Source organism: Mesorhizobium sp. M0001, from assembly GCF_040324255.1.
GTDB lineage: Bacteria > Pseudomonadota > Alphaproteobacteria > Rhizobiales > Rhizobiaceae > Mesorhizobium.
Genome location: NZ_JAMYVS010000014.1, coordinates 1 through 53,650 on the forward strand (window position 1 = coordinate 1; position 53,650 = coordinate 53,650).

At 63.2% G+C, this 53,650-nt stretch carries 59 protein-coding genes (1 of these 59 cut by a window edge); 26 read left to right on the forward strand and 33 right to left on the reverse strand.

What is annotated here, in order from left to right; all coding sequences use genetic code 11:
* The 3 genes from NKK50_RS26820 to NKK50_RS26830 form a co-directional block, all read left to right on the forward strand.
* On the forward strand, nucleotides 1–422 hold a 422-nt coding region (locus NKK50_RS26820), incomplete at its 5' end, for a hypothetical protein (protein WP_352544143.1).
* Complete coding sequence (locus NKK50_RS26825) at nucleotides 419–811, forward strand: phage holin family protein (RefSeq protein WP_023693628.1); 393 nt, start codon at nucleotides 419–421, stop codon at nucleotides 809–811. The genes NKK50_RS26820 and NKK50_RS26825, both read left to right, overlap by 4 nt.
* Before the next feature lie 56 nt (nucleotides 812–867).
* A complete protein-coding gene (locus tag NKK50_RS26830) occupies nucleotides 868–1,650 on the forward strand; it encodes a hypothetical protein (protein ID WP_352544144.1) in 783 nt (260 codons plus the stop codon).
* Nucleotides 1,651–1,926: 276 nt separating this feature from the next.
* Here NKK50_RS26830 and NKK50_RS26835 read toward each other — a convergent pair whose 3' ends face one another.
* From NKK50_RS26835 to NKK50_RS26855, 5 genes are all read right to left on the reverse strand, one after another.
* Complete coding sequence (locus tag NKK50_RS26835) at nucleotides 1,927–2,172, reverse strand: MoaD/ThiS family protein (protein WP_023690044.1); 246 nt, start codon at nucleotides 2,170–2,172, stop codon at nucleotides 1,927–1,929.
* Nucleotides 2,173–2,196: 24 nt separating this feature from the next.
* Complete coding sequence (locus NKK50_RS26840; protein ID WP_352544145.1) at nucleotides 2,197–4,461, reverse strand: xanthine dehydrogenase family protein molybdopterin-binding subunit; 2,265 nt, start codon at nucleotides 4,459–4,461, stop codon at nucleotides 2,197–2,199.
* Entirely contained in the window at nucleotides 4,458–4,940 is a 483-nt protein-coding gene (locus tag NKK50_RS26845) for a (2Fe-2S)-binding protein (protein WP_352544146.1), read from the reverse strand. The genes NKK50_RS26840 and NKK50_RS26845 overlap by 4 nt, the downstream gene beginning before the upstream one ends.
* Nucleotides 4,940–5,800, reverse strand: coding sequence for an FAD binding domain-containing protein (locus NKK50_RS26850; protein ID WP_023715051.1), 861 nt, complete (start codon nucleotides 5,798–5,800; stop codon nucleotides 4,940–4,942). The genes NKK50_RS26845 and NKK50_RS26850 overlap by 1 nt, the downstream gene beginning before the upstream one ends.
* Before the next feature lie 179 nt (nucleotides 5,801–5,979).
* Entirely contained in the window at nucleotides 5,980–6,936 is a 957-nt protein-coding gene (locus tag NKK50_RS26855) for an SDR family oxidoreductase (protein ID WP_352544147.1), read from the reverse strand.
* A 95-nt stretch (nucleotides 6,937–7,031) separates the two neighbouring features.
* On the opposite strand from NKK50_RS26855, the gene NKK50_RS26860 reads away from it, so the two are divergent.
* Nucleotides 7,032–7,940 (forward strand): LysR family transcriptional regulator, encoded by a 909-nt coding sequence (locus NKK50_RS26860; protein ID WP_352544148.1) that lies wholly within the window; start codon nucleotides 7,032–7,034, stop codon nucleotides 7,938–7,940.
* Here NKK50_RS26860 and NKK50_RS26865 read toward each other — a convergent pair.
* The 3 genes from NKK50_RS26865 to NKK50_RS26875 all read right to left on the reverse strand — a co-directional run bounded on the left by NKK50_RS26865 (nucleotide 7,904) and on the right by NKK50_RS26875 (nucleotide 10,353).
* Nucleotides 7,904–9,079 (reverse strand): MFS transporter, encoded by a 1,176-nt coding sequence (locus tag NKK50_RS26865; protein ID WP_023702781.1) that lies wholly within the window; start codon nucleotides 9,077–9,079, stop codon nucleotides 7,904–7,906. The genes NKK50_RS26860 and NKK50_RS26865 overlap by 37 nt on opposite strands.
* Nucleotides 9,080–9,234: 155 nt before the next feature.
* Entirely contained in the window at nucleotides 9,235–9,543 is a 309-nt protein-coding gene (locus NKK50_RS26870) for a DUF1244 domain-containing protein (RefSeq protein WP_023673120.1), read from the reverse strand.
* 12 nt (nucleotides 9,544–9,555) lie between these two features.
* A complete protein-coding gene (locus NKK50_RS26875) occupies nucleotides 9,556–10,353 on the reverse strand; it encodes an N-formylglutamate amidohydrolase (protein ID WP_023684035.1) in 798 nt (265 codons plus the stop codon).
* Nucleotides 10,354–10,599: 246 nt separating this feature from the next.
* Here NKK50_RS26875 and NKK50_RS26880 point away from each other — a divergent pair, with 246 nt between their 5' ends.
* On the forward strand, nucleotides 10,600–11,088 hold the full coding sequence (locus tag NKK50_RS26880; RefSeq protein WP_023673118.1) for a DUF1036 domain-containing protein: 489 nt from the start codon (nucleotides 10,600–10,602) through the stop codon (nucleotides 11,086–11,088).
* Entirely contained in the window at nucleotides 11,085–12,530 is a 1,446-nt protein-coding gene (gene pyk / locus NKK50_RS26885; RefSeq protein ID WP_023690053.1) for a pyruvate kinase, read from the forward strand. The genes NKK50_RS26880 and pyk overlap by 4 nt, the downstream gene beginning before the upstream one ends.
* Here the strand turns inward: pyk and NKK50_RS26890 are convergent.
* From NKK50_RS26890 to ykgO, 4 genes are all read right to left on the reverse strand, one after another.
* Nucleotides 12,488–12,994 carry a hypothetical protein gene (locus NKK50_RS26890; protein WP_352544149.1) on the reverse strand — a complete coding sequence of 169 codons (507 nt, stop codon included), beginning with the start codon at nucleotides 12,992–12,994 and terminating at the stop codon, nucleotides 12,488–12,490. The two genes, pyk and NKK50_RS26890, sit on opposite strands and share 43 nt — an antisense overlap.
* Nucleotides 12,995–12,999: 5 nt before the next feature.
* A complete protein-coding gene (locus NKK50_RS26895) occupies nucleotides 13,000–14,064 on the reverse strand; it encodes an alpha/beta fold hydrolase (RefSeq protein ID WP_352544150.1) in 1,065 nt (354 codons plus the stop codon).
* A gap of 144 nt (nucleotides 14,065–14,208) precedes the next feature.
* The gene (locus tag NKK50_RS26900; protein WP_352544151.1) at nucleotides 14,209–14,790 is read right to left on the reverse strand and encodes a tetratricopeptide repeat protein; all 582 of its coding nucleotides are present in this window, start codon (nucleotides 14,788–14,790) and stop codon (nucleotides 14,209–14,211) included.
* 113 nt (nucleotides 14,791–14,903) lie between these two features.
* On the reverse strand, nucleotides 14,904–15,029 hold the full coding sequence (gene ykgO, locus NKK50_RS26905; RefSeq protein WP_006327841.1) for a type B 50S ribosomal protein L36: 126 nt from the start codon (nucleotides 15,027–15,029) through the stop codon (nucleotides 14,904–14,906).
* 242 nt (nucleotides 15,030–15,271) lie between these two features.
* Between ykgO and NKK50_RS26910 the strand changes: the two genes are divergently transcribed.
* Entirely contained in the window at nucleotides 15,272–15,700 is a 429-nt protein-coding gene (locus tag NKK50_RS26910) for a lysozyme inhibitor LprI family protein (RefSeq protein WP_023684031.1), read from the forward strand.
* A 38-nt stretch (nucleotides 15,701–15,738) separates the two neighbouring features.
* Here the strand turns inward: NKK50_RS26910 and NKK50_RS26915 are convergent, their stop codons facing one another.
* The 8 genes from NKK50_RS26915 to NKK50_RS26950 all read right to left on the reverse strand — a co-directional run bounded on the left by NKK50_RS26915 (nucleotide 15,739) and on the right by NKK50_RS26950 (nucleotide 22,205).
* Nucleotides 15,739–16,815 (reverse strand): 5-(carboxyamino)imidazole ribonucleotide synthase, encoded by a 1,077-nt coding sequence (locus NKK50_RS26915; RefSeq protein ID WP_352544152.1) that lies wholly within the window; start codon nucleotides 16,813–16,815, stop codon nucleotides 15,739–15,741.
* Nucleotides 16,812–17,309 carry a 5-(carboxyamino)imidazole ribonucleotide mutase gene (gene purE, locus NKK50_RS26920; protein WP_023730826.1) on the reverse strand — a complete coding sequence of 166 codons (498 nt, stop codon included), beginning with the start codon at nucleotides 17,307–17,309 and terminating at the stop codon, nucleotides 16,812–16,814. Before purE ends, NKK50_RS26915 begins: the two co-directional genes overlap by 4 nt.
* A gap of 74 nt (nucleotides 17,310–17,383) precedes the next feature.
* Nucleotides 17,384–18,589: an aminotransferase class V-fold PLP-dependent enzyme gene (locus NKK50_RS26925; protein ID WP_352544153.1), complete on the reverse strand. Its 1,206-nt coding sequence runs from the start codon at nucleotides 18,587–18,589 to the stop codon at nucleotides 17,384–17,386.
* A gap of 20 nt (nucleotides 18,590–18,609) precedes the next feature.
* Nucleotides 18,610–19,071, reverse strand: a complete 462-nt coding sequence (locus tag NKK50_RS26930) for a RidA family protein (protein ID WP_023673109.1) — start codon at nucleotides 19,069–19,071, stop codon at nucleotides 18,610–18,612.
* 117 nt (nucleotides 19,072–19,188) lie between these two features.
* Nucleotides 19,189–19,983, reverse strand: coding sequence for an amino acid ABC transporter ATP-binding protein (locus tag NKK50_RS26935; RefSeq protein WP_023673108.1), 795 nt, complete (start codon nucleotides 19,981–19,983; stop codon nucleotides 19,189–19,191).
* 4 nt (nucleotides 19,984–19,987) lie between these two features.
* Nucleotides 19,988–20,638 carry an amino acid ABC transporter permease gene (locus NKK50_RS26940; protein WP_023684027.1) on the reverse strand — a complete coding sequence of 217 codons (651 nt, stop codon included), beginning with the start codon at nucleotides 20,636–20,638 and terminating at the stop codon, nucleotides 19,988–19,990.
* A gap of 1 nt (nucleotide 20,639) precedes the next feature.
* Nucleotides 20,640–21,305, reverse strand: coding sequence for an amino acid ABC transporter permease (locus NKK50_RS26945; protein ID WP_023693641.1), 666 nt, complete (start codon nucleotides 21,303–21,305; stop codon nucleotides 20,640–20,642).
* A 69-nt stretch (nucleotides 21,306–21,374) separates the two neighbouring features.
* On the reverse strand, nucleotides 21,375–22,205 hold the full coding sequence (locus tag NKK50_RS26950; RefSeq protein WP_023673105.1) for a transporter substrate-binding protein: 831 nt from the start codon (nucleotides 22,203–22,205) through the stop codon (nucleotides 21,375–21,377).
* Nucleotides 22,206–22,361: 156 nt separating this feature from the next.
* Here NKK50_RS26950 and NKK50_RS26955 point away from each other — a divergent pair, with 156 nt between their 5' ends.
* Nucleotides 22,362–23,177, forward strand: a complete 816-nt coding sequence (locus NKK50_RS26955; protein ID WP_023684025.1) for an IclR family transcriptional regulator — start codon at nucleotides 22,362–22,364, stop codon at nucleotides 23,175–23,177.
* Between the two features lie 288 nt (nucleotides 23,178–23,465).
* Here the strand turns inward: NKK50_RS26955 and NKK50_RS26960 are convergent, their stop codons facing one another.
* Nucleotides 23,466–23,669 carry a YdcH family protein gene (locus NKK50_RS26960; protein ID WP_023673103.1) on the reverse strand — a complete coding sequence of 68 codons (204 nt, stop codon included), beginning with the start codon at nucleotides 23,667–23,669 and terminating at the stop codon, nucleotides 23,466–23,468.
* Nucleotides 23,670–23,909: 240 nt separating this feature from the next.
* Between NKK50_RS26960 and NKK50_RS26965 the strand changes: the two genes are divergently transcribed.
* The 6 genes from NKK50_RS26965 to NKK50_RS26990 all read left to right on the forward strand — a co-directional run bounded on the left by NKK50_RS26965 (nucleotide 23,910) and on the right by NKK50_RS26990 (nucleotide 29,197).
* Nucleotides 23,910–24,089 (forward strand): YdcH family protein, encoded by a 180-nt coding sequence (locus NKK50_RS26965; protein ID WP_023684024.1) that lies wholly within the window; start codon nucleotides 23,910–23,912, stop codon nucleotides 24,087–24,089.
* A 287-nt stretch (nucleotides 24,090–24,376) separates the two neighbouring features.
* Complete coding sequence (gene ispG, locus NKK50_RS26970) at nucleotides 24,377–25,630, forward strand: flavodoxin-dependent (E)-4-hydroxy-3-methylbut-2-enyl-diphosphate synthase (RefSeq protein WP_352544154.1); 1,254 nt, start codon at nucleotides 24,377–24,379, stop codon at nucleotides 25,628–25,630.
* A 3-nt stretch (nucleotides 25,631–25,633) separates the two neighbouring features.
* Nucleotides 25,634–26,491: a lytic transglycosylase domain-containing protein gene (locus tag NKK50_RS26975; protein ID WP_023806511.1), complete on the forward strand. Its 858-nt coding sequence runs from the start codon at nucleotides 25,634–25,636 to the stop codon at nucleotides 26,489–26,491.
* A 14-nt stretch (nucleotides 26,492–26,505) separates the two neighbouring features.
* Nucleotides 26,506–27,057 (forward strand): chloramphenicol phosphotransferase CPT family protein, encoded by a 552-nt coding sequence (locus tag NKK50_RS26980; RefSeq protein WP_023690061.1) that lies wholly within the window; start codon nucleotides 26,506–26,508, stop codon nucleotides 27,055–27,057.
* A gap of 176 nt (nucleotides 27,058–27,233) precedes the next feature.
* The gene (locus NKK50_RS26985) at nucleotides 27,234–28,364 is read left to right on the forward strand and encodes a sterol desaturase family protein (RefSeq protein ID WP_023690062.1); all 1,131 of its coding nucleotides are present in this window, start codon (nucleotides 27,234–27,236) and stop codon (nucleotides 28,362–28,364) included.
* Nucleotides 28,365–28,444: 80 nt separating this feature from the next.
* Entirely contained in the window at nucleotides 28,445–29,197 is a 753-nt protein-coding gene (locus NKK50_RS26990; RefSeq protein ID WP_352544155.1) for a Stf0 family sulfotransferase, read from the forward strand.
* Here NKK50_RS26990 and NKK50_RS26995 read toward each other — a convergent pair whose 3' ends face one another.
* The 3 genes from NKK50_RS26995 to NKK50_RS27005 form a co-directional block, all read right to left on the reverse strand.
* Entirely contained in the window at nucleotides 29,198–31,540 is a 2,343-nt protein-coding gene (locus tag NKK50_RS26995) for a response regulator (RefSeq protein ID WP_352544156.1), read from the reverse strand.
* An 85-nt stretch (nucleotides 31,541–31,625) separates the two neighbouring features.
* Entirely contained in the window at nucleotides 31,626–31,811 is a 186-nt protein-coding gene (locus tag NKK50_RS27000) for a hypothetical protein (RefSeq protein ID WP_023684018.1), read from the reverse strand.
* Between the two features lie 37 nt (nucleotides 31,812–31,848).
* On the reverse strand, nucleotides 31,849–32,868 hold the full coding sequence (locus NKK50_RS27005; protein WP_352544157.1) for a LacI family DNA-binding transcriptional regulator: 1,020 nt from the start codon (nucleotides 32,866–32,868) through the stop codon (nucleotides 31,849–31,851).
* Nucleotides 32,869–33,086: 218 nt separating this feature from the next.
* Here NKK50_RS27005 and NKK50_RS27010 point away from each other — a divergent pair, with 218 nt between their 5' ends.
* The 4 genes from NKK50_RS27010 to NKK50_RS27025 all read left to right on the forward strand — a co-directional run bounded on the left by NKK50_RS27010 (nucleotide 33,087) and on the right by NKK50_RS27025 (nucleotide 38,417).
* Nucleotides 33,087–33,920: an inositol monophosphatase family protein gene (locus tag NKK50_RS27010; RefSeq protein ID WP_352544158.1), complete on the forward strand. Its 834-nt coding sequence runs from the start codon at nucleotides 33,087–33,089 to the stop codon at nucleotides 33,918–33,920.
* 61 nt (nucleotides 33,921–33,981) lie between these two features.
* Nucleotides 33,982–35,007: an ABC transporter substrate-binding protein gene (locus NKK50_RS27015; RefSeq protein ID WP_023711637.1), complete on the forward strand. Its 1,026-nt coding sequence runs from the start codon at nucleotides 33,982–33,984 to the stop codon at nucleotides 35,005–35,007.
* Nucleotides 35,008–35,097: 90 nt separating this feature from the next.
* A complete protein-coding gene (locus NKK50_RS27020) occupies nucleotides 35,098–37,302 on the forward strand; it encodes an ABC transporter permease (protein ID WP_502896543.1) in 2,205 nt (734 codons plus the stop codon).
* A 14-nt stretch (nucleotides 37,303–37,316) separates the two neighbouring features.
* On the forward strand, nucleotides 37,317–38,417 hold the full coding sequence (locus NKK50_RS27025) for an ABC transporter ATP-binding protein (protein ID WP_023715038.1): 1,101 nt from the start codon (nucleotides 37,317–37,319) through the stop codon (nucleotides 38,415–38,417).
* Nucleotides 38,418–38,582: 165 nt separating this feature from the next.
* Here the strand turns inward: NKK50_RS27025 and NKK50_RS27030 are convergent, their stop codons facing one another.
* The 4 genes from NKK50_RS27030 to NKK50_RS27045 all read right to left on the reverse strand — a co-directional run bounded on the left by NKK50_RS27030 (nucleotide 38,583) and on the right by NKK50_RS27045 (nucleotide 43,514).
* Nucleotides 38,583–40,964 carry a xanthine dehydrogenase family protein molybdopterin-binding subunit gene (locus NKK50_RS27030; RefSeq protein WP_352544159.1) on the reverse strand — a complete coding sequence of 794 codons (2,382 nt, stop codon included), beginning with the start codon at nucleotides 40,962–40,964 and terminating at the stop codon, nucleotides 38,583–38,585.
* Nucleotides 40,961–41,953, reverse strand: coding sequence for an FAD binding domain-containing protein (locus NKK50_RS27035; protein ID WP_352499886.1), 993 nt, complete (start codon nucleotides 41,951–41,953; stop codon nucleotides 40,961–40,963). The genes NKK50_RS27030 and NKK50_RS27035 overlap by 4 nt, the downstream gene beginning before the upstream one ends.
* Entirely contained in the window at nucleotides 41,950–42,441 is a 492-nt protein-coding gene (locus tag NKK50_RS27040) for a (2Fe-2S)-binding protein (RefSeq protein ID WP_023730815.1), read from the reverse strand. Before NKK50_RS27040 ends, NKK50_RS27035 begins: the two co-directional genes overlap by 4 nt.
* 239 nt (nucleotides 42,442–42,680) lie before the next feature.
* Nucleotides 42,681–43,514 (reverse strand): SDR family oxidoreductase, encoded by an 834-nt coding sequence (locus NKK50_RS27045; protein WP_352544160.1) that lies wholly within the window; start codon nucleotides 43,512–43,514, stop codon nucleotides 42,681–42,683.
* 156 nt (nucleotides 43,515–43,670) lie between these two features.
* Between NKK50_RS27045 and NKK50_RS27050 the strand changes: the two genes are divergently transcribed.
* Nucleotides 43,671–44,564, forward strand: coding sequence for a LysR family transcriptional regulator (locus NKK50_RS27050; RefSeq protein ID WP_352544161.1), 894 nt, complete (start codon nucleotides 43,671–43,673; stop codon nucleotides 44,562–44,564).
* A 309-nt stretch (nucleotides 44,565–44,873) separates the two neighbouring features.
* On the opposite strand, the gene NKK50_RS27055 is transcribed toward NKK50_RS27050, so the two are convergent.
* Complete coding sequence (locus NKK50_RS27055; protein WP_352544162.1) at nucleotides 44,874–45,461, reverse strand: TetR/AcrR family transcriptional regulator; 588 nt, start codon at nucleotides 45,459–45,461, stop codon at nucleotides 44,874–44,876.
* A gap of 103 nt (nucleotides 45,462–45,564) precedes the next feature.
* Between NKK50_RS27055 and NKK50_RS27060 the strand changes: the two genes are divergently transcribed.
* Nucleotides 45,565–46,380: an oxidoreductase gene (locus NKK50_RS27060; protein WP_352544163.1), complete on the forward strand. Its 816-nt coding sequence runs from the start codon at nucleotides 45,565–45,567 to the stop codon at nucleotides 46,378–46,380.
* 67 nt (nucleotides 46,381–46,447) lie between these two features.
* Complete coding sequence (locus tag NKK50_RS27065; RefSeq protein ID WP_352544164.1) at nucleotides 46,448–47,449, forward strand: NADP-dependent oxidoreductase; 1,002 nt, start codon at nucleotides 46,448–46,450, stop codon at nucleotides 47,447–47,449.
* Nucleotides 47,450–47,546: 97 nt separating this feature from the next.
* Here the strand turns inward: NKK50_RS27065 and NKK50_RS27070 are convergent, their stop codons facing one another.
* Nucleotides 47,547–48,464 (reverse strand): polyprenyl synthetase family protein, encoded by a 918-nt coding sequence (locus tag NKK50_RS27070; protein WP_023736994.1) that lies wholly within the window; start codon nucleotides 48,462–48,464, stop codon nucleotides 47,547–47,549.
* A 132-nt stretch (nucleotides 48,465–48,596) separates the two neighbouring features.
* Between NKK50_RS27070 and NKK50_RS27075 the strand changes: the two genes are divergently transcribed.
* From NKK50_RS27075 to NKK50_RS27090, 4 genes are all read left to right on the forward strand, one after another.
* A complete protein-coding gene (locus tag NKK50_RS27075; protein WP_050586887.1) occupies nucleotides 48,597–49,304 on the forward strand; it encodes a transglycosylase domain-containing protein in 708 nt (235 codons plus the stop codon).
* A gap of 153 nt (nucleotides 49,305–49,457) precedes the next feature.
* Complete coding sequence (gene rpmF / locus NKK50_RS27080; protein WP_008834724.1) at nucleotides 49,458–49,640, forward strand: 50S ribosomal protein L32; 183 nt, start codon at nucleotides 49,458–49,460, stop codon at nucleotides 49,638–49,640.
* Nucleotides 49,641–49,836: 196 nt separating this feature from the next.
* Entirely contained in the window at nucleotides 49,837–50,784 is a 948-nt protein-coding gene (locus NKK50_RS27085; protein ID WP_023816407.1) for an agmatinase, read from the forward strand.
* Between the two features lie 192 nt (nucleotides 50,785–50,976).
* Nucleotides 50,977–51,378, forward strand: a complete 402-nt coding sequence (locus NKK50_RS27090; RefSeq protein ID WP_023670154.1) for a hypothetical protein — start codon at nucleotides 50,977–50,979, stop codon at nucleotides 51,376–51,378.
* Between the two features lie 245 nt (nucleotides 51,379–51,623).
* On the opposite strand, the gene NKK50_RS27095 is transcribed toward NKK50_RS27090, so the two are convergent.
* The 3 genes from NKK50_RS27095 to NKK50_RS27105 form a co-directional block, all read right to left on the reverse strand.
* Nucleotides 51,624–52,055, reverse strand: a complete 432-nt coding sequence (locus NKK50_RS27095; RefSeq protein WP_023684003.1) for a GlcG/HbpS family heme-binding protein — start codon at nucleotides 52,053–52,055, stop codon at nucleotides 51,624–51,626.
* Nucleotides 52,056–52,230: 175 nt separating this feature from the next.
* The gene (locus NKK50_RS27100) at nucleotides 52,231–52,464 is read right to left on the reverse strand and encodes a hypothetical protein (RefSeq protein WP_023684002.1); all 234 of its coding nucleotides are present in this window, start codon (nucleotides 52,462–52,464) and stop codon (nucleotides 52,231–52,233) included.
* A 79-nt stretch (nucleotides 52,465–52,543) separates the two neighbouring features.
* On the reverse strand, nucleotides 52,544–53,071 hold the full coding sequence (locus NKK50_RS27105) for a winged helix-turn-helix transcriptional regulator (RefSeq protein ID WP_352544165.1): 528 nt from the start codon (nucleotides 53,069–53,071) through the stop codon (nucleotides 52,544–52,546).
* A 115-nt stretch (nucleotides 53,072–53,186) separates the two neighbouring features.
* On the opposite strand from NKK50_RS27105, the gene NKK50_RS27110 reads away from it, so the two are divergent.
* A protein-coding gene (locus tag NKK50_RS27110; protein WP_023727309.1) for an alpha/beta fold hydrolase crosses the window boundary here: on the forward strand, nucleotides 53,187–53,650 show its 5' portion. Its footprint extends 370 nt past the window's final position; 464 of the gene's 834 nt are visible here — the first part of the coding sequence; its start codon is at nucleotides 53,187–53,189; its stop codon lies beyond the right edge, outside the window.

The window sequence follows — 53,650 nt, forward strand, 5'->3', positions numbered from 1 at the left end:
AGGAGGCGCAGCGCGACATCGGATCGAGCTTGGCGGCGTTGGGTGGTGCACTGCGAGCGGCCAGCGATCACCTTGCCAGCAACGATGAAAGGAACGCATCGAAATTCGCTTTGGATGCTGCCAGTGGCCTTGAGCGGCTTTCATCGTCCTTGAAACAGAAGCCCTTTAGCCAAGTCCTTGATGACGTGCAGTCCTTCGGCCGGCAAAATCCCGGTGTCCTGCTTGCGGGATCGGTGTTGGCCGGATTGGCTCTCGGGCGGTTCATCAAGGCTTCTCCGTCGGCAAGGCCCGATTCTGAGGCCGCTCCGGGAGGCCTCAGATCACACACCGATCAGCCACAGGGTTGGTCCGCTGATCGTCCACAAGATTTTGGCGTGGTCGGCGATGATGGCGCCACGCAGATCGCGGAGCAGGACAGATGAATAACCAGGACAATCCCAGCCTTGCCGGGCTAGTCACCGATTTGGCCCAGAATGTCACCACTCTGGTGCAAACCGAGGCGAGGCTGTTTCGGGCCGAGCTCTCTGAAAAGCTTACCAAAGCCGGAGCAGGTGCTGCGGAAGTGCTGGGCGGCGCGATTTGCCTGCTCGCCGCGCTCTTGGTGTTGCTGCAGGCGCTCATTATCGCACTGACGCGGGCAGGGCTTGGCGCGGGGTGGTCTTCCCTGCTGGTCGGTGTGGTCGTGGCGGTCCTCGGCGTCATCCTGCTGCGGACCGGGACGGCCAGCATGGCGCCTTCGGAACTTACCCCCGACCGGACCCAGGGACAGCTCAAGCGCGACGCGAGCGCGATTAAGGAACAGGTGAGATGAACGAGAAATCCGCAGCCGAACTTGAACGCGAGGCCGAGGCGGCTCGCGCTCGGGTGATGGAGACCGCCGAATCCATTCGAGGCAAGATGACGCCTGGACAATTGCTGGATGAGTTCACCGGGCTGTTCTCGGGAGGGGAGAGCGCGGCCATGCTCAGCAATCTCAGAACGCAGGTCCGAGACAATCCTTTGCCGGTCACCATGGTGGGCGCAGGTCTGGCCTGGCTGATGTTCGGCAGCGGTACCTCAAACACCATCCAACGTTCGGATGACTACCGATTGCCTTCAGCGCCGGGACAACATGATGTAGCAGGGGAGCGCGGCGGCTTGGGCGGCACGCTCTCCGATGCCGCGGAATCGCTCTCCTCGAGCGCTGCCAGCGCCGGCGACACCATATCGAGCACCGCAAGAGCCGCTGCGGCGAGTCTGACGGGAAGCGCTGCCAATGCAAGCTCGACGGCTGGGGACATGGCGGCGAAAGCCAGCCGCTCCGCGCAAGATCTGTTGGAGGATCAACCCTTGGCCGTAGCGGCCGTCGGTCTCGCCATCGGCGCCGCCATAGGTGCAATGCTGCCCCATACCGCAACGGAGGACGAGCAACTAGGCGCCTATGGCGACAAGCTTCGCGATTCCGCCGAAACTTTGCTCGACAGGGGCCTCGATGAGGCCAAGCAGGTCGCCGCCGACGCCTATGAGACCATCAAGCAGGAAGCTGGCCGGCAAGATATGGAAGCAGACACGATAGCCGATCAGCTCGGCGAGATCGTGAAGTCCACAGCAGACAAGACCGAGCATGCCGTGCGCGAACGAATTTCCGATACGTCTCAGCGCCAAACCTAGCTTGATGATCCTGGATCAACGATAGCCGGCCTCTCCAGAAAGGGGCCGGTGTTGTCCGTCAAACGGTGACCCGCTCGAGTCACTTCAGAGCCGTGTGCGGACTGATGTCCCTTGCCGATAGTAATCCAGCGAATCAGGTTCTCTGGATTGTTGGCCAACCCGCCGCCGATAAGACGCGGTCAGCAAAACTGGCATCTAGGCGAGGACCGACATTGCACTTGAAGTTCGCAGACCGAGGATGCCGGTCCGCTCTGGGACGTAGGGCGACACCCCACTTCACCCCCCAGCCAACCGCGGCAGCAGGAAAATCTCCGCTCCCTGTGGCAGTTCCTTCGACCAGGTATCGCGATAGATCGTACCGTCGATCGCCACCGCAATGCCCTTCTCGATCCAGGGCTCGATGCCGGGATACTGTTCAGCCAGCTTCCTGAACAGCTCCCTTATGTCCTTGGCCTCGACCTCGATCTTGCTCTGGCCGCCGGCGAGCTGGCCCAGCGCGCCCCAGAGCGTGACTTCGACCATTAGGGCAAGAACCTCATTTTTGCCCTAGCCTCCCCGTTCCGCCTCGATCGCGGCGAGAACCCGTGGCGGCGACATCGGGATGTGGGTCATGCGTACGCCGGCGGCGTTGGAGACCGCGTTGGCGATCGCCGCCAGCGGCGGCACGATCGAGGTTTCGCCGACGCCGCGCACGCCATAGGGGTGGTTGGGGTTGGGTATCTCGAGGATCTGCGTGTCGATCATCGGCAGGTCCGAGCAGACCGGGATGCGGTAGTCGAGGAAGCCGGCGTTCTGGAGGCGCCCATCCTTGCCGTAGATATACTCCTCGTTGAGCGCCCAGCCGATGCCTTGCGCCGCACCGCCCTGGTACTGGCCCTCGACATAGGTCGGGTGCACCGCCTTGCCGGCATCCTGGATCACCGTGTAGCGGATCACCCTGGTCGAGCCGGTATCGGGGTCGACCTCGATGTCGCATATATGGGTGGCGAAGGAGACGCCGGCGCCGTCGGCGACGAGCTCGCTGTGGCCGGCGATCGGCCCGCCGGTCTTGCCGGAAGCGGCGGCGATCTCCTTCAGCGACAGGGCTGCAAGGTTGCCGTATTTCTCGCCCTTCGCGATGGCGTGGCCGTTCTCCCAGACCACGTCGTCGACGGGGATGTCCCACGTCTGCGCGGCGCGCTCACGCAGGATCTTGATGGCGTTGCGGGCAGCCGAGATGGTCGCCATCGAGGACGAGAAGGTGCCGCGGCTGCCGTCGGTCATGTCGTTGTAGCCGAGCGAGGACGTGTCGGCGACCACCGCCTTGAGCTGGGCATAGTCGATGCCGAGCTCCTCCGCCGCCACCAGCGACAGCGACGCGCGCGAACCGCCTACGTCCACCGTGCCGACGGCCAGCGACACCGAGCCGTCCATGCCGATGTTCAGGTCCACGCAGGTCTGGCCACCGAAGTTGAACCAGAAGCCGCAAGCCATGCCGCGGCCCTGGTTCTTGCCCAGCGGGGCCTTCATGTGCGGATGGTGCTTGGCCGCCTCCAGCGTCGGGCCGATGCCGATCGGGCCGTAGACCGGGCCATAGGAGGACCTGGTGCCTTCCTGCGCGGCGTTCTTGATGCGGAACTCGACCGGATCCATGCCGAGTTCCTTGGCCAGCTCGTCGACGGCACTTTCCACCGCGAAAGCCGCCATCGGTGCGGAGGGCGCGCGGTAGGCTGCGGTCTTCGGCCGGTTGACCAGCACTTCGAAGCCGACCGTCTTGACGTTGTCGAGCTTGTAGCAGGCGAACGCCGTCATGGCGCCGATCTCGGCCCAGGTGCCGGCATAGGGGCCGCTGGTGTAGCGCAGCGTCGCTTCGGCGGCGGTGATGGTGCCGTCCTTGCGGGCGCCGATCTTGACGTCGATCGAGGTCGCGCTGGTCGGGCCCGAGGCGCGGAACACCTCGTCGCGAGTCATCACCAGCTTCACCGGCCGTCCTGCCTTGCGCGACAGAGCGAGTGCCACCGGCTCGGCCCAGACATGGGTCTTGCCGCCGAAGCCGCCGCCGATTTCAGACGAGGTGACGCGCAGCTTCGAGGCTTCCAGCCCGAGCAGTTGCGCGCAATGCTGGCGGTAGACGAAATGGCCCTGCGTGCAGACCCAGAGGTCGGCGGTGCCGTCGGACGAGACGCTCGCCACGCAGGCATGCGGCTCGATATAGCCTTGGTGCGTCTGCTCGGTCTTGAAGGAGCGCTCGACGATGACATCGGCGTGGCCGAAACCCTGATGGACATCGCCATGGCCGAACTGGCTGCGCTTGGTGACGTTGGACGGCTTTACCGGCTTTTCCTCGAGACCCTCGGTGAAGATCGTGTCGTTGATCAACGGCGCGGTGTGCTTCATCGCCTCGTCGACATCGGTCACATGCGGCAACAGCTCATACTCGACCTTGATGAGCTTCAGCGCCTGCCTTGCCGTGCGGGCATCGACGGCGGCGACCGCGGCCACGGCGTGGCCGTCATAGAGCGCCTTGCCGCGCGCCATGCAATTGTCGAGGACGTCATACATGGCGGCGTCGCCATCGGTGAGGTCGGGCAGATCGGCGGCGGTGATCACCGCTTTCACGCCGGCCAGCTTTTCCGCTTTCGAAGTGTCGATCTTGAGGATCCTGGCATGCGCATGCGGGCTGCGCAGGACACGCCCGACCAGCTGTCCCGCCATGTTGAAGTCGGCGCCGTAACGGGCGCGTCCCGTCACCTTGTCGACGCCGTCGGGACGGATAGGCCGCGTGCCGACGGAGGAGAATTTGCGGCCCGAAAAGCGTGGATCGAAGTTCATGCGTGCGCTCCCTTCATCACATTGGCCGCATCCTGGACCGCGCGCACGATCTTGTCGTAGCCGGTGCAGCGGCAGAGGTTGCCGGCGAGGCCGAAGCGGATTTCTTCCTCGGTAGGATCGGGGTTCTTGGCCAGAAGATCCTTGGCCGCGATGAGGAAGCCCGGCGTGCAGATGCCGCATTGCAGGGCCGCATGCTCGAGGAATTTCTGCTGCAGCGGATGCAACTGATCGCCATGCGCCATGCCTTCGACGGTCTCGATATGCCGGCCTTCGGCTTCAGCGCCAAGCACCAGGCAAGAGCAGACCAGCCGGTTGTCGAGGATGATCGAGCAGGCGCCGCAGTCGCCGGTGCCGCAGCCTTCCTTGGCGCCGGTCAGGCCGAGCCGATCGCGCAGGACGTCGAGCAACGTCTCGTCGGGCTGGCAAAGGTATTCGACGTGATCGCCGTTGACTGTCGTTGAAACTGCTACACCGGCCATCATTTGCCTCCTGCGCGTGCGTAGGCGGTCGTCGCGGCCCGTCCGGCCAGCACGCCCGCAACTTTTCGTCTGAACTCGATGGTGCCGCGCTTGTCGTCGATGGGGCGGCAGGCCCCAGCGCAGATCTTGGCGAGCCGCTCAAGTGCCGCCTCATCCAGCTTCCTGCCGATGAGAGCCTCGGCTGCTTCTTCCACCAGAAGCACGGTCGGCGCCGCGGCGCCCAGCGCGACGCGGGCGGCTGTTATGACGCCATGCTCGTCGAGCGACAGCTTCACGCCGGCGCTGACCACCGCGATGTCCATCTCGGTGCGCGGAATGAACCTGAGATAGGCGTCGCCCGAACGCGGCGCGCGCTTGTCGAGCAGGATCGCCTCGACGATCTCACCCTTGGTGAGCGAGGTCTTGCCAGGCCCGATCGGCACGGCCTCGACAGGAATGGTGCGCTTGCCCGACGGGCCGGCAACCACTGCCTTGGCGGCGGCGGCCACCAAGGCCGGGACGCTGTCGGCGGCCGGCGATGCGTTGCACAGATTGCCAACGATGGTGCAGCGGCCCTGGACCTGTTTCGAGCCGATCAGCTTCGACGCTTCGACGACACCGGGCCAGGCCTTCTTCAGAACCGAGCTCTCGCCCAGGACGGCGCAGGGGACGGTGGCGCCGATGCTGAAGCCGTCGGCCGTCTCCCTGATCTCGCTCAAGCCCTCGATCGCCTTGATGTCGACGATCAGGTCGGGATCGACAAACCCGCCCTTCATCCGAACGAGGAGGTCACTGCCTCCAGCGAGAATGGCTGATGTGCCGGAAGCGTCGGCCAGCAGGCCAACGGCGTCTTCGATTGAAAGCGGACGTATGTAACGCATCGTCTCCCCTTGGTGATGGTGATCTCGCCGACCGTTATAAACAGTCTCCTCATAATGACCATCCGGTTGCTGATTTCCAGCGATTGGGCCAGCACCGCGAGAGAGAATTTTTGTCTAAAGTCTTTGTTTTGATGCATGTCGTTGTCCCAGAACCGCGCACACTTCTGGGCGACATGCATTTAAGCGGCGTCTTTTGCATTGTCGAGGCTGATGCCGATGTCCTTCAATGCCTCGGCCACGGCCTCGTCCAGCGGCGTGTGCGGGACTTCGCCGATGATGCCTTCCAGCCGGTCGGACACGAGCCGGTGCGGTTCGAAGCGCAGATAGGACATCGAGACGATCTCGCGCCACATCGCCACGAACGGGCTGCCGGCGCGCAGCACCCACCAAGGCAGGAAGGTCAGTTTCAGCGGACGTCCCAACGCTTTCTCGGCCGCGGCCTTTATGTCCATTTCGGTGACGGCGTGGCCGGGGAAGTTGAGCGCCTCAAAGAAGCCGAGCTTGCCCTGATTACGCGCCAGGCCGACGAAGCCGATGCCGAAGTCCGGCAAATAGGCCCATTCGTGCACGAGGTTGGCAGGGCCAGGCGCGGTGTAGACGCCCTTGTTCATCTTGGCGGCGACGACGAGGTCGAACCATGATCCGCTGCCGGTGCCGCCGAAGAAATCGCCGGCGCGCAGGATGATGGTGCGGACGCGACCGGCATCGGCCTCGCGGCGAAACAGCCCTTCCATGGCGGAGCGGATGCGGCCCTTCTCGGTGGTCGGACGAAATGGCGTGTCTTCGGTGACCACCTCAGGCATCGGCGAGCCGTAATTGTAGACAGTGCCGGGGAAAAGATGCAGCGCGCCGTTGGCATGGCAGGCGGCCATGACGTTCTCCGCCATCGGCAGGCATTTGCCCCAGTCGGTGTAGATCGGGTTGAGACCGTTGAAGACGATGTCGACACCCTGCGTGGCGCGGATCAGCGCCTCGCGGTCGAGCGCATCGCCGGCGACGGCGGTGGCGCCCTTGAGTTCGGCTGGGACCTTGCCGCTGCGGGTGACGGCGCGGACGTCGAAACCGGCGTCGATGAAGGCCTTCCCAACCACGCGGCCGAGCCGGCCATTGGCGCCTAGAATTGCGATCTTGGTCATTTTTCTTCTCCGTGTCTGTGTTTGCACGGCGAATATGATGCGTTCATACGCGAATGAAAATTGACTATGGATGCAGATTTGTTATTCATAAATGAATGGAAGACATCGACTGGAACCTGATCAAGAGTTTCGTCACCGTGGCGGAGACCGGCAGTCTGTCGGCCGCGGCGCGCAAACTGTCGGCCAGCCAACCGACGCTCGGGCGTCACATCGGTGAGCTCGAACAGGCGTTGGGCGTCACCTTGTTCCGGCGCGGGCGGCGCGGCTATGCGCTGACGGAAGCAGGCGCCACGCTGTTCGAACGCGGCAAGGCGGTGAGCGAGCAGGCGAGCGCGTTCGCACTGTTGGCATTGGGCTCGGTCGAGGCGATCGAAGGCACGGTGCGTATTGCCGCCAGCGAGGTGGTGGCGGCCTATGTGCTGCCGAGGATGACGGCGCGGCTCGGCATCGAGGAACCCGGCATCGAGGTCGAGATCGTCGCCTCGAACCAGGTCGAGAACCTGCTGCGAAGGGATGCCGATATCGCCATCCGCATGGTCAAGCCGGCGCAGAACGAGCTGACGGCGCGCAAGGTCTGCGATATCAAGCTCTGCTGCTGCGCGGCGAAATCCTATCTCGACAGGCACGGACGCCCGCTCAAGCCCGCCGACCTTCTCGACCATCCGCTGATCGGCTTCGAGCGCAGCGACGAGATGATCCGGGGCTTTACCCAGGCCGGCATCCCCGTCACCCGAAGCAGTTTCCGCTTCAGGACCGACAACCAGATCGTTCTGTGGGAAGCGCTGCGGGCGGGAAACGGCGTCGGTCTTGGCCAGGAGCCGCTGGCGGACAGCGACCCGTCGCTGGAGAAACTGCTGCTCGGCCTGCCACTGCCCAGCCTGCCGGTGTGGCTGGCCATGCATCGCGACGTGCGCACCAGCGTGCGCATCCGCCGCGTAGCGGATTTCCTCTACGAGGAGCTGAAGCGCTATTCGGCGGGGGCGGCCGCGAATTCGGCGCGGTGAGCGAGCCCGGCCATCAAAAGCACGACGATCAACAGCCCCGACATGGCGACGAAGATCGGCCCGAAGCTGGAATGCTCGGCGACGAAGCCGATCGCCGACGGCGCTACCAATATGCCGGAATAGCCCATGGTGGTGACCACGCTCATGCCGGTGCCCGACGACATGCCTTCCTGGTTGCCGCCGGCCGAGAAGATGATCGGCACCATATTGGCGATGCCGAAGCCGCACAGAGCAAAAGCCGCGATGGCGATCCAGGGCGAAGGCGACAGGCCGGCGACCAGCATGCCGGCGGCGGCGACCACCGCCGAGCCGCGCAGCGTCGCCACCGCGCCGAAGCGGTTGCGCACGCCGTCGCCAAAAAAGCGCATGACAGCCATGACGCCGGAGAAGGCGGCGTAGGCAAGGCCGGCGATGGCGAGGTCGGCGCCGAGCTCCTGCCTGAGATAAAGCGCTGCCCAGTCGAGCACGGCGCCCTCGGAAATCATCGTCAGCAGCGCCATCAGCCCTACAAGATAGACCAGCGGGTTGGCCGGCAGCGTTAATCTGTGATGCTCGGCGGCCTGCGGCTTGTCCTCGGCGATGAGGTAGCCGACCGCCACGGCGATGACGGCAAAAGCAATGATCGTGACTACAGCCGCATGGGCGAGGTGGCCGTAAGTCTGGATGGCGTAACCGCCCAGACCGCCACCGGCGAAACCGCCGAGGCTCCAGAAGCCGTGCGACGACGACATGATGGCGCGGGAGAGCCGGCGCTCGACCACCACCGCATTGGCGTTCATGGCGACATCCATGCCGCCGATCGAGCCGCCGAAGATGATCATGGCGATCGCCGCCAGCGGGACGTTGGGCCCCAGCGCCACGATCAGCAGGCCGAGGCTGCCGCACAGGCCGAACCAGCGCAACACGGTGCGCGAGCCATGCCTGGAGATCAGATGGCCGCACCAGCTCATGGCCGCGACCGCGCCGACGCCGAACAGAAGGATCAGCAGACCGAGGGTGAATTTCGAGATGTCGAGCCGGGTCAGGAACACCGGAATCTGCGGCGCCCAGCTGCCGGTCAGGAATCCGTTGGCGAGGAAGATCGCGGCTACGGCCCATCGCCCCTGAAGGGCGCTCTGCATGGTGTTTTGCGCGTTCATGGCCCGAATCCGGTCAAGGAATGGCTTTGCGCGGCAAATTAGATCGATTCAATTTCTCGTCAAGCGCTTGGCTGCGAAAAGCTTGTGGGCCACATCTAAGGGGAAACCGTTAGGCGCTGTCCCGCCGACGTCAATCCTGTGAACCGCGCGCTACTTCAGTGATCCCTCGGCCGTCTTGCCTCGAACTCCGCTTTCTTGGCGTCCGAAGCCTCGGTCTGGTTCAGCGCCTGCCATTGCGCATAGGGCATGCCGTAGACGATTTCGCGCGACTGATCCTTGCCGAGATCGACGCCCTCAGCCTCGGCCGCTTCGCGATACCAGTTCGACAGGCAGTTGCGGCAGAAGCCGGCGAGGTTCATCAGGTCGATGTTTTGCACATCGCTGCGCTCGCGCAGATGATCGACAAGCCGGCGGAAGGCCGCGGCCTCGAAATCGCGTTTCTGGTCATCGCTGAGTTCGGTCATTGCCTTGGATCCTCACAGCGGCCCGGTGCGCGAGCCGAACATCTTCACCTGATGTATATCGGGACGGCGGTCGATGGCGTCAACGATCGGCGCCAGCCGTTCCGCCCAGGCCAGCGCCCCCTTGCGGTCTGATATCAGGTCCTGGCGGATCTCGATCAGCGCATGGGCAAAGCCGTTGACGATAGCGTGCTTGAACATGGTGTCGCCGCGCAACGCGCCGTCATAGGGTTCATTGTCGCCGACGACGAGGTTTTTATCCTGCGCCAGCATGTCGATCAGCGGCCGCGCCACGCGGTCGTCGAGGTCCCACAATATGCCGACATGCCAAGGGCGGATGAAGCCCTGCATGACAGGGGTGAAGGAGTGTACGGAGAAGATGAACGGCGCTTTGCCTGAGGCGTGCGCCACCGACGCGATCATGGCGCCGACCGCGTCCTGATAAGGCCGGTAGAAGCCGTCGAGCCGCCTTTCGCGTTCGGCCGGTGCCATGGGATAGTTTCCCGGCACGACGGTGCCGTCATAGAGCTGGCGGATCAGCGTCGGGTCGTCCTCGCCGCGATTGGGATCGATCAGCAGCCGCGAAAAATTGGCGATCACCGCCGGCACGTCGAGCGCTGCGGCAAGTTCGCGCGTCACCGTCTCGACACCGATGTCGTAGGCGATATGGCGATCGAGTTCCGCCGCCGGCAGGCCTAGACTGCCATACTCCTCCGGCAGGTCGCGGCGGGCATGGTCGGCGACAAGCACGATGCCTCGCTTGCGGTCGCCTTCGACAATATCGAAAGGCGCGAAAACTGTGGATCGGGTCATTGGCTGGAAAGGTCTGTTCGCTGGCTTCCGGGGAGGGTGGTATCGTCATTCCCACGAAGAGGACTGTTGCGCAATGCCGTTGTTTGGCCACGGTTTCTGCGAAAATCCTGTGACGCGCGGCAGATCGCGTGTCGGGGGCCTTTCTAAATCGATTGGAATTGGACAGAACGGCGCGTTGACATGCGCCCGGACTTTTCCGAAAAGGGGCGTTGAGAGATGCAGATGACGTTATTGAGGGGTTTCGGGATGGGTTCCGCCGGCAGGCCGCGTGCGCGCACCGCCTTTGCCGTGCCGCTCCTGACCCTGACGCTAGGGCTCACCGCGCTGGTCGCGGCTTCGCCCGCCCGCGCCGATTTCCGCGTCTGCAACGCCACGCAGAACCTGGTCGGCGTCGGCATCGGCTACCGCGCCAAGGCAGGCTGGATCACCGAGGGGTGGTGGCACATCGAAGGATCGAGCTGCAAGACGCTGATCGAAGGTCCGCTGTCATCGAGGTTTTACTATCTTTATGCAGAAGACGCCGAGCGCGGCGGGCGCTGGGATGGCCCGATCAACATGTGCGTGGCTGAAAAAGAGTTCAAGATCGCAGGCGTTACCGATTGCGTCGCTCGGGGCTTCCAGCGCGCCGGATTCCAGGAATATGACACGGGCGAGCAGGCAAGCTGGATGGTCCAGCTGACCGATGAGTCCACAACGGGAGGCGCTCCAGCCGCCCCGGGAACAAACAGTCAATGAGACGTAGCCGCAAGGTCAAGATCCTCGCCACCATCGGTCCTGCCTCCTCGTCCGAGGAGATGCTGCAGAAGCTGTTCGAAGCCGGCGCCGATGTCTTCCGCATCAATATGAGCCACACCGATCACGAGTTGATGCGCACGCTGGTCGGCCGCATCCGCGCGGTCGAGGAAAAGGTCGGCCGTCCGATCGGCATCCTGGCCGATTTGCAGGGACCGAAGCTGCGCGTCGGCAAGTTCGCCAACGGCAAGGAGGTGCTGACCCCGGGCCAGACCTTCACCCTCGACAACAATCCCGAGCCCGGCACGTCGACCCGCGTCTACCTGCCGCATCCCGAAATCCTGAGTTCGGTCGAGGCCGGCCACCGTCTGTTGATCGACGACGGCAAGCTGGAGCTCAGGGCGGTGAAGAGCGACGGCAAGTCGATCACCTGCGCGGTCGTCGCCGGCACCACCATTTCCGACAAGAAGGGCGTCAGCCTGCCCGACACCGACCTGCCGGTCGGTGCGCTGACCGAAAAGGACCGCAAGGACCTCGATGCGGTGCTGGCGGAAAGCGTCGACTGGGTGGCGCTGTCGTTCGTGCAGCGGCCGGAGGATTTGGCGGAAGCCCGCAAGATCGCGCGCGGCCGGGCGCTTATCATGGCCAAGATCGAAAAGCCGCAGGCGGTAGCCCGGCTGGCCGAAATCATCGAACTCTCCGACGCGCTGATGGTCGCCCGCGGCGATCTCGGTGTGGAAATGCCGCTGGAAGCGGTGCCCGGCATCCAGAAGCAGATCACGCGCGCCGCGCGCCGCGCCGGCAAGCCGGTGGTGGTCGCCACGCAAATGCTGGAATCGATGATCACCGCGCCGGTGCCGACCCGCGCCGAGGTCTCCGACGTGTCGATCGCCGTGTTCGAGGGCGCCGACGCCATCATGCTTTCAGCCGAATCCGCTGCCGGCGCCTATCCGGTCGAGGCGGTGGCGATGATGAACCGCATCGCCACCAAGGTCGAAACCGACCCGACCTATGCCGGCATCATCAACGCGCAGCGCTCGGAACCGGAAGCAACCGGCGCCGACGCCATTTCGCTCGCCGCCCGCGAGATTGCCGAGACGCTGAAACTGTCGGCGATCATCACCTATACGGCGTCGGGCACCACGGGCCTGCGCGCCGCGCGCGAGCGGCCGCAAGTGCCGATCATCGCGCTGTCGCCGATCCTCAACACGGCGCGGCGGCTGTCGCTCTTGTGGGGCACGCATTGCGTCGTCTCGCCCGACGCCAGCGACCTCGACGACATGGTCGACCGCGCCTGCCGCATCGCTTTCGAAGAGGGGTTCGGCCAGCCGGGCGACCGTGTCATCATCACGGCGGGCGTGCCGCTGAGGACGCCGGGTTCGACCAACATGCTGCGCATCGCCTATGTCGGATCGGACGTGCAGGCCACCCGCAACATAGGCTGAGACCTCGTCACAGTCCGCAGCGCTCTTGCCGCACCTTCGGCGTGATCGATGCGCCGAAGGAAGCGGCGAGCCCGGGGAACGGGGTCGTGCAGGTACTGGTCCGGACCCAGCATCTTTCGCCGGTTGAGTTCGACTGTGTCGAGCAGATCGAAATCGACCGTGGCGATCGTGCAGTGCCACCCGGGATTGCGCGACGCCCAGCCCCTCTTGTGGTGTTCCAAAAGCTGCTCGCGGGCGGAATAGCCGCGATAGTCGAACGCGATCACGCCGTTCGTCGCGTAAATATGGTTCCCGGAAAAGCCCTCGCCAGGAATAATCCGTTCGCCGTAAAATCCTTCCAGAGGAGGATGCTCGAGAAAGGCGCCGGCAAGAATGGCGCACGCGCCATAACCGAAGAAGATGCGGTCCGGCAACGCCCATCGCTTCTCCGGGTTTCTCTTGATGCCGTGTTTCAGGACATACATGGCGATCAGGTCGGGGCCAGTTCCGCGTCGGGCACGGTGATGTCGGGGCATCGCCCCTCATTGTACGCATCGCCGGCGATCCGTGCTTCCACGGTTTTTGCGACTGCCTCCAGGTCGATCTCCTTGCCGGCGACTTTCTCGATCGCGCCGACGACGAGATCGGAGGCGATCCAATCCGGCTTGTGGCCGAGATTGTGGACCCAGATCAGTTCGGCGCCGGGGATGTCCCTGACCAGGCCGACCGAATGGATCGAGGCATAGACCACCTTGTCGCGGTCGCCCGAGATGACAATGGTCGGCGCTGTGATGTCGCGGTAATGCGGCGCGGCCTTCAGCGTATAGTCGTAGAGGCCGGCGACATCGATGGCGTTGGCGCGGAAAGCGCCGGGACGCAGCACCAGCGGAATCGAGGCATTGCCGACATAGCCTTCCGGCACCTTGTTGGGAGAAAACACGCAGGCCGTGGCGCCGTCCATCTGCAGCGTGCCTGCCGGATAGGTCAATGTCTCCGAGAACAGCCAGCCGATGATGGGGGTGGCGGTCAGCTTGTAGTACCAGGCGGTCGCGCCGCCCGGCCAGGGGTGGCTGACCGGCGACAGAAAGACCAGCCCGAGCGTCTTCTCCGGGTGTTCGCGGCCAAAGGCGGCGGTGATCACGCCGCCAAACGAATGGCCGACCATGATCGCATTGTGGATGCCGAGACGGTCCATCAGCCTGGCGATGGTGTCGGCCTGCGCCGACGGGCTCTCATTGCCGGGGCCGCGTGCCGACCAGCCGAAGCCCGGCCGGTCGAGGAAGACCATCTCGGCGCGGCCTTCGAGCAAAGGCCTGATCGGCAGCATCTGATCCCTGAGATTGGCGCTGGCGCCGTGGATGAAGACGATGGCCGGCAGCTCGGCATTTTGAGGCGCCGGCACGTGGACATAGTGGATGCGGGTGCCGCCGATGTCGGCAAATTCGCCGGCCGGCGGGTTTCGCCACTCGATCAGCCACGCGCCGGCGCGGGTGACGCCGGCCAGGGCAAAGACGAGCGCGAGGAGCAAAGCACAGGCGGCGTAAATGAGGTTCATGCGCGGAGATACGGGGGTGGAGGGGGATAAGTTCTAGGGAGTAGGGAGTGGGGAGTAGGGAGTAGGGAGTAGGGAGTAGGGAGGTGGCGTCTCGACCAATCTTCTCTACTGACTACTGACTAATCCCTAATTCCTACTGCCTAATCAAATTCCTTCGCCGGCAAGCTCTTCCGAAATTGCCGCGACCTGGTCCTGGGCGCTGCGCATCATCGGATAGATGGTAAGCACCTTCTGCCAGGCTTCGAGCGCCGATTGCTTGTGGCCGGTGGCGGCCATGATCTGGGCCAGGCCGGAAAGCGCGCCGAAATGGCGTGGTTCCAGCTGCAGCGTCTGGTCGATGTCGGACATCGATTTCCCGAAATTCTTCATCATGTAATGGACGGTGGCGCGCCGGTTCCAGCCTTCGGCATATTTTGGCTGAAGGATGACGACCTGGTCGAGGAAGTCGAGGGCGACGTCGAACTTCTGGTCGTCCATCGCCTTTTGCGACCATTGCATCATCAGGTCGATCGAGGCGCTGCCGGACTGGAACCATTCGCCCCAGATGCGCCCGGCGATGCGCTCGGCCGCCTTTTCGTTGCGCTCGCGCTTCAGCTCGGCAAACAGTTGGTCGAGCCTGGCTTCCCTGGTCAGGGCAACCGGCGGCTTTGTCGGCGGATCGTCCGCCGACGCCGGAGCGACGCCGAAAAGAAACAGGGTGGCCAAAAATGCAAAAAGAATCCGCATCGCCGGAATCTAACCCCGGACGGCGGATCGTCAAACTGAAATTAGCGTGAAAGTGCCTGGAACCAGGCAATTACCATCATATGGACGGAGGCAACGAACCCCCGGCCGAACACTCAGCCCTGGCGCGCCTTGTAGCGCGGAGCGGTCTTGTTGATGATGTAGACGCGGCCCTTGCGGCGAACCAGCTGGTTGTCGCGGTGACGCGCCTTCAGCGCCTTGAGCGAATTCTTGATCTTCATGGTCTTGCCCGTCGGTCTGGGCCCTGTCCGGGCCGAATTATTAAGGCGCGCCTGAAAAGCGCGCCTTTGAACTTGCGGTGGCTCATAAACGAGGAGCCTTGCCCGTGTCAACCGCAAGCGTGCTGGATAGAGGCCGAGAATGGCTTTGGCCATCAAATATCCGCCATCTCGGCTCCACGCCATTGCGCGGCCGAAGGCGGGCTGGAATGGTGCGGCACCCGCAAGCCGATTTGGAGACCTCCATGCGCCTGTTGTTTGTGTCCGCGAGCCTTGCCGTTATGGCAGCCGCCTCCATCGCGCAGGCGCAGGAATGCGACCGCAACGACGACAGCCAGCAGATGATGAACATCTGCGCCGGCGAGGACTATCGGGCCGCCGATGCCAAGCTCAACCAGGCCTACAAGGATCTCGTCGGTCGCAACGACGACAAGGGCAGGAAGCTGCTGCAGGTCGCGCAACGCGCCTGGATCGCCTTCCGCGACGCCGAATGCGCCTATACGACGACAGACAGCGAGGGCGGCTCCATCCATCCGATGGAGGTTTCACAATGCCTGACCGAACTGACGGACCAGCGCATCAAACAGCTCACCGCGGGCGCCAATTGTAGGGAAGGCGATGCGAGTTGCGCCAGCCCCGACGAGGACGGAGATCTGAACGACGAGCTGCAATAGGGCTCGAGCCACGCCCTCGCGCAAAGTGCCGGAATGGCTTAGCTACGGGGGCTGATGCGCGTGAAATGGCCCATCTTGCGGCCTGGGCGCGCTTCCGCCTTGCCGTAGAGATGCAGCATCAGATCGGGCTCGGCGAGCAAAGTGGGTACGCGCAGCACATCGTCGCCGATCAGGTTTTCCATGACGCAGTTTGAATGCCGGCCAGGGTTGCCCAGCGGCAGGCCGGCAATGGCGCGGATATGCTGCTCGAATTGCGAAACGATGCCGGCGGCTTCCGTCCAGTGGCCGGAATTGTGCACGCGCGGCGCCATTTCGTTGGCCAGCAGCGTGCCATCGGCAAGAACGAAGAACTCGATGCCGATGACGCCGACATAGTCGAGGGCCGACAGGATTTTCGCTGCCGACCCCTGTGCCGTCGCCGCCGTCTCCAGCCTGATCTGGGCCGGCAGGGTCGAGGTATGCAGGATGCCGTCGCGGTGGACGTTCTCAGCCGGATCGTAGGCGGCGACCGCGCCGTCCAACCCGCGCGCGGCGATGACCGAGATTTCGCGCTCGAAAGCGACGAAGGATTCGAGGATCAGCGGCACATTGCCCATGGTCTCGCATGTGCCGGCAAAGCCGCTCGTCTCCATGTTGCGGAAGACGCGCTGGCCCTTGCCGTCATAGCCCATGCGGCGGGTTTTCAAGATGCCGCTGCCACCGAACTCTCTCAGCGCCGCCGTCAGCTCGTCGTCATTGTCGACGGAGCGGAAATCCGCTGTCCTGATGCCGATGCCGTTCAGGAATAGCTTCTCCGCCACCCGGTCCTGGGCGACTTCCAGCGCCCTGGGTGGCGGATAGACCGGGACCTTGGCGGCGAGCGCGCCGGCAGCCGCTACCGGCACATTCTCGAATTCGTAGGTGACTACGGCGCTGACTGCCGCCAGTTCGGCAAGGGCGTCCGCATCGTCATAGGCGGCGGTGATCTGGCGGTTGGCGACCTGAGCCGCCGGGCAATCGGCCTGCGGTTCGAGGATAATTGTGCGGTAGCCGAGGCGCGCTGCGGCAACAGCCAGCATGCGGCCGAGCTGGCCGCCGCCGATGATGCCGATGCTCGATCCCGCGGGCAGGCTCACGGCGCGTCCGTCGGTTCGGTGGCGACCCTGGCGGTTTGGGCGGTGCGCCAGGCATCCAGGCGGGCGGCAAGTTCTTCGTCGTTCAGCGCCAGCACGGCGGCCGCCAGAAGGGCGGCGTTGGCCGCACCCGCCTTGCCGATGGCAAGCGTGCCGACCGGAATGCCGGCCGGCATCTGGACGATGGAGAGCAGCGAATCCTGGCCTGACAGCGCCTTCGATTCGACCGGCACGCCGAACACCGGCAGCGGCGTCAGAGCCGCCGTCATGCCGGGCAGGTGGGCGGCGCCGCCGGCCCCGGCGATGATCACCTTGTAGCCGGCCGCCTTGGCGCCTTTGGCGAAATCATAGAGGCGGTCCGGGGTGCGGTGGGCGGAGACGATCAGCCGCTTGTGCGGAATGCTCAGCGCCTCCAGCGTTTCGGCGGCGTGGCGCATCGTCGCCCAGTCGGACTGGCTGCCCATGATGATGGCGACGTCGGCGCGGTGGTCGGTCAAGCGCATGCTCCCGGCGGTAAAGGCGCGCCTTAGCGGAATTCGGGCTGGCCCGCAAGGATGGCGGCCGCCGCAGCCTAGTCCGGCCAGCGCAGGGCGCCGGATGAATCCTTTCGCGGCTGTCTCATCGCATCCGCCGGCCTGTCGGCCGCGGTGAGCACGGCGCGGAGGCGTTCGGCGACGATCTCGGCCTCGCCTGGGTGCAGGTTGCACGGGTCGAGGAAGAAATGGCCACGCTCGACTTCGTGGTTGCGCACGATGATGGGCGGCGATCCGGCCGCCAATGCCGAGGCGAGGCCGGCGGCACTGAAGCGGCTTTCGGGGGAGACGAAGATCTGCAGCCGGTCGAGCGGATTGGCGGTCGGGTCGGGAATGATGTTTGCGACGATGCCGGGTATTCCCTGCAGCGAATCCCTCCACAGATGGAGCGCCGCTTCCTCGCGTCGGCGGATGCCGGCATGGTCGCGCTTTTCCCAGGCTTCGAGCGCCGCCATCGTGCCGGCGATGCTTTCCTTGCCGACCTTCATGGCGCGGGCGACGCCACGGTTTTGCAGATAGGCGGCGCGGACGAGATCCTTGCGGCCGGCGACGATGCCGCTGGTCGGCCCCGAAAGGAATTTGTGGCCGCTGTAGACGACGATGTCGGCGCCGCGCCCCAGGAAGCTGCGCAGGTCATATTCGGAAGCCGCATCGACGATCACCGGCACGCCCCTGGCGTGGCAGATATCGCAGAATTCCTCAAGGGAAAGCATGCCGTATTGCACGGTGTGGTGCGCCACGACGTAGAGCGCCGCCGCCGTGCGCTCGTTGATAGCCTCGCGCACATGATAATCCTGCGTGACGCTGACCGTGCCGGCCGGAATGACCTTGGCGCCGGCGACGCGGATCGACTGGTCGATCGGTGCGCCGTAATTGACGATATGGCCGAGCTGGATGACGACTTCGGACTTCAGCCCTTCGGTATCGTCGGGCAGCCGTTCGATCGCCAGCAAATTGGTGCCGGTCATCGCCCCGGCGATCGCCATTGTGATGCCTGAGGCGCAGCAGGCGGTGATGAAGCCGGCCTCGCCGCCGGTGAGGCGGGCTGTGATCACGCTTGCGGCGCGCTGCAGATCGTCCATCTCCACCCATTGCGAGGCGATCTCGGCCATGGCGCTGATCGCCTCGGGAACGATGATCGAGGCGCCGAGCGTCGTCATCGTGCCGGAGACGTTGATGATCGGCCGCAGTCCCAGCCGTTCACGGATCGTGGTGTTGGAGCCGGTGTCGGAATAGGTTTTCATGTTCAGCAATCCCTTGACGGTCAGGCGGCGATCTCGACGACCGCTTCGATTTCGACGGTGATGTTTCCAGGCAGCGAGCCGACCCCGATCGCCGAGCGGGCATGGCCGCCGATCTTGTCGAAGACGCTGGCGAACAGGTCCGAGCAGCCATTGACCACTTTCGGGTGGTCGCTGAAGGTCGGCGTCGCATTGACGAAGCCGAGCAATTTGACGACGCGCACGATGCGGCCGAGATCGCCGGCGGCGGCGTGCATGACGGCGAGCAGGTTGAGGCCGGTGAGGCGGGCATGCTCATAGGCCTGCTCGACGGTGACGTCCTCGCCGACCTTGCCGGTGCACAGCGTGCCGTCGGCGCGCAGCGGCCCTTGACCCGAAAGAAAGATCAGCCGGCCGCTTTCCGCATGGGTGACGAAATTGGCGATCGGCGTCGGCGGCTCGGGCAGCGTCAGGCCGAGCTCGGCGAGCCGGATGTAAGGCGTCATGGAAGAATTCTCCTTGGGCCGGCCTGTTGTTTTACGCAATTCCCAAGGGAAAGCGCTTCGCGCTTTTCCCGAGAAAACCGCTTACACTTTTCCTGGAATTGCGTTGGGCCGCCCATGTCAGAAATGCGAGGCGCGGAACCGCGCCAGGAAAGAGCGCAGGCGCTCATTGGTGGTCTCTTCGGCAAGGATCTCCTTCGGCGGGCCAACAGCGCTGACACCGCCATCGGCCATGAAGACAATGCGGCTCGAAGCGTCGCGGGCAAAGGCCATCTCGTGCGTGACCATCACCATTGTCATGCCGTCTTCGGCCAGGCTGCGCACAACGGCCAGCACCTCGCCGACCAATTCGGGATCGAGCGCGGAGGTGATCTCGTCGAGCAGCAGGATCTTTGGCTCCATGGCGACTGCCCGCGCTATGCCGACGCGCTGCTGCTGGCCCCCGGAGAGTTCCGCCGGCAGGCTGTCGGCCTTGTGGGCGAGGCCGACGCGGCTCAGCCAATGCTCGGCGATCTGGCGCGCCTCGGCCTTGCTCTTGCCGCGCACCTTGGTGAGGCCGAGCATGATGTTGCCGGCGGCGGTGAGGTGCGGAAACAGGTTGAAGCTCTGGAACACCATGCCGGTTTCGGCGCGCATATTGGCAAGGTCGCGCTCGCTGCGCCGCTGGCGCGCGCCGGCCTCACGAAAACCGACCTCCTTGCCGTCGATGCGGATCGAACCTGAGTCGTAGCTTTCGAGAAAGTTGACGCAGCGCAGCAGGGTGGTTTTGCCGCTGCCGGAAGGGCCGATGACGGTGACCACCTCGCCCCTGTCCACCTTGAGGCTGACCGAGCGAAGCACCTCGACCGAACCAAAGGCTTTCGAGACCCCGGCAATGTCGAGAAGGGCAGCATTGTCGTTCGAGCTTGTGGCCATCGTGCTAGTCCCGGATGAAGGCAAAGCGCCGTTCCAGCCGCCGGCTGGCGTAGGAAAGCGCATAGTTGACGGCGAAATAGATCAAGGCGCCGAGGATGTAGAGCGGCATCGCCTCATAGGTGCGGCCGATGACCTGGTTGATCGCCTGCATCAGGTCGGTGATGCCGAGCAGCGAGACCAGGGCGCTGCCCTTGACCGCATCGGTGACGCCGTTGATCCAGGGCGGCAGGAAGCGCCGGAAGGCCTGCGGAAAGATGACGTAGGTGAGCCGCTGGCGAAAAGTCAGCCCAATGGCCATCGCCGCTTCTGACTGGCCCTTGGGAATAGAGCCGACGGCGCCCCGGAGATACTCAATGACCTGCGCCGTCTTGAACAAGGTCAGCGCCAGCACCGCCGCCGAGAAGGATTGCAGATGCAGGCCGATGGCCGGCAGGCCGTAATAGACGAAGAACATCAGCACCAGGATCGGGATGCCGCGGATGGTGTCGGAGAAGATGCGCACGGCCCAGCGCAGCGGCGCCGGGCCGTAGACCAGGCCGACGCCGAGCGCGACGCCGGCAATCAGCGACAGCACCACGACCAGCAGCGACACCCACAAAGTGATGGCGAAGCCCTGGGCGAGGAACGGTACGGCGTAGAGGATCTGGCTCAGCATGTCAGCGCGCAGCCCTGAACCGGCGTTCGACCAGCCGCAGCCCGAAGAGCAGGGTGTAACCGGTCACCAGGTACATCGCCGTCGTCACCAGATAGACCTCGACAATGCGGAAGGTGTTGAAGTTGATCCACTGGGCGCCGAAGGTGAGCTCGGGCACCGAGATGACCGATGCGATGGACGTGTCCTTGAACAGCGAGATGAAGGTGTTGGACAGCGCCGGCAGCGTGATGCGCAGCATGGTCGGCAGGCGCACATGAACCAGCCGCTGCCAGGGCGTCAGGCCGATGGCTTTGCCGGCATCGAGCTGGCCGCGCGGCACGGCTTCCAGGCCGGAGCGGAACACCTCGACCAGATAGGCGCCGCTATAGACCGACAGCGTCAGCACGAACGAGGTCGGCGCGTCGTAGGCGACGTCGATCACCGTCGGCAGGCCGTAGAAGACAAGATAGACGAGCAGGATCAGCGGCACGTTGCGGATGAATTCGACGTAAGCCGCAATGATGGCGCGCACCACGCGTCCGGCCGAGACATACCAGACCGCCAGCACCAGGCCGATGACGACGCCGATGGCAATCGAAATCACGGCAAGCTCGAGGCTGAGCAGAAGGCCGCCCCACAGCTTGTCGAAATGGCGCCAGATCAGGTTGAAGTTGAGCGTATAGCCCATGCGTCTCCCGCAATAACCAAGGGGATGCGAACTAGAAGGCGGAAGGGCTAACCCTTCCGCCAGCACTTGTCAGACAACCGGGAAACCGGGATGGCGGGCCGGCGGCTCTTGGCCGAAATAGTCCTTGAAGGCGGCGTCGTAGAGTGCGGTCTCATGGCCGAACATGGCGATGGTGAAGGTCTGGTTGACGAAGGTCAGCCAGTCCAGGTCGCCCTGCCTGACGGCCGCGCCGTAGAGCATCGAGTACCAGCTCTTGCCGGCATCGAAATATTTGTCGGGGTTGCGCGAGGCCAGCCAGCGCACGGTTGAAAGATCGACAGCGGCGGCATCGGCGCGTTTCGATTCCAGTGCCTGCAGCACATTGGCCTGGGTGTCGATCTGCAGCACCTGCGCCTCCGGCAGGGCGTAATGGACCGAGCTTTCGGCATCGACATTCTGCAGGATCGAGATGCGCGTCGCCGAACCGCCGGCGAGCAGCTTGTCGAAGGTCTTGTTTTCCGCCGTCGGCAGCGTCAGCAGGGCGACGCCCTCGACATAGTATGGCCTGGAGAAATGGATCAGCTGCGAGCGCTGCGCGGTCATGGTCATGAACTGGATGGTGATGTCGACCTTGTTGGTGGTGACATTCGGGATGCGCTGCGCCGGGTCCTGCATGACGAACTCGACCTTGCTCGGATCGTCGAACAGACCCTTGGCCAGGATGCGGCCCATGGTGATGTCCATGCCGACCAGCTCGCCGGCATCGTTTTCGAAATGCCATGGCGCGTTGGTGCTGCCGGTGCCGACGATCAGCTTGCCGCGGTCAAGCGCGGTGCGCAGAACGCTGTCGGATGCGGCTTGTGCCGCCGCCTTTTCGGCGCTGACAGCGGTCATCACGCCCGCCGTTGCAAGCCCGGCCATGCCCAGTTTCAGAAAATCTCGCTTGGATGCGTCGTTCACTGCGACCTCCTGTTGTTTGAGTTCCCCTTACAGACACACGTGTCGCCGACCTGAATTGTCTCTTACAATAGACACATGTATCCTGTACAAGACAGATACTAACATCAGGAATCAGTTATGCAAGACAGCAATGGACTCACGGATCGGGCGGAGCTTGGTCCAGCCGAGAGCCCGACGCCCGACAAGACCTCCGGCTCGCGCGAGAAGGGCCTCAACCGGGTGCTGGAGATCCTGGACTTCCTGCATGTTACGCAGCGCGCCATCGGCATTGGCGATCTAGCCAAGGGGGTGAATGCGCCGCGCTCCACCACCTATACGCTGGTGCGTTCGTTGGTCGATGCGGGTCTCCTGGAGATGGAGGGCGACGGCAACCGGGTCTATTTCGGCAAGAAGCTGTACCTCTATGGAATGGACTATGTCAGGGGCAACGACCTGCTTAGGCGGGGCCGGCAGGAGGTCGACAATCTGTCGCGCGAGACCGGCGAGACCTCCGAATTGTGCATGCTGCAAAGCGGGCGCTATACCATCGTCCATTCCAGCCCCGGCACCAGGCCGTTCCGCATCAGCTCGGCCACCGGCCTGCAGATCCCGCTGCCATGGACGGCATCGGGGCGGCTGCTTCTGGCCGGATTGGAAAGGGCCGCCATCCAGGACATGGTCTCGGAAGACGACCTTTTGCTGCCCGACGGCCGCAGGCTGCAGTTCGACGACTTCATTGCCGATATCGCGACGGCCAGAACGACCGGCTATTGCATCACTTCGGGGCTGGTCGACGCCTACACCAAATGCCTGGCCGCCCCTGTCTTCGCGGCCGCTGGCAAGGTCGAGGCGACGATGTGCCTGGTGGTGCCGATCGACACTTCAGCGGAGAAGACCGACGAATTGCTGACGTTGCTGCGCCATCGCGCGGCGCGGCTGTCGATAGCGGGGTGAGCAGTGCGCGATTTCAGAAAATTTTTTGAATATCAACTTCGCCAACATAGAAGAAATGTATCACATCATTGATATAAATCTCTATTTCGACCTGCCCGTCATCTAATGTGTCATGACCAATAAAGGGGAATTGTTTAGAAAATTTCTTACAATATCCTGGTCATCTATCTCGACAAATCTAACGAGATTCCCGATATCCCCGGTGTACCTGACGAAGTCTCCGCGACTGACCGACGGCATGGTTGATCTCCGACGTTTAATATCGGTCAGCTTCGGTCGTTTGCGGCGTCAAGCGATGATGTCCGGAATGATCTTGTCTTCCAGCGCCATCAGCCGGTCCTTGAGGAAAAGCTTCTTCTTCTTCATACGCTGGATCTGCAAGGGGTCGCAGCCCATGGCGATCATCGCATTGATGGCCGCGTCGAAATCGGCATGCTCCTGCTTCAGGCGGGAAAATTCGAGGCGGACATCGGCCTTTTCCTGGTCGGACATTCTCTACCGTCTGCATGTCTGCGGCGCCCGGCAATGGGCATGATTGGGCGGGGGCGGCATCAATTGCCGCCGGCGCGCAGCCAATATCACATATCACATTGTCGTGGAATGCTACCACGCAGCATTCGACATCGCAGCCGGATGGTGGCAGACTGTCATGGTGCCGTCACAGATGCGACCTGCGGTGGACGTGCCTTTGACGGCTGCAATCGAGGAAAACCATGAAAGGGAGAACCAATCATGTCTCTTGCATCCCATCTTGATGAGTTGCAGCGGAAACACGGTGACATCGAACGCGAGATCGACGATGCGATGAACCATCCATCGGTCGACGACCTCGAAATCGTGAATCTGAAGCGACGCAAGCTGGCACTCAAGGACGAGATTGAAAAACTGAAGGCGAAACCGACGAGACACTGACGCCCTTCCAGGATTAGAAGCGCCGCCTTGGCGCGTGACTATCGCTCCGGTGGCGACATGCCGCCGGAGGCCTGTTTTTGCTACTGATTCCGATACTGTTGGCCGGCGAAACCCGTCTGTGGGGTCGGCGCGCTGCTGCGATTTGGCGGCTCTGCTTGTCTGTCGCCATTGACAAGCCATCTTTGCTCCTCCACCTCATGCCCGAACCTCAGCGCTATGCGCTGATAGCTGTTTGAGCGTGCGTCGACGTGGACGTATGTCGCTCGGGTGATCAAGAGGCTGCCGGCATGACCGGGTATTTTTCCTCCCCCTTTGCGCGCCGGACATCGGTCGGCGTCGATGTCGGCGGCGTGGTCGTCGGCGGCGGCGCGCCGGTCGTCGTGCAGTCGATGACCAACACCGACACGGCCGATATCGACCAGACCGTCGCGCAGGTTGCGGCTTTGCATCGCGCCGGCTCCGAGATCGTGCGCATCACCGTCGATCGGGACGAGAGCGCCGCCGCCGTGCCGCGCATCCGCGAACGGCTCGAGCGGCTCGGCATCAATGTGCCGCTGGTCGGCGACTTCCACTATATCGGCCACAAGCTGCTGGCCGATCATCCGGCCTGTGCCGAGGCACTGGCCAAATACCGCATCAATCCCGGCAATGTCGGCTTCAAGGACAAGAAGGACCGCCAGTTCGCCGCGATCGTCGAAATGGCGATCAGATACGACAAGCCGGTGCGCATCGGCGTCAATTGGGGGTCGCTCGATCAGGAGTTGCTCACCCGGCTGATGGACGAGAACCAGCGCCAAGGCTTTCCGCTGACGGCGCAGGAAGTAACCCGCGAAGCGATCGTGCAGTCGGCGATCCTGTCGGCCGAAATGGCCGAAGAGATAGGCCTCGCCCGCGAAAAGATCATCCTGTCGGCCAAGGTCAGCGGCGTGCAGGATTTGATCGCCGTCTACACCGAGCTTGCCACGCGTTCCAACCATGCGCTCCATCTTGGCCTCACCGAAGCCGGCATGGGATCCAAGGGCATCGTCGCCTCGTCGGCTGCCATGGGCATCCTCTTGCAGCAAGGCATTGGCGACACCATCCGCATCTCGCTGACGCCGGAGCCGAATGGCGACCGCACGCGTGAGGTGCAGGTCTCGCAGGAACTGCTGCAGACCATGGGCTTCCGTCAGTTCGTGCCGATCGTCGCCGCTTGCCCCGGCTGCGGCCGCACGACATCCACCGTGTTCCAGGAACTCGCCCAGAACATCCAGGCCGATTTGCGCAAGAACATGCCGGTCTGGCGGGAGAAATATCCCGGCGTCGAGAACCTCAAGGTCGCGGTGATGGGCTGCATCGTCAACGGCCCCGGCGAATCCAAGCACGCCGATATCGGCATATCGCTGCCCGGCACCGGCGAGATGCCGACCGCGCCGGTCTTCGTCGACGGCAAGAAGTCGGCGACGCTGCGCGGTCCGTCGATCGCCGCCGATTTCGAAAAAATGGTTGCCGACTATATCGAGCAGCGGTTTGGACAGCACGGCAAAGCCGCGGCCGAATGAGCCATGCGGGGGCTGCTCAAAGCCGGTGTGATCCTGCTCTGCGGGCTGGGTGCCGGACAGGCACTTGCCGATCCACCGCAATCGCGCTCGGCGGCGAAACGATTGATCGGCCGTGTCTGTGACCTGATCGAGACGCATGCCGAGCGGAACGGCCTGCCGAAGGATTACTTCGCCCGGCTGATCTGGAAAGAAAGCCGCTTCGATCCCAATGCGGTTAGCCCGGTCGGTGCCGAAGGCATCGCCCAGTTCATGCCGGGCACCGCCAAGATGCGCGGGCTGGCCGATCCTTTCGACATCGAGCAGGCGATCCCGGCTTCGGCGAAATATCTCGGCGAGATGAAGCTCGCCTACGGCAATCTCGGCCTGGCGGCGGCCGCCTACAATGCCGGCGAGAACCGGGTGTCGCGCTGGCTGGGTTCGGGCGGCTTCCTGCCGATGGAGACCGAGAGCTACGTCTTCGACGTCATGGGCGAACCCGTCGACAAGTTTTCCGACAGCGCTTACGCCGGGACGGTCGAGCCGCTCGACGCGAAAACCGGCTTTGCCGTCGCCTGCCGCAAGCTGCCGGTGATCATGTCGAGAACCGTGGCGATGGCGTCGATCAATGTGAAGCCATGGGGCGTCCAGGTGGCCGGCAATTTCCGCAGGGGAGCTGCCATCAATCAGTGGCTGAGGGTCAGGAGCCGGTTTCCGGCGCTGCTTTCCGGTCGTGACCCGGTGGTCAGCCGGGTGCGCACGCCGATCGGCCGACGCGGCATCTACGCCGTCAGGATCGGCGTCGACGACCGTGCCGCCGCAAACGTCATCTGCCAGAAACTGCAAAGCGTCGGCGGCGCCTGTATCGTCGTGCGCAACCGATAGGCCGAGGGGGCGACATGACGGCCAAAATCGTCCTGCTCAATGGCGTCGGCAGCGCCGGCAAAAGCTCGATCGCCAGGGCGCTGCAAACGATCGCCACTGAACCGTTCCTGCATGTCCAGATGGATGCTTTCATCGACATGCTGCCGCCGGCGCTGCAGGATCATGCCGACGGGTTTTCCTTTGAGACCGTGCTGGAAGACGGCAAGCCGTCGGTGGTGATCAGGAGCGGGCCGGTCGGCGCGCGAGCCATGCGCGGCATGCGCCATGCCATCGCCGCCATGGCCGGGCAAGGCAACAATCTCATCGTCGACGACGTGATCTTCAATGACGAGATAGCGGAGCACCGCAAGTTGCTGTCGAGCTTTGACCTGCATCTGGTCGGCGTCATGGCGCCGCTGGAGGTGCTGGAAGCGCGCGAGGCCGCGCGCGCCGACAGGCTGCCTGGCCTGGCGCGCTGGCAATATGGACGCGTCCACAAGGGCATGGACTACGACCTCGAAGTCGACACCAGCCGGCTGACGCCGCTTGAATGCGCCCGTCGCATCCAGGAAAGATTCCGACTATAGTGGCCGGTGTTCTTTTGTTGCAATCATGGCTCTTCCAATCGCCCAAAAGCGATAGTCACCCGTCATGTGCAGGGTCGTGGCGATTAAATATTAATGAGCCCTGCTGTAGCAAAAGAGGTCGATATCTCCGACGAGAGCTTTTTTGCGATCGTCAAAAAGGCGGGGCATAGGGGGCGGTGGCAAATTTCCTTAGACGCGTTGTAAGTGAACTTGAAACGCCGCGCGCCAAACGGCCGTTCGGTTCTGGCTGGCTGTCCGGCTCGATTGGCTTGCTTGCCGGGGTCACCGCCCTGCTGATGGTCATCGTGCTGCGCTACCCGTCGCTTACATCGATGCCGGATCTGGCCCCCATCCACCAGATGCTGTTCTTCAAGCCGGTGCTCTATTTCGTCCTCATCTCCGGCTATATCCTGGCGATCCTCAGCATGACGCTGCGCAGGCAAAAGACGCTCGGCGCGGCAGCGATGTTCACTGTGCTGCTGGCGTCGCTGGTCGGCATGCTTCCGGTGCGCCATCAACTGCACATCGACGGGGTGTTCTTCGGGCTCGATTTCTTCATCCTGAACGCCTTGTTCATGGGTGTGCTGTTCGTCCCGCTCGAACGTCTTTTCGCGCGCAACAAGGATCAGACCGTGTTCCGCGACGAATGGCGCGAGGACCTGTTCTACTATCTGGTCTCGTCGCTGCTGGTGCAGATTTTGACCTACCTGACCTTGGCGCCGTCCAACTTCGTCAATTCACAGGGCGCCCTTGGTTCGGTGCGCGCCTGGGTCCACGGCTTGCCGTGGCTGGTGCAACTGCTGGCGGTGATGTTCCTGACCGACCTTGCCCAGTATTGGGTGCATCGGGCCTTTCATCGCATTCCCTGGCTGTGGAAGTTCCATGCCGTGCACCATTCCGCCAAGTCGATGGACTGGATTGCCGGTGCGCGCATGCATTTCCTGGAAATCATCGTGCTGCGCAGCCTGACGGCCACCCCGATGTTCGTGCTGGGGTTCGATGAATCGGCTATCCAGACGTATATATTGATCGTCTACGTCTATTCGTCGTTCATCCATTCCAACATCGGAACCAGTTTCGGTCCAGTCGAAAAGGTGCTGGTGTCGCCGCGTTACCACCACTGGCATCACGGCCTCGAAAAAGAAGCGATCGACGTAAATTTCGCCATCCATTTCCCGCTGCTCGACCGGCTGTTCGGCACCCATCATATGCCCGAAGGGCGCTGGCCGAACGGCTACGGCATTCACGGACATCCCGTTCCGAACGGATACTGGCAGCAATTCCTCTATCCCTTCCGGCGCGGCTAGACTGGAGCCTTTCGCGAAGCGCGCGTGTCACCGCGCCCTGGCGGGGTTAGCCCAATCCATGACAAGCGACAGAGTCCCAGATGCTTGACGGCTACATAATCTGCGGCACGCCGAGAACCGGAAGCACTTTGCTGTGCGGCCTTCTGGCCTCGACGAAAACAGCCGGCGATCCGCACTCATTCTACCGGCGGCAGGACAAAGCGGAATGGGCCGAAGAGTGGAAATTGCCGCATCCCGAGACGATGAGCGCGCATGATTTCGACGTCGCCTATCTCGGTGCGGCAATCAGCGCGGGAAGGGGCGGAACAGGCGTCTTCGGCTTGCGCCTGATGCGGGAAAACCTGGGTGAACTCTCGGCCATCCTCGACCGGATCTACCCAGACCTGCCATCGGACAAAGCACGCTTTGAAAAGGCCTTCGGCCGGATCCTCTACATCCATCTTTCGCGCGAAAACAAGCTGGCGCAGGCGGTGTCGCTGATCAAGGCCGAGCAGACCGGGCTTTGGCACATCGCGCCCGACGGAACCGAGATCGAACGAGTCGCACCGCCGCAGGAACCCCGCTACGATTTCAAGCGGATCCAGCGCGAGCTTGCCGAACTCGAAGCCTATGACGGGGCCTGGAACGTCTGGTTCGCGGAGCAGGGGATCGTCCCGCTGCGAATCGGCTATGAGCGCCTGTCAGCCGATCCGGCAGCGGCATTGGCATCCATCTGCGAGGCCCTGGGTGTTCCGGCGCCGAATGCCGCCGACATAAAGCCTGGCGTCGCCAAGCTCTCGGACGAGACCAGTCTCGACTGGATGCACCGCTATTGTCTGGACGCGGCGATTTGATCAAGCCCTCTTTACCGCCACCGTTTCGCTGAGCCATGTGCCGATCTTGCTGCCGAGACGGTCGGGCGACACCGGCTTGGGCAGATAGTCGTCCATGCCGGACTCGATACATTTGTCGCGGTCGCCCTTCAGTGCGTGCGCGGTGACGCCGATGATTGGTGTGTGATTGCCACTCGCTGCCTCCGCCGCCCGGATGGCGCGGGTCGCCTCGTAGCCGTTCATCTCCGGCATGGAGACGTCCATGAGGATCAGCTTCGGTCCCAGCGCCCGGTACATCTCGACGGCCGTGCGGCCATTGCTGGCGATGCGGTAGCTGAGGCCAAGCCCATTGAGGATCTGGCCGAACACCAGCTGGTTCACGTCATTGTCCTCGGCGATCAGAATATCGATCGGGCCGTTTGGCGTGGCGATCGATTCAGGCACTGTGGCCGCCGGAATTGCCGGGCCGCGAATGACGGTGAAGGCGGGTGGCGCCACAGGTGCCGCCTGCGGAACAACAGGCTCGCGAACAAACTGGGCCTTGCCGATCTGGGCCCGCACTTTCTGGATTGCCGAGATGACGGTGCCGAGCAGGACGGCCGAGCGCGCCGGCTTGGTGAGATGCGCGGCGATGCCGAAATCGATGACCATCTTGCCGAAATCGACCTGATCGACCGAGGTCAGCAGCACCACCGGGATGGCGGAGAGACGGCTGTCGGCGGAAATCGCCTTGGCGACATCGGCGCCGTTCATGCCGGGCATCTGGTAGTCGAGGATGATGCAGTCGACCGCAGCACCGAGTTGGCTGGCCCGGTCTAGAAAGGCGAGGCCGACGGCGCCGCTTTCGGCGGCCGCGCAGTCGAAGCTCCAGCTTCTGAGCTGCTCCAGCAAGATCTCGCGGTTGACCGGGTTGTCGTCGATGACCAGCACGCGAGCGCCGGTGACATCGACCGGCACGACCTCGTTGCGCGTGTCCTGCTGATGCGCCGGCAGCGGCACGGCGAACCAGAACACCGAGCCGCGGCCGATCTCGCTTTCGACGCCGATCTTGCCGCCCATCAGATCGATGAGGCGGGCGGCGATGGCAAGGCCGAGGCCGGTGCCTTCATGGCGGCGCGTCGACGAGCCGTCGACCTGCGCGAATTTCTCGAACACGTTCTCGAGCTTCTCGGCAGGAATGCCGATGCCTGTGTCCTCGACGCGGACCTTGAGCTGGACCAGGCCGTCGACCACCTCGCCGCCGACATCGATCAGCACATGGCCCTTCTCGGTGAACTTCACCGCATTGCCGAGCAGATTGGTGACGATCTGACGGAACCGTCCGGCATCGCCGACGACATGGGCAGGCAGGCGCGGGTCGACACGCACGATCAGCTCGAGGTTCTTTTCGGCGACGCGCGCCGACACCAGTGTGGCCACGTCCTCGACCGCTTCGGCAAGCCGGAAGGGTGCAGGATCGAGCGTCAGCTGACCGGCATTGATCTTGGAGAAATCGAGGATGTCGTTGATGATGGTGAGCAGCGCATTGCCGGATTTGACGATGACTTCGGTGAAGGTTTTCTGGCGCGCGTTAAGCTCGGTCTTGGCGAGCAGTTCGGCCATGCCCAGCACGCCATTCATCGGCGTGCGGATCTCATGGCTCATATTGGCCAGGAATTCCGATTTGGCACGGTCGGCCGCTTCGGCCTTGAACAAGGATGCGGCGGATTCGGTGAAGGCGCGGCGGATCGCCTTTTCCATCGGCCGGAAGATCCAGAGGGCAACGATGGCAAGAACCGCGAACAGAAGGCCGCTTGCCCAAAACAGCAGCCTGTCGCTGGAGGCGTCGGCCAGATGGCGTTCGCCATCCATGGCGGTACGCACACGCACCAGCATCGGCTGGACGAACAGGTCGTTCTGGTTGAGGATTTCGCGCGAACTCCATTCGTCGGTCTGTTGCGCCGCCGACATCAGGTTGAAGTTGCGCACGATGTCGCGCGACGACCAGAACAGGTCACCGTTGACGGCGGCCGACGAGAGTTCGTCCAGCGTTTTGGCCGACAGGCTCGGCTTGATCGCGGCAAGCTCCGCGGACAGTGTTTCGATCTCGCTGGTCAGGCGTTGCGAATGGCCGCGCGCGGCGGCGGCAAGGCCGTCACGGGTTTCGGTGCGCCAGGCCGTGCTGGCGGTTTCGGCAAAGCTGGAGGCGTTGCGCAGGTCGCGGGTGAAGACGACGAGATTGCTGCTCAGCGCGTCGATGTCGTGGCGGAAGGAATTGACGCGATTGAGCGCAAACATCACCGCGGTGGAAGCCAGCGCAAAGATGAGCAATCCCGAGATGTAGCGGATCCGGATCGAGCGGATGAAGAAAGAATATTCCGGCATGCGCAACCCCAACACATACGCATCATTTTAACGGTCGGGATTACGCTTGATTTACATTAAAATTCCGTTCGCGCCTGGCGGGCCGTCAAGATCCTGGCTGCACGTGCCCGGAGTTGGCGCCATAGAGGGTGGCATCGCATTCGCGCATCATGCGCAGTGCTTCTTCCTCGGTCAGGCCAAACTTGCGCATCATGCTCCGGATTTCGGGGCCTACAGCTATCTCCACCGGTCTTGCCGCCTGGCGGGTCTTCCTGGCCTTTTTCTTGGACATCAGTACGTTTCCCGTCTTGACCGATACATGTTTCGCATCAGCCCTGGCCCGGCCTCACCGTGCTGCGCCAGACCATGGGCGCATGGCAGATCAGGCGGCTGCCAGCCTCCTCCCGCGCGCCGGTCGCGAGCCGCACGGCGCGCCTGGCGATCTCCTCGATCGGCGGCGAGAACGTCGTCAGCCGGTAAGAGGCCCAGTCGGCCTGTTCAATGTCGTCAAAGCCGATGACGCAGAGATCGCGGGGTACGCTGATGCCGAACTCGTGGCGGGCCGCATCGAGAAAGCCGCACGCAATCAGGTCGGTCACGCAGAACGCCGCATCCGGCCGCTGCCGGCCGGAAAAGAGCCGCCTGGCGCCATCGGCTCCGGTGGCATAGCCGGTGCGGCCCTCGCGCCACACGGTCACCTCCAGCCCTTCCTTCTGCGCGGCGGTAAGGAAGGCGGTTTCGCGGGAGAGCAGGCTGGGCGTGCCGGCGGCCGAGGTCACCAGAGCGGGGCGGGTACAGCCGGCGCGGATGAAGGCATGCAGCGCTGCCTCTGCGGCTGCAGCGTTGTCGACACCGATATTGTGCGGGCCGTCGAAGCGGTCATCGCGATTGATCAGCACCAGCCGCTGGCCGTTCTCAAGACAGGTGCGGATCAGCAACTGCGGCGGCGAGCCGGACAGAACGATGCTCGCATCGGCGCGATAGTTCAGCGTGTTGCGCAGCGCCTGGTCGACATGGTGGCTGGGGCCGGAGGTGTTGAACACCATGGCCATTTTGCCGGCGTCCCGCAGATGCTGGGTCAGCGCCTTCTGCAGGCGGGCATGATAGGGCGTGTCGCCATCGGCAACGATGAGGCAGACAATGCCGGTCGAGGCCCGCATCAGGCCGCGAGCCAGATGGTTGACGTGATAGCCGAGTTGCTCGGCCGCCAGCATCACCCGCTCGCGGGTTTCCCCGGAAACGGAAGCGCCGGGCGTGAAGGTACGTGACACGGCCGAGCGCGAAACCCCGGCGAGGTCGGCAACCTGCTGGGCGCTGGAAAAACCGGTGCGGATTCTCGGAACCTTCAAGCCAACGCTCTCGCTGCTGTTTTCGTGATTCTTTGCACGCCCGTGCAATGTAATGCAACTCTTCTGCCATTGCCACCCACCGCACTTGACAGGCATGGCCGAATGCAACAGCTTTGCACAGCCGTGCAATACAAGCCGGCTCAAGAGTGGCATCGGAGGAATACCCTGTCCATTTCGCCGAAGACGGCATTGAGGGCGCGATTGTCCGGACCGGCTGCATGAGCAGGGCGGCGGCGCATCCGAAGGCGGACCGGCTGTCCGAGGCCGAGATGGACAGGCGTGCCGAGGTCTGCCGGAAACTGCTTGTCACGGCCGGGCAACTGGCGATGGAAGGCTATGCCAGGCAGGGCGCCGTCCAGCCGGTGGCGATGAAAGGCCCGCAGGATTTTCTCACTGAAACCGACGGCAAGGTCGAGGAGCACATCCGCGCGACGCTCGCAGAGGCTTTTCCGCAGGACGGGTTTTTGGGCGAGGAAGGCGGCGGCATCGGCTCTGCCCGCATGTGGGTCGTCGACCCGATCGACGGCACCGCCAATTTCATGCGCGGTATTCCGCATTTCTGCATTTCGATAGCTTTCGTCGAGGACGGCCGCAGCGAGATCGGCGGCATTGCCAATCCGGCCATCGGCGAAACGTATTTTGCCCGTCGCGGGCAAGGCGCGACACGCAATGGCGCGCCGATCCATGTTTCGCCGACGCAAGCGTTCGACCGTGCCTTTGTGGAGTTCGGCTGGTCGCCGAGGATTCCGAACCGTGAGTATCTCGACAAGGTGAGCCTGGTGTGGGCGCTCGGCGCCAATGTACGCCGCTCCGGCTCCGGAGCGCTTGGGCTGGCCTATGTGGCCGACGGCCGCTCGGATGCCTATGCCGAGCTGCACATCAATTCGTGGGACTGCCTGGCCGGATTGCTGCTGGTGGAGGAGGCCGGCGGCCGGGTGAACCGGTTCCTCGACGGCGACGGCATGGCGAAGGGCAATCCCGTGCTTGCGGCAGCACCCGGTGTCGCGGCGACATTGTCCCAGGTGATCGGAGTGCCGCTCGACGACGGGTAGATCGTTTCCAGTGAGAAGACAGGGAGGAATATCGATGAAGACATTTGACAGTAAGCAAGGCTTGCGCGCCGCCTGGCTTGGCCTTGGCGCGGCGCTGGCCATGTTCGGATTGGCGGGTGCCGCCCAGGCGGCCGACCGCAGCCTCACAATGTATTGCGCCGTCGACGAGGCCTGGTGCCGGGCGATGGCGACCACCTACCAGAAGGAGACGGGCGTCAGCGTCGACATGACCCGCATGAGCGCCGGCGAAATCTACGCCCGCCTCCGGGCCGAGAAGGACAATCCGCAAGCCGATATCTGGTGGGGCGGCACCGGCGACCCGCATCTGCAGGCGGCGGAAGAGGGCCTCACCCAGGAATACAAGTCGCCGCAACTGGCAAACTTGCGCGACTGGGCGCTGAAGCAGGCCGACAGGTCGAAGAACCGCACGGTCGGCATTTATCTCGGTGCGCTCGGCTATGGCTACAATGAGGAAGATCTGAAGCAGCGCGGGCTGACCGCGCCGGCGTGCTGGGCCGATCTGGTCAAGCCGGAATTCCAGGGCGAGATCGAGATGGCCGACCCGAATTCATCGGGCACGGCCTGGACCATGCTTGCCACCATCGTCCAGCTGATGGGCGAGGACAAGGCATTCGACTATCTCAAGCAGCTCAACAAGAACATCGCCGAATACACCAAGGCAGGGGCCGCGCCGGCGCTCGCCGTCGGCAAGGGCGAGACGCTGATCGGCATCTCCTTCCAGCACGACGTGATCAATGCCGCGAAACAGAACCCTGCCGTGAAGGTGGTGTCGCCTTGCGAAGGCACCGGCTTCGAGATCGGCTCGATGAGCATCGTGACGGGCGCCAAGCATGCCGAAGAGGCGCAGAAATTCTACGACTGGGCGCTGAGCCCGGATGCGCAGAAGCTCGCGGCGCCGAACGGCAGCTTCCAGATTCCGTCGAACACCGCCACGCCGGTGCCGCCCGAGGCGCCGGACCTCTCGAAGATCAAGCTGATCGACTACGACTTCGCCAAATACGGCTCGTCGGCCGAACGCAAGCGGCTGTTGAAGAAGTTCACCGACGAGGTCCGCAATGGCGGCTGAGCGCGTTCTTTCGTGCTCACTCTAGCATCTGATCGCCGGCTGCCCTTCGCGGCAGCTGGCGCACCATCCTTTGGCACAGAAAGACATTGAATGGCCGCGGCCGGTTCCATGGTCAGTTCCGCTCCTGGACGCAGCGCGCTCGCCTGGGTAATGGCCGCGTGGGCGAGCTTCGTGCTCTTGCCTTGGTACAAGGTCGAAGGCGGCTTCCTTTCGTTCGACTGGCTGGCACAGCCGGCGGATGCGACGCCGGCCATCATGCTGGCGCTCGGTGGCCGGCCCTGGCTGTTGCCGATTATCCTGCCGCTTCTGCTGGCGAGCTGGCTGGTGGCGCGCAACAACCCCAAGAGCCTGGCGGTTGCAGGCGCGGCGGGCCTGCTGTGGCTGGCCATCGAAGGCTTTTCCATCATCCATTCGGGCTGGGGATTTGGCTTGCTTACCCAGGTCGCCGGCACGCCGGGACCGATACAGCCGGGGCTCGGCTGGGGTGCGGCGCTCTATGCCGTGGCGATGCTGATGTTCATCGCCGAGGCGCTCGCTGCGCGGGGATGGTGCAAGGGCGACCGTTTCGTCGTCGGCTCGCTCTCAATCGTGATTGCTTCGCTGATCCTGTTCGTCGCCTATCCGCTGCTGTCGATCCTCACCTCGGCCATCAAGGACAATGACGGCAATGTCGTGCCGGCGCTGTTCTTCGATAAGATCTTTAGCGCCAACATATGGAGCCTGCGCTGCCTCTATGGCGAGGGCTCCTGCGGCGTGGCGTGGAACACGGTGGCGATCGCAGTCCTCGTCGGCTTTTTCTGCACGGCGCTCGGCCTAGCGCTGGCGCTGATCGCGCTACGCACCAAGCTGCCGGCCAAATGGTTGCTGCGCGGCCTGTCCATCCTGCCGATCATCACGCCGCCCTTCGTCATCGGCCTGGCGCTGATCCTGCTGTTCGGCCGCGCCGGCATCGTCACCAACCTCATGTCGGTGCATCTCGGCATTCCGCGCAGCCGCTGGATCTATGGCATGGCCGGCATCACCATCGCGCAGGTGCTGGCCTTCACGCCGATCGCCTTCCTGGTTTTGGTCGGCGTGCTGCAAGGGGTCAGCCCGAGCATGGAGGAGGCGTCGCAGACCTTGCGCGCCAGCCGCTGGCGGACGTTTCGCACCGTCACCTGGCCGTTGATCCGGCCGGGCCTGGCCAGCGCCTTCCTGATCTCGTTCATCGAGAGCATGGCCGATTTCGCCAATCCGCTGGTGCTGGGAGGCAATTTCAACGTGCTGTCGACCGATATATTCTTCGCGGTGGTTGGCGCGGCGCACGACCAGGGTCGCGCGGCGGTGCTGGCGATCGTGCTGTTGATGTTCACGCTGGCAGCCTTCGTCATCCAGCGCCGCTGGATCGGCAGCCGCAGCTACGTCACCGTCGCAGGCAAGGGCGATGGCGGCGTACCGGCGACGCTGCCCAAGGCCTTGCGGATCGGCTGCTACGCCGCCGTCGTTCCGTGGCTGGTTCTGACCATCGTGGTCTACGGCATCATCCTGGGCGGCGGTTTCGTGCAATCGATCGGGCGCGACAACACGCCGACGCTCCAATATTTCCTCACCGCCTTTTCGATCGAGAAAGGCGTCAATGGCTGGTTTTTCAGCGGCTCGGCCTGGCCGTCGCTGCTGATGACCATCGGCCTTGCGCTGGTGGCGATGCCGTTCACCGCGGCGCTCGGCATCCTGACGGCCTATCTGCTCGACCGGCAGCGTTTCGCCGGGCGTACCATGTTCGAGTTCCTGGCCATGATGAGTTTCGCCATTCCCGGCACGGTGATCGGCGTCAGCTATATCCTTGCCTTCAACGTGCCGCCGGTGCAGTTGACCGGTACCGGGTTGATCATCGTCATCTCCTTCATCTTCCGTAACATGCCAGTGGCGATCCGTGCCGGGCTCGCCAATCTGGGCCAGATCGACAAGAGCCTGGACGAGGCATCGCTGACGCTTGGGGCGCGGTCTTTTGCTACCTTGCGGCGGGTGATCCTGCCGATCCTGAAGCCGGCGATCGTGACCGCGATGATCTACAGTTTCGTGCGCGCGGTGACGGCGGTCAGCGCCGTCATCTTCCTGGCGAGCGGCCGGTTCAACCTTGCCACGGTCTACATTGTCGGGCGCGCAGATGTCGGCGAATACGGCATCGCGATTGTCTATTCGGCGGTGATGATCGTCGTCATGATGGTCATCCTGATCGGCATCCAGCTGCTGGTCGGCGAACGCCGGCTCGGCCGGCGCCGGCCTGGTCCGGAAGCCGTTGTGGCAGCAATCTGATGGGGAGAAGCGGCGTGGATCAGACGGCGAAGACTGCTGCCCCGGTTGCGACGGACAGGCCAGCGGTGCGGTTCGAGGGCGTCACCAAGAAATATGGCGCGGTGATCGCCGTCGACAACGTCAGCTTCGACATCGCGCCGGCCAGCCTGGTGACGCTGCTCGGGCCCTCGGGTTGCGGCAAGACCACGACGCTCAGGCTGATCGCCGGGCTGGAACAGACCAGCACCGGGCGCATCCTGATCGACGACAAGGACGTCACCTTGCTGTCCGCCGCCGAGCGCGATGTCTCCATGGTGTTCCAGTCCTATGCGCTGTTTCCGCATATGAACGTGATGGAGAATGTTAGCTACGGCCTGCGGGCGATGGGGCTTGGCAAGGCGCAGGCAGCCGAGCGCGCCGCCGAAAAGCTGTCGCTTGTCGGCCTGTCCGGCTACGAGAAGCGCCAGCCGAGCGAATTGTCCGGCGGCCAGCAGCAGCGCGTCGCGGTGGCGCGCGCCATCGTACTGGAGCCGAAGGTGCTGCTGTTCGACGAGCCGCTGTCCAATCTCGACGCCAAGCTGCGCCGGCGGGTGCGCGACGAAATCCGCGGCCTGCAGCAAGATCTGGCGCTGACCATGGTCTATGTCACGCATGACCAGGAAGAGGCGCTCGCCGTCTCCGACCGCATCATCGTCATGAACGCCGCTCGCGTCGCCCAGGACGGCACGCCGCGCGACCTCTACAACGAGCCGACCAACCGTTTCATCGCCGACTTTATGGGCGACGCCAATCTGCTCGACGTCGAGGTGCTTTCCAGCAATGCGACCAGTGCAAGGGTCAAGGTCGGACCCTTGCTGCTCGACATGCCGGGTCGCGGTAACGCTCCGGGACCGGCGATGCTCGCTGTGCGCCCGAATGCCGTGCGAATCTTGCCCGGCCAGCCAGCGGGCACCATGAAGGGCCAGGTGGTCAAGAGCTCGTATCTCGGCGACCACATGGAATACCGCATCGCGATCAGCGATCCAGCGGTCGAACTGTTCGCGACATCGCCTGATGTCACACCCGCTGTGGCGGAAGGGACGATGGTCGGGATCGATTTCGATCCGGCGAAGATCGTGCTGATCAAAGACGATTGAACGCGCCGGGAAAACCGTTGCACACTTTCCCGGCGTTGCTTGGTGACGTTACAACAGGCGGCGACCAGGGATTAGCGACCCAGTTTTGCCTTGGGTTTAGAATCGTTGTTTTTGCATGCTCGCCTATTTGCGAGCCTGAGGGTCACCAGGGCGCATCGACCGAACTCAAACGAGCTTTTCCAGCGTGATCGGAAGGCTTCGAATGCGTTTGCCGGTCGCGTGGAAGACGGCATTACCGATCGCAGGTGCGACCCCTACGACACCGATCTCGCCGACGCCTTTGCCGCCAAGAGCGGTTGCCTGCATGTCCGGAATTCCAACCGAAATCACCTGGATGTCGGGCACATCGGCGTTAACCGGGACGGCATAGTCGGCAAAATTCGCGTTGATGGTGCGCCCGTCTCGCTGGTCGACGTAACCTTCTTCCAGGAGAGCCTGCCCGAGACCCATGACCATACCGCCGATCCACTGGCTTTCCGCAAGCTTCGGATTGAAGATCCTGCCGCTATCGAATGCCGAGACCATGCGCTTGACGCGGATCGTGCCAAAATCCTCATCGATCCGAACTTCCACGAAATGCGCACACCAGCTATGGGCCGAGACGCCTCCTTCCACAGCGCCCTTCAACTGTGCAAAACTGCGGTCAGCTCCGTTCTTCATCTCCTCGGTGGCGCCGGGAGCAAAGGTGTTACCCTCGATTTCCAGTTTGTCTTTGCCCACTGCCTTCAAGAGTTCCGCGATGCCGATACCGCCGTTCGGCCGTCGGGTCGGTTGCACCGAGCCGTTTTCGAACGTGAGGTCAGTCGCCTTCGAGGCTGCCAGCGGCGACTTCGGATCGGATGCGGCAAGCGCCAGCAAGGCGTCCCGTGCATTCCTGGCCGCCTTGTCCACCGCTCCCGTCAGGTTGTTGGCCTGCTGGGAACCGCCTGCGAGCGCCGATCTGGGGAGGAGGGTATCGCCCAGCCGCACCGCGACTGTCTCAACAGGAACGCCCAATGCGTCAGCCGCTGTCTGGGCGAGAATGGTATAGGTCCCCGTTCCCATGTCGGTGCCCGCGCTGAGGACTTCGATCTGTCCACTGGCATGGAGTACGATCTTGGCTTCGCTCGCGGTACGGATCATGGGGTATGACCCGGCGGCCATTCCATAACCGATCAACTCGCGGCCTTCGCGCATCGAGCGAGGGGCCGGGTTCCGGTTCCACCAGCCGAAGGCTTCCGCGCCCACGGCATAGGCTTCGCGTAACTGTCGAGTGCTCCACTTCATCCCATTGCTGGGATCCGTCTCCGCCCAGTTGGCAAGGCGCAGCGTGACCGGATCCATGCTGAGCGCGTACGCCAGCTCGTCGATCGCGCTTTCCACAGCATAGGCACTGGGGTTTTCGCCGGGGCCCCGTTTCCAGCCGGGCTGGACCGTATTGACCGGGACGACGTTGAGACGTGAAGAAAAGTTCGGCGTCGCATACATGATCTTCGTCACATTGTTGCAAGCCTCGATATGGACTTCGTCAATCGCCGTCTCGTTCCAGCTCTCATGGACGATCGAGCTTATCTTTCCGTCCTTCGAGGCTCCGATTGAGAGTGTCTGCCGTGTCGCCGGTCGGCCGCCAAGGCCGGTAAAGGTCTGCGGCCGCGTGAGAGAAACCTTGATCGGCCTGCCCAGTTTCCGCGAGGCCGCGCAAGCCAGCCCCACATGCGGATGTGCCCCGATCTTGGACCCGAACCCACCGCCGACATAGGGCGAGATCACCCGCACATTCTCGATGTCGATGCCGAGCCATTCCGACACGACGCTCCGTGCCCCGCCAACCCACTGGCTGGGCTCCCAGACGGTGATTTTCCCGTTGTCCCAGGAAGCGATGCACGCATGCGGCTCCATCGGCACATTGTATTCGCGTGACGTCGTGTAAGTGACGTCTACCTTGACCTCGGCATTGGCCAACGCTGTCGCCGCATCGCCCCACGCGGCACCCATCTCATCGATGGGCTGCGCTTTTGCCTTGGGATCGTTGATGTCGAGAATAGGGTCGCCGTCCTCGTATTCGACCTTGAGAAGGCTTGCCGCTTCCGTTGCCTGTTCAAAGGTTTCTGCGACCACGAGCGCGATATGCATGCCGTTGAAACGGACCACATCGTCTTGAATTGGGGTAAATTCCTCGGTCGCTCCGCCGCCCTTGCTGTAGACGGTCGGCTTGTTGAGCTTCAGGGAATTCTGCGCGGTGTAGACATCCAGGACACCCGGTAGAGCCTTGGCGGCGGACGTATCGATACTGACGATACGCCCTGCCGGCCGCGTCGATTGGACAGTTACGCCATAGGCCAGGTTCTCCAGCTTCTGCTCGATCGCATAGCGAGCCTGCCCGGTGACTTTCAACGGGCCTTCGGCGCGGGAAAGCCTGGCACCGAGAGCTGGCGCCTTGGCGGGGACGGTCTCAGCCGCAGCGGCTTTTGACGAGAGATCGACAGCGGCGCCAGCGACAGCGGCTACGCCGGCGCCGAGCTTCAAGACGGTGCGGCGGTTGAGTTCGAACGCGTTACCATGTGTCATGCGATACCTCCTACCGTCATCAGGGCGCGGGCCACGACCTTCGGTGCCAGTTCAATCTTGAATGCGTTGTGTCCGCTCGACTTCGCGCCGTCGCCGGCGGCTGACGAGGCGCTACGAAGCGTCGCCTCGTCGAGCGTCTTTCCCTTGAGCAAATTTTCGACGGCGCGCAGGCGCCAGGGCTTGGTGGCGAGGCCGCCGACCGCAATGCGTACTTCGCGAATTGTCTTGCCATCGGCTTCCAATTCGATCCCGACAGCGGCGCTGGCCGCGGCGAACTCGTACGACGCGCGATCCCGGACCTTGAGATAATGCGAGCGTTCCAGGGCTGCCGAACGCGGGATCTCGATCCCGACGACCATCTCGCCGGCCGACAGCTCATGCTCAAGGTGCGGGGTATCGCCAGGGAGAAGGAAGAATTCGTCGACGGGAATTTTGCGTTCGGAAGCTCCCCGGATGATGACCGTGGCGTCGAATGCCACCAGGGAAACCGCAAAATCTCCGGGGTAGATTGCTATGCACGCGTCGCTCGTGCCGAGCACCGCGTGGTTGCGGTTGACGCCCTCAAGGGCAGCGCATCCGGAACCAGGATTGCGCTTGTTGCAGTTCGAATAAGCGCCCGCGTCCCGGAAGTAGGTGCAACGGGTTCGCTGCATCAAGTTTCCACCGATGGACGCCATGTTGCGCAGCTGTGCCGAGGCAGCGCGCCACAGGCTTTCGGAAAGCACCGGCGCAGCCTGCTTGATATCGGCGTGGTCGGCGACCTTGCTCATCTTGGCGAGCGCACCGATGCGAATGGCATCCGCCGATACCTCGATCGTGTCCAGGCCGGGAAGGCGCGTGATGTCGACCACCCGCGCAGGACGCTCGACATTCAGCTTCATGAGGTCAAGAAGCGTGGTCCCACCGGCGAGAAATCTTGTCTCTGGCTTGGTAGCCTCGGCAAGCGCCCTCGCGGCATCTTTGGCGCGGAGATACTCGAAAGGTCTCATAGTGCTGCCTCCTTCTTCAGGCGGCTGGCGGCATCGCGCACCGCGGCGACGATATGGGGGTAAGCGCCGCACCGGCAGATGTTGCCGCTCATGTATTCGCGGATGTCCTCGTCCGTATCGGCGTGGCCCTCACGAATGCATGCAACGGCCGACATGATCTGACCGGGGGTGCAATAGCCGCACTGGAATGCATCGTGCTCGATGAACGCGGTCTGGACTGCGTGCATCACGCCGTCGGCAGCCTGGAGGCCCTCGATCGTCGTGACCTGACGGCCTTCGACCTGGGCCGCCAGCGTCAGGCAGCTCAATACCCGCTCGCCGTCGACGTGGACGGTACAGGCGCCGCACTGCCCATGATCACAGCCTTTTTTCGTGCCGGGCAGGTTGGCATGCTCGCGTAGTGCGTCCAGCAGAGTCACGCGTACATCAAGATTGAACTGGTGGCGCCGGCTGTTGATGTCCAAGGCTAGCTGTCGGGGCTCTGGCATGTCGTCTCCTCGGTGGCGGGCGGGATTGGGACTTCTCGCGAAATCGATCGGACCGACGAAGCCTACGGCATCGGTCGGAAAGGGACGTCTATTCGAAGGCCTGTCATTGGCCGGTTGCCTAAGGGTCAACCCTCAGGAGAGCACGGACGCGACATCCGAATTAGCCCTCAAAATTCGCATGAGCCTATCGACGGCGCTCATAAATAGAGCTGCGACGACGGCAGTGCTGAATGCGACGTTCAGCTGTCGAAGGCCAGCGACCCGGATAGCTCCTCATGGGCATCGACCTGCTGCTGCAGCAGAGCGAGTTTCTGCCTGACCATTGCAAGAGCATCGGCGCCGGCGATGAACCGACGGGGCAACTCCGGCTTGTCGACCAGAGTGATCAACGCCTGCGCGAGTTTCGCGGGGTCGCCGACTTGCTGGCCGTTCGCGGCTTTCCAACCCGTTATCTGCTGGGCGCGACGTTCGCTGTAATCGCTGACGAATGACGGAGCATATTGTGTGGATTCGTCCGTCAGCAGCTCCGTGCGGAAAAACCCGGGGTTCACGATCATCGTTTCAATGCCGAACGGCGCCACCTCGGCTTGCAGTGACTCGATCCAGCCATCAACGCCGAACTTTGCCGCGGCGTATGCAGAACAGAACTCAAAGCCGACCAGGCCTGCCGTCGATGAGATGGCAATGACCTTGCCAGAACCCTGCGCGCGCATGACCGGCAGGACTGCGCGCGTGACGTTCATGGCGCCGGTCAGGGTGGACGCGAGCTGAAGTTCGATATGGGCCGGAGTCAGGTCCTCGAAATAGCCGGCATAGAAGCCCGCGGCATTGTTGACGAGCACGTCGAGGCGACCAAAGCGGTCCAGGGTTGCCTTCACCGCGGCGTCGGCGTCGGCCGGCTTGGTCACGTCCAACGTGACGACCAAAAGATTGTCCGACTGCCCGATCGCCTTGGCGACCCGATCTGGGTTACGACCGGTCGCAACGACCTTATCGCCGATGGCCAGGACCGCTTTGGCAAAGTCGAAGCCCATGCCTCGCCCTGCGCCGGTAATCATCCATACTCTGTTCATAGGCATATCCTTCATGGCCGGTATCTTTCAGTTTATGCCGCGTTGGCTTGTGGCACGTCCGTCTCAGCGTTTCGCTGTCTGCCTGGTGAAATAGGGAATAGGACTCGATACGATTAGCCTCTATAATCTGCATGAAGTTAGAAATGGGATTGATAAATGAGGCGCGGAGATTTCAGCGAGCTGGCAGCCTTCATCGCCGTAGCAGAGGCGGGCAGCTTCACGCGCGCTGCAGCAAAGCTTGGTCTATCGCAGTCGGCGCTCAGCTACGCTGTAAGAACGCTGGAACAGCGCATGGGAGTCCGGCTGATCTCACGCACCACCCGCAGCCTGTCCGTGACGGTAGCTGGAGAGCGCTTGCTGCGAAGCCTGCGACCGGCCTTCGATCACATCGAAAGCGAGATCGCCGCCGTCGCCGCCCTGCGCGACAAGCCCACTGGCCTCATTCGCCTGACGACATTCCGGTATGCTGCCAAATCAGTACTGTGGCCCGTCATCGCCAAACTCCTTCTGGAGTATCCGGATATCGAAGTAGAATTGAGCCTGGACGAAGGTCTGGTTGACATCGTTGCAAGCAAATTCGACGCCGGTATCCGGATCGGCGAGCAGGTCCAGAAGGACATGGTGGCAGTAAGGATCGGCCCGGACCTGCGTATGGCGGTGGTTGGATCACCGTCGTATTTTGCAACCCGAACGGTTCCAAAGACACCGCGCGAACTTGGGGAACACAAAGGCATCAGCTACCGTCAGAAGACCGGCGGCGGGCTCTTTGCCTGGGAGTTCGAAAAACGCGGTGAGGAACTTGAAGTCAGGATGAATGGCCCACTCATTATCAATGACGGGGAAATGCTGGAGGCTGCGGCCCTCGACGGGCTCGGACTAGCATACACATTTGAAAGCCAGGTCGCTCCGTTCGTCGCAGACGGACGCCTGATCCGGGTGCTGGAAGACTGGTGCCAACCCTTCCCGGGCTATCACCTCTATTATCCCAGCCGACGCCAGCACACTGCAGCGTTCGCTCTTCTTGTGGAGGCACTCCGTCTCAAGGCGTGACGGAAGGGCGAAAACACGCCGCTCTAACTTGGCAAAGTGAGTTATCCCTCCCTCATCAGCACAATTTTCGGGCGTCCAATCGATTCCTCCGTCGCAAGTTACCCCCCCTTACGGACTGCGTCGCGGTGGCCGTCCGATTCCGAGCCTTGAAGCTGCCAGTCGCTTCCGGCCCTTATGCGGTCATTCCCTGATGCAGGTTGAGATGGCCTCGTGCTGGCAATGGCCGATGACTTTAGGCAAAGCGACCCTTCTTGTAATGCGGCCCGCCATGATGAGGATGTTAGGCTCTTTGCTGCTGCCGCTCTATCTCTAAATGGATGCCTTCTCGCCGTCACGTGGCTGGATCAGGCTGCGCGCGGCGTCTGCTCCTGCCGCAAGGATGCGATCCGACAATTCCGTCCCCGCTGCCGCGCGGGCCAGCTGAAGCGTGCCGATGAGGGTCGCAAAAACGCCCAGGGCGGCGGCTTCCGGGTCCTTGGTCTGCGGAAGTGCTGCAGACAACTGGCGCACCAGAACCAGCAAGCGTTCGGTATAGACTTGGCGCGTTTCGGGCGGCTGACGCGCGAGTTCCGGCAACAGGGCGGCCGACGCGCAGCCGGCTCCCGGATTGTCCCGGTGCTCAGCTGACAGATACGCCGCTATGCCCATCTCCGGACCACCGGCTGCCAATACCTCCTGCAGTTGCTGCGACTGGCTCTCCAGTGCCGCTACAAGGCTTTCACGCACGAGCTCCGCCTTGGACTGGAAATGCGGATAGAAGGCTCCGTTCGTCAGTCCGGCGTCGCCCATGATGGCTGCCAGTCCGGACGCGGCGATGCCGTCACCGCGAAAACGCTGGGCTGCGACCTCCACGATGCGATCGCGGGAGGCGTCCTTTCGGCCCTTTTCGTAGCGCATGGCTGCTATTCCTTTCTGCTATTGCATTATGGGTGTAATGTGATATTACGATCATAATTCAATCAACGGCAAAAAGCTAGCCCTCATGTCTGTGGAGTATCAAATGAGTACCCTTTCGGAAAGAACCGCAGTCGTGACCGGAGCCTCTTCGGGCATCGGCCGCGCCAGTGCCGAGGCCTTGGCGCGGGCGGGGTATACCGTCTTCGGGACAAGCCGCAGCAAGGCCGGCAACGGCCCGGCTAAGGTGTCCATGCTGACCTGCGACGTGACCGACGGGGAGTCCGTCAGCGCCCTCGTTGCAACCGTGCTGGCCCAGACCGGTCGTATCGATCTGCTGGTGAACAATGCCGGTGTCGGCCTGCTTGGCGGCGCCGAGGAATCTTCGGTCGCACAGGTGCAGGTTCTGTTCGACGTCAATCTGTTCGGCGTCATGCGCATGACCAATGCGGTGTTGCCGTCGATGCGGCGCCGCGGCCAAGGGCGCATCGTCAACATCGGCTCGATTCTAGGATTGGTGCCCGCGCCATACTCAGCGCACTACTCGGCGGTCAAGCACGCGCTGGAGGGCTATTCGGAATCGCTCGATCATGAGGTTCGCGCCTTCAACATTCGCGTCTCGGTCATCGAGCCGGCATTCGTGCGCACCGTCTTCGACCAGAACGGCATCGAGCCGGATTCCCTGTTGAAGGACTACGATCAGGCGCGCGCCGGTCTCAAGGCGCTGCTTGCCGATGTGATGCCCAAAGCCGATCGGCCGGAAGTGGTGGCGGATGTGGTCGTCAAGGCAGCGACCGACGCCCGTCCGCGACGGCGCTATACCGCAGGGAAGGCAGCGCGCCAGGTCAGCCTGCTGCGCCGCTTCGCCCCCGCGGAGATGTTCGACAAGACGTTGCGCAAGCAGTTCCGCTTGCCGGTCTGAACAACGGCGGGACGGAGAATTTCACGCACAAACGGCACACCAACAGGCACTTCAGAAAGTCACTGCCATGAAGGCATTCGTTGTCGACAAATATAGCAAGAAAGGCATTTTGCGGCTGGCCGAGATGCCGGAGCCGGAGCTGCTGGACAATGACGTGCTGGTCGAGGTCCATGCCGCAGGAGTGAACCTGCTGGATTCCAAAATCAGAACCGGCGAATTCAAACTCGTCCTTCCCTATCGCCGGCCCTTCATCCTCGGTCACGACGTGGCTGGAAGGGTTGCCAGGGTGGGCTCGAAAGTCCGCAAATTCAAACCCGGCGACGCCGTCTATGCGCGGCCGCGCGACGGCCGGATCGGGACATTCGCCGAATTCATCGCAATCGATGAAGCCGACGTGGCGCTGAAGCCGGCGAACCTCAGCATGGAAGAGGCGGCCTCGATCCCGCTGGTCGGTCTGACCGCCTGGCAGGCTCTCATCGAGAGGGCGGGTCTGAAGACAGGCCAGAAGATCTTCATCCAGGCTGGCTCCGGCGGCGTGGGGACATTCGCCATCCAGTTGGCAAAGCACCTCGGCGCGATCGTTGCGACAACAGCGGGCGCGGCAAGCAACGATCTGGTCAGGGATCTCGGCGCCGATGTCGTCGTCGACTACAGGAAGGACGACTTCGAGAAAATCCTGTCGGGCTACGACGTCGTCCTGAACAGCCAGGACGCCAAGACGCTTGAGAAATCCCTGACTGTGCTGAAACCGGGTGGGAAGCTCATCTCGATTTCCGGTCCTCCGGATCCCGAATTTGCCTGGAAACAGGGACTGAACGTGGTGCTAAGGCTGCTGCTGCGGCTGCTGAGCCGTGGTATCAGGACCAAAGCCAAGCGCCGGGGCGTGGGATTTTCGTTCCTGTTCATGTCGGCGCAAGGTGAGCAGCTGAGCAAAATCACGTCCCTCATCGAAGATGGGGCGATTCGCCCGGTCGTCGACAGGGTCTTTCCTTTTGAAGCGACCAATGAGGCGCTGGCTTACGTCGAAACAGGACGCGCCAAGGGCAAGGTCGTCGTCAAGGTCAGATAGCGCGCCCAGTTGCTTTGGGGCATTTGAGAGACACCAAGCAAGGCAGCGCAAGGCCGACAAAATTCCGAAAACGGTTCGGCATCCGATTGCCCAAACCTCAGTTGTTGCGGATTGCCACGAAGCTTGCCGCTGCCTTCAGCAAGGCCGCCTGTTCACCGTAAGGCTCGAGCAATTCATGGGCCTGCTTGACCAGCCCATGGAGCTGGCTGCGCGCCCAGTTCGCGCCATGCAGCGCCACCAGCGTCGCCTTGCCGGCGGCTGCGTCCTTGCCGGTCGCCTTGCCCATCTGGCTGGCATCGGCGGTCAGGTCGAGCAGGTCGTCCGCAAGCTGGAAGGCAAGCCCGACCGCCGAGCCGAATTCGGCCAGCCGGTCGCGGTCCTGCGGTGCGGCGCCGGCAATGATCGCGCCGGCTTCGCAGGCGAAGCGGATCAGCGCGCCGGTTTTCATCGCCTGCAGCCGGATAATGCCGGCTTCGTCCGGCCTGCTGCGCTCGGCTTCGAGATCGAGCGTCTGCCCGCCGACCATGCCCCCAGTGCCGGCCGCGCGCGCCAGCGCCAGCACCAGTGCCGCCCTGCGCTCCGCCGGCAGCGCCGTCGCCTCATCGGCGAGGACATCGAAGGCAAGCGTCAGAAGCGCATCGCCGGCAAGGATGGCGGTGGCTTCATCGAAGGCCTTGTGCACGGTCGGCTGGCCGCGGCGCAGATCGTCGTCGTCCATGGCAGGCAGATCGTCATGGATCAGCGAATAGCAATGCACGCATTCGAGCGCCGCCGCCACGCGCATCGCCGCCTCGCCATCGGCGCCAAAAAGGGCGGCACTTTCCATGACCAGGAAGGGGCGCAGCCGCTTGCCGCCGTTCAGCACGCCATGGCGCATGGCCGCCATCAGACGCTCCGGTCGGGCGATCTCGCCGGCAAGCGTGCGGCCGTCGAGCAGCAGCCTGAGCCCGGCCTCGATCGCCGCCGCCCGCCCCAGAAGTGCGGCCTCAAAGGCCAATTGCTCGTCTTTCGTCATGGCCGGGAGCGGTAGCCGACACTCAGACGTTGCGCAAGAAGCCTCGCGCCATTATGCCGGAGGCGGGAGAGTGGCGCGGGTGGGGGCGGCTTGACGGAACCGATCGTCGATCATGAAACCGAAGGGTTTGAGATGGCGCGACCAAGGCGCGTGAACCGCGCCGGTCTGAAGCGCCTGGCACGGCGCGGCCTGGTCGTCGCCGTCGTGCTGGCGGCGATACCCATTGGGCTGACTTTCCTCTATCTGCCGTCCTTCGTGCATCCGATATCGACCTTGATGGTCAAAGACCTCGCGACCTTCTCCGGTTACGACCGGCGTTGGGTGTCGATCGACGATGTGTCGCCGGTGCTGGCCAATTCGGTGATCATGTCGGAGGACGGTCAGTTCTGCTTCCATCGCGGCATCGATCTCGGCGAATTGCGCGGCGTCGTCGACGATGCGCTGGCCGGCGAGGCGACGCGCGGCGCCTCGACCATCACCATGCAGACTGTGAAGAACCTTTTCCTGTGGTCGCGGCCGCTGGGCTCGGTGCGCAAGGTGGTCGAACTGCCGCTGGCCGTCTATTTCGATGCGGTGATGTCGAAACGGCGGATCATGGAAATTTATCTCAACATCGCCGAATGGGGGCCGGGCATTTACGGCATCGAGGCGGCGGCGCAGCATCATTTCGGCGTTTCGGCCAAACAGCTGTCGCGGCGGCAGGCGGCTTTGCTCGCCGTCTCGTTGCCCAATCCGATCGCCCGCAATCCGGCCAAGCCCGGTCCGGGGCTGCGGCGGCTGGCGTCGCTGATCGAACGCCGCGCCGGCCGTTCGGGCGCGTATGTCGGTTGTCTTGATTAGGTCGAACCGCTGCCGGCTCAAAAAAAATCGCCACGGTGCTGGCCAAAACGGCGCAGGGCGTGTATAGGCACCCGACTTTCTCAGATTATGGCCCTGACGCGGCCCTTTCACGAGGGCTATCGGGGCATTTTGACCATGTAGTGGAGCATATCCATGGCCGTTCCGAAACGAAAAACCTCTCCGTCCAAGCGCGGCATGCGCCGCTCGGCCGACGCTCTCAAGGCCCCGACCTATGTCGAGGACAAGAATTCCGGCGAAATGCGCCGCCCGCACCATATCGACCTGAAGACCGGCATGTATCGCGGTCGCCAGGTGCTGACGCCCAAGGAAAGCTGAGACCAGCTTTCGAAGGGTTTGAATGCCAAAAGAACCGGCCATTGGCCGGTTTTTTTGCGTTTGGTGCGCGCCGCGCCGCCAACTATGCCAAAGACCGGGCGTCCGTGGCGATACAAGCTGCGGCGGCGGTGCTGTATTGAGTGATGCCTTGTCGCGGCGCTTCCGCGCGATGATCGGCCGGCTTCAGAGGGACCGCATGACCAAGCTCACCACAGCACCGCGCGATATCTTCCAGACCTTCATGAACTTCCCGCTGGTCGAGGACCTCGATGCGCTGAAGGCGGATGTCGCCATCATCGGCATGCCTTACGGCAGTCCCTACACGATCGACGAGCTGGTCAACGACCAGACCAACGCGCCGACCGCGGTGCGGCGCGCCTCGCAGCGCATCAGCCTCGGGCTCGACCGCTATGATTTCGACATTGGCGGAACCCTGTTCGACGGGCAGGACGTCAAGGTGGTCGATGTCGGCGATGTCCCCGGCGATGCCGCCGGCGGCCACTACAGGTTGGCCGAAGCGGCGATCCGAAAGATCCGCGTCGCCGGCGCCTTGCCGATCACCATTGGCGGCGATCACGGCGTTCCGATCCCGATCCTGCGGGCGCTTGACGGCGAAGGGCCGATCACCCTGGTTCAGATCGATGCCCATCTCGACTGGCGCGACAATGTCAACGGGGTCAGGGAAGGCTATTCCAGCCCCATCCGCCGCGCTTCGGAGATGGCGCATATAGCCGGGATTTTCCAGCTCGGCATCCGCGGCCAGGGCAGCGCCCGGCTCGAGGAGGTCGAGGCGGCCCGCGCCTACGGCTCCAACATCGTCACCGCCAATGAATGGCAGGATATCGGTACGGCGGCGCTGCTCAAGGGCATCCCGGACCGTGGCCGCTATTACCTGACCATCGATGCCGACGGTCTCGATCCCGCTGTCATGCCGGCGGTCGAAGGGCCGGCGCCTGGCGGCATCAGCTACCGGCAGACGATCGAACTGATCAAGGGGCTGTTCGCCAAGGGACGTGTCGTCGGCATCGACATCGTCGAGATCGCGCCGGCGCGCGACGTCAACGAGATCACCTCGATGACCGCCGGCCTTTTCATCCTCAACGCTATCGGCGCCGCCGTGCGGACAGGCCAGTTCAAGCGCTGAATCCGGCGTGTCGGTGGTCAGCCGGGGCAACTGTGGCTGACAGGGTTGTTTCGCGCGGTCTTTTTCCGTGTTTGCGGGCGCTAGCGAAAAATCTTGACGGCGTGCCTGCGGGGCATTCTACAGAAGGTGCCCCCATTGTTTAGGCAATTCCTTGGGAAACCGCTTTCCTGGAATTGCTAGAGGAGACGCCTGATGTTCGGTGCCATCCCGCTGCTGATCGTGCCCTTCGTGGCCTACAATCTCGGACTCCTCGGAATATTCGGCAGCGGCGACGATCCGTGGGCGACCGAGATCTTCTCGTTCAGCATGATGTCGGGCGGGGTGTTCTCGATGACGCTCGGCGACCTGATGGTGGTGATCGGGCTGATCTTCCTGTTCCTCGAAATGGTGAAGTCGGTGCGCACCACGAACGCCTCGATCATGGACCATCTGTTGTCGACGCTGGTCTTCGTGGCGTTCCTGGTCGAGTTCCTGCTGGTGAAGGGCGCGGCGCACTCCGTCTTCTTCACGCTGATGGTGATCGCCCTGTTCGATGTGCTGGCCGGGTTTTCGGTGTCGATGCGGTCGGCGAGTAGAGACATAAATTTGAACTAGCCGCCTTCGTTGGATGGTCGCATCCGTTCGCGATTGGCGTGGCTGCTCTTTCTGGTCCTCCTGGGGCGAAGCAAGGAGCGAAGCGACGCGGCGCAGACCTTGGGATCCATTCCGTGAAGCTAAGGCGTTGCAACGGTTCAGAATTCTGCTCCGCTTACACTTGCGGCAAAGGTCGCGGCATGGATCCCGGGGTCTTCGCGACGGAGCTTCGCTCCTGCTTCGCCCTGGGATGACGAAGCTCCCCCTCAGCCCGGATCGGCGGTGAAGCCGGCGGCTTCGATGCCAGCGATGGCGGCGGCCTCGTCATTGTCCGACGTATCGCCCGAAATTCCGACGGCGCCGATGGCGGCGCCTGCCTTGTCGCGGATCAGCACGCCGCCGACGACTGGCAACACGCGTCCACCCGAGACGTCGGAAATGCCGGCGACGAGATGCGGCCGCTCCTTGGCGAAAGCCTCGACACGGCGCGAGCCCATCCCGATGGCGAGCGCGCCATAGGCCTTGCCGGCCGACATTTGCGGGCGCAGGAACGAGGCTCCGTCCTGACGCTGGAAGGCGACGAGATGCGCGCCGGCGTCCAGCACGGAAACGCCGAGCGGCTTGAGCTTCAGCTCGGCGCCCTTGGCGAAGGCGGCGTCGATGATGTGCTTGGCTTTTTCGAGGGTCAGTGCGGTCATGGCTGTCTCCTGATCAAAACGCGTCAATCATCGCCTGACATGCGGGATGCGAAATCCCGGTTGCGGTTGAAATTGCTTCGCGTGGGAAAGCGGAAATGGCGGGCATTGCTGATCGTGGCACATGGCGGATACGATCCGCCGGCATCCAGATCGGGCGTCGATGAAGAAGGCCGCGCTATTTTTTCTTGGCTCGGGGCGCTTTCTTGACCGGAACGGCAGGGGCGTTGGCGAGGTCTTCCGCTTCCTTGGCAAGGCGCAATGCCCGGAGCTTGTTGGTCTTGGCCTGGCGGGCGTCGGCCTCGGCGACATACTCCGCCATCGCCTTTTGCCGCACCGTGGCTGCCTCTTCCTGCTTCTTGAAACGCATATCTGCCCTGGCGCGGGCAGTATCCTTAGAGTTCTCGACCAAGAGCGTTATCCAATCCCGTAAATTATGTTTTTCAGCCCCTTGATAGCAGAGCCGGCCTGATAATGGGGAAATAAGTTGGTCAAGCGGCCGGGGCCTCGATGCCGCTCGACGCCTTGCGGGCTACCACCGCCTCATATCCGGCCTGCAATGTAGCGCGGACGGAAGGCTGCGCGGGTGTGGCGACAGGCGTGCCCAGATGGTCGTGGCGCAACTCGTCCATGAACTGCTCCCACATTGGCGGCCCGCCTTTCTCCAGCAGCTCGGCGCGGATCGAAAGCTCCTCGCTCACCGGCAGCCAGACGCGGCCCCAAGCGCCGAGATGCGCCATGATCGGCACCAGCGTGATGGCCATCTCGGTCAGGCTGTAGATCGCCTTCTGCTTGTGCGAGGGGTCGTCGGCCTTGGTCAGCATGCCGAGTTCCATCAGCCGCTTCATCCGGTCGGCCAGGATATTGGAAGCGATGCCCTCGATCGAGCCGTTGAGCAGTTCGCGAAAGCGGCGTTTGCCGCCAAAAATCATGTCGCGCAGGATGATCAGGCTCCAGCGATCGCCGAACACTTCCAGCGACAGATTGATAGGGCATCCCGAGCGGTGTTCGGTTTTCATCCGACTCTCCTCAAAAAACCGGTTGCATTATCGTATCAGTTTTATTATCGTGCAACCGATTGCAAAATGCAACCAGTTTGATTGGCCTTTGATTGGCCGATAGGAGGAGAGTCCCATGACAAGGGCCGCAGCACCCGAAATCGTCTCCCAGACGTTTGGCGATCCCGGAGATCCAGCCATTCTGCTGATCATGGGCGCCATGGCCTCGATGCTCTGGTGGCCGGAGGCGCTCTGCAAAAAGCTCGCCGGCGAAGGCCACTTCGTGATCCGCTACGACAATCGTGACACCGGCCTGTCGACCAAATATACGCCGGGCGAGCCGCCGTATACGTTCGACGACATGGCGGACGATGCGGTGCGCGTCCTCGACAGTTGCGGCATCGGCAAGGCGCATGTGATCGGGATGTCGATGGGCGGCATGATCGCGCAACGACTGGTGTTGAAACATCCCTTGCGTGTCATCTCGCTGACCGTAATCAGCAGTTCGCCGGTGGGGATCGACACATCGCAGCTGCCGGGAACGACCGAAGCCTATATGGAGCACTCGGCCGATGGCGCCAGAGTCGACTGGTCGAACCG

Bases quoted from the DNA above. Each gene is read 5' to 3' on its own strand.
- NKK50_RS26825 (WP_023693628.1), top strand. From the start codon at position 419: ATGAATAACCAGGACAATCCCAGCCTTGCCGGGCTAGTCACCGATTTG.
- NKK50_RS26830 (WP_352544144.1), top strand. From the start codon at position 868: ATGGAGACCGCCGAATCCATTCGAGGCAAGATGACGCCTGGACAATTG.
- NKK50_RS26835 (WP_023690044.1), bottom strand. From the start codon at position 2,172: ATGGTCGAAGTCACGCTCTGGGGCGCGCTGGGCCAGCTCGCCGGCGGC.
- NKK50_RS26840 (WP_352544145.1), bottom strand. From the start codon at position 4,461: ATGAACTTCGATCCACGCTTTTCGGGCCGCAAATTCTCCTCCGTCGGC.
- NKK50_RS26845 (WP_352544146.1), bottom strand. From the start codon at position 4,940: ATGGCCGGTGTAGCAGTTTCAACGACAGTCAACGGCGATCACGTCGAA.
- NKK50_RS26850 (WP_023715051.1), bottom strand. From the start codon at position 5,800: ATGCGTTACATACGTCCGCTTTCAATCGAAGACGCCGTTGGCCTGCTG.
- NKK50_RS26855 (WP_352544147.1), bottom strand. From the start codon at position 6,936: ATGACCAAGATCGCAATTCTAGGCGCCAATGGCCGGCTCGGCCGCGTG.
- NKK50_RS26860 (WP_352544148.1), top strand. From the start codon at position 7,032: ATGGAAGACATCGACTGGAACCTGATCAAGAGTTTCGTCACCGTGGCG.
- NKK50_RS26865 (WP_023702781.1), bottom strand. From the start codon at position 9,079: ATGAACGCGCAAAACACCATGCAGAGCGCCCTTCAGGGGCGATGGGCC.
- NKK50_RS26870 (WP_023673120.1), bottom strand. From the start codon at position 9,543: ATGACCGAACTCAGCGATGACCAGAAACGCGATTTCGAGGCCGCGGCC.
- NKK50_RS26875 (WP_023684035.1), bottom strand. From the start codon at position 10,353: ATGACCCGATCCACAGTTTTCGCGCCTTTCGATATTGTCGAAGGCGAC.
- NKK50_RS26880 (WP_023673118.1), top strand. From the start codon at position 10,600: ATGGGTTCCGCCGGCAGGCCGCGTGCGCGCACCGCCTTTGCCGTGCCG.
- pyk (WP_023690053.1), top strand. From the start codon at position 11,085: ATGAGACGTAGCCGCAAGGTCAAGATCCTCGCCACCATCGGTCCTGCC.
- NKK50_RS26890 (WP_352544149.1), bottom strand. From the start codon at position 12,994: ATGTATGTCCTGAAACACGGCATCAAGAGAAACCCGGAGAAGCGATGG.
- NKK50_RS26895 (WP_352544150.1), bottom strand. From the start codon at position 14,064: ATGAACCTCATTTACGCCGCCTGTGCTTTGCTCCTCGCGCTCGTCTTT.
- NKK50_RS26900 (WP_352544151.1), bottom strand. From the start codon at position 14,790: ATGCGGATTCTTTTTGCATTTTTGGCCACCCTGTTTCTTTTCGGCGTC.
- ykgO (WP_006327841.1), bottom strand. From the start codon at position 15,029: ATGAAGATCAAGAATTCGCTCAAGGCGCTGAAGGCGCGTCACCGCGAC.
- NKK50_RS26910 (WP_023684031.1), top strand. From the start codon at position 15,272: ATGCGCCTGTTGTTTGTGTCCGCGAGCCTTGCCGTTATGGCAGCCGCC.
- NKK50_RS26925 (WP_352544153.1), bottom strand. From the start codon at position 18,589: ATGAAAACCTATTCCGACACCGGCTCCAACACCACGATCCGTGAACGG.
- NKK50_RS26930 (WP_023673109.1), bottom strand. From the start codon at position 19,071: ATGACGCCTTACATCCGGCTCGCCGAGCTCGGCCTGACGCTGCCCGAG.
- NKK50_RS26935 (WP_023673108.1), bottom strand. From the start codon at position 19,983: ATGGCCACAAGCTCGAACGACAATGCTGCCCTTCTCGACATTGCCGGG.
- NKK50_RS26940 (WP_023684027.1), bottom strand. From the start codon at position 20,638: ATGCTGAGCCAGATCCTCTACGCCGTACCGTTCCTCGCCCAGGGCTTC.
- NKK50_RS26945 (WP_023693641.1), bottom strand. From the start codon at position 21,305: ATGGGCTATACGCTCAACTTCAACCTGATCTGGCGCCATTTCGACAAG.
- NKK50_RS26950 (WP_023673105.1), bottom strand. From the start codon at position 22,205: ATGGCCGGGCTTGCAACGGCGGGCGTGATGACCGCTGTCAGCGCCGAA.
- NKK50_RS26955 (WP_023684025.1), top strand. From the start codon at position 22,362: ATGCAAGACAGCAATGGACTCACGGATCGGGCGGAGCTTGGTCCAGCC.
- NKK50_RS26960 (WP_023673103.1), bottom strand. From the start codon at position 23,669: ATGTCCGACCAGGAAAAGGCCGATGTCCGCCTCGAATTTTCCCGCCTG.
- NKK50_RS26965 (WP_023684024.1), top strand. From the start codon at position 23,910: ATGTCTCTTGCATCCCATCTTGATGAGTTGCAGCGGAAACACGGTGAC.
- ispG (WP_352544154.1), top strand. From the start codon at position 24,377: ATGACCGGGTATTTTTCCTCCCCCTTTGCGCGCCGGACATCGGTCGGC.
- NKK50_RS26975 (WP_023806511.1), top strand. From the start codon at position 25,634: ATGCGGGGGCTGCTCAAAGCCGGTGTGATCCTGCTCTGCGGGCTGGGT.
- NKK50_RS26980 (WP_023690061.1), top strand. From the start codon at position 26,506: ATGACGGCCAAAATCGTCCTGCTCAATGGCGTCGGCAGCGCCGGCAAA.
- NKK50_RS26990 (WP_352544155.1), top strand. From the start codon at position 28,445: ATGCTTGACGGCTACATAATCTGCGGCACGCCGAGAACCGGAAGCACT.
- NKK50_RS26995 (WP_352544156.1), bottom strand. From the start codon at position 31,540: ATGCCGGAATATTCTTTCTTCATCCGCTCGATCCGGATCCGCTACATC.
- NKK50_RS27000 (WP_023684018.1), bottom strand. From the start codon at position 31,811: ATGTCCAAGAAAAAGGCCAGGAAGACCCGCCAGGCGGCAAGACCGGTG.
- NKK50_RS27010 (WP_352544158.1), top strand. From the start codon at position 33,087: ATGAGCAGGGCGGCGGCGCATCCGAAGGCGGACCGGCTGTCCGAGGCC.
- NKK50_RS27020 (WP_502896543.1), top strand. From the start codon at position 35,098: ATGGCCGCGGCCGGTTCCATGGTCAGTTCCGCTCCTGGACGCAGCGCG.
- NKK50_RS27030 (WP_352544159.1), bottom strand. From the start codon at position 40,964: ATGACACATGGTAACGCGTTCGAACTCAACCGCCGCACCGTCTTGAAG.
- NKK50_RS27035 (WP_352499886.1), bottom strand. From the start codon at position 41,953: ATGAGACCTTTCGAGTATCTCCGCGCCAAAGATGCCGCGAGGGCGCTT.
- NKK50_RS27040 (WP_023730815.1), bottom strand. From the start codon at position 42,441: ATGCCAGAGCCCCGACAGCTAGCCTTGGACATCAACAGCCGGCGCCAC.
- NKK50_RS27045 (WP_352544160.1), bottom strand. From the start codon at position 43,514: ATGAACAGAGTATGGATGATTACCGGCGCAGGGCGAGGCATGGGCTTC.
- NKK50_RS27050 (WP_352544161.1), top strand. From the start codon at position 43,671: ATGAGGCGCGGAGATTTCAGCGAGCTGGCAGCCTTCATCGCCGTAGCA.
- NKK50_RS27055 (WP_352544162.1), bottom strand. From the start codon at position 45,461: ATGCGCTACGAAAAGGGCCGAAAGGACGCCTCCCGCGATCGCATCGTG.
- NKK50_RS27060 (WP_352544163.1), top strand. From the start codon at position 45,565: ATGAGTACCCTTTCGGAAAGAACCGCAGTCGTGACCGGAGCCTCTTCG.
- NKK50_RS27065 (WP_352544164.1), top strand. From the start codon at position 46,448: ATGAAGGCATTCGTTGTCGACAAATATAGCAAGAAAGGCATTTTGCGG.
- NKK50_RS27070 (WP_023736994.1), bottom strand. From the start codon at position 48,464: ATGACGAAAGACGAGCAATTGGCCTTTGAGGCCGCACTTCTGGGGCGG.
- NKK50_RS27075 (WP_050586887.1), top strand. From the start codon at position 48,597: ATGGCGCGACCAAGGCGCGTGAACCGCGCCGGTCTGAAGCGCCTGGCA.
- rpmF (WP_008834724.1), top strand. From the start codon at position 49,458: ATGGCCGTTCCGAAACGAAAAACCTCTCCGTCCAAGCGCGGCATGCGC.
- NKK50_RS27085 (WP_023816407.1), top strand. From the start codon at position 49,837: ATGACCAAGCTCACCACAGCACCGCGCGATATCTTCCAGACCTTCATG.
- NKK50_RS27090 (WP_023670154.1), top strand. From the start codon at position 50,977: ATGTTCGGTGCCATCCCGCTGCTGATCGTGCCCTTCGTGGCCTACAAT.
- NKK50_RS27095 (WP_023684003.1), bottom strand. From the start codon at position 52,055: ATGACCGCACTGACCCTCGAAAAAGCCAAGCACATCATCGACGCCGCC.
- NKK50_RS27105 (WP_352544165.1), bottom strand. From the start codon at position 53,071: ATGAAAACCGAACACCGCTCGGGATGCCCTATCAATCTGTCGCTGGAA.